At 53.5% G+C, this 55977-nt stretch carries 59 protein-coding genes (2 of these 59 only partly in view); 26 read left to right on the top strand and 33 right to left on the bottom strand.

The window, feature by feature from the left end; translation table 11 throughout:
* From GOV45_RS05015 to GOV45_RS05000, 4 genes are all read right to left on the bottom strand, one after another.
* Positions 1-229, bottom strand: partial view of a helix-turn-helix transcriptional regulator gene (locus tag GOV45_RS05015; protein WP_170475006.1) — the start only. Its footprint begins 491 nt before the window's first position; the window shows 229 of its 720 coding nt (coding positions 1-229); the start codon lies at positions 227-229; its stop codon lies beyond the left edge, outside the window.
* Positions 168-386, bottom strand: coding sequence for a hypothetical protein (locus GOV45_RS05010; RefSeq protein ID WP_170472542.1), 219 nt, complete (start codon positions 384-386; stop codon positions 168-170). Before GOV45_RS05010 ends, GOV45_RS05015 begins: the two co-directional genes overlap by 62 nt.
* A 181-nt stretch (positions 387-567) precedes the next feature.
* The gene (gene ccrA / locus GOV45_RS05005) at positions 568-1854 is read right to left on the bottom strand and encodes a crotonyl-CoA carboxylase/reductase (RefSeq protein WP_170475003.1); all 1287 of its coding nucleotides are present in this window, start codon (positions 1852-1854) and stop codon (positions 568-570) included.
* Between the two features lie 114 nt (positions 1855-1968).
* Positions 1969-3351 (bottom strand): 1-acyl-sn-glycerol-3-phosphate acyltransferase, encoded by a 1383-nt coding sequence (locus GOV45_RS05000; protein WP_170475000.1) that lies wholly within the window; start codon positions 3349-3351, stop codon positions 1969-1971.
* A gap of 146 nt (positions 3352-3497) precedes the next feature.
* On the opposite strand from GOV45_RS05000, the gene GOV45_RS04995 reads away from it, so the two are divergent.
* The 3 genes from GOV45_RS04995 (at position 3498) to deoD (ending at position 6628) form a co-directional block, all read left to right on the top strand.
* Complete coding sequence (locus tag GOV45_RS04995) at positions 3498-5465, top strand: protein meaA (protein WP_170474997.1); 1968 nt, start codon at positions 3498-3500, stop codon at positions 5463-5465.
* Positions 5466-5586: 121 nt separating this feature from the next.
* Complete coding sequence (locus tag GOV45_RS04990; RefSeq protein ID WP_170474994.1) at positions 5587-5904, top strand: H-NS histone family protein; 318 nt, start codon at positions 5587-5589, stop codon at positions 5902-5904.
* Between the two features lie 16 nt (positions 5905-5920).
* Positions 5921-6628, top strand: a complete 708-nt coding sequence (gene deoD, locus GOV45_RS04985) for a purine-nucleoside phosphorylase (RefSeq protein WP_170474991.1) — start codon at positions 5921-5923, stop codon at positions 6626-6628.
* A 50-nt stretch (positions 6629-6678) separates the two neighbouring features.
* Here deoD and GOV45_RS04980 read toward each other — a convergent pair whose 3' ends face one another.
* From GOV45_RS04980 to GOV45_RS04930, 11 genes are all read right to left on the bottom strand, one after another.
* On the bottom strand, positions 6679-7542 hold the full coding sequence (locus GOV45_RS04980; protein ID WP_170474987.1) for an urea carboxylase-associated family protein: 864 nt from the start codon (positions 7540-7542) through the stop codon (positions 6679-6681).
* Positions 7543-7878: 336 nt separating this feature from the next.
* On the bottom strand, positions 7879-8658 hold the full coding sequence (locus GOV45_RS04975; RefSeq protein ID WP_170474984.1) for a succinate dehydrogenase iron-sulfur subunit: 780 nt from the start codon (positions 8656-8658) through the stop codon (positions 7879-7881).
* Positions 8659-8670: 12 nt separating this feature from the next.
* Positions 8671-10476: a succinate dehydrogenase flavoprotein subunit gene (sdhA, locus tag GOV45_RS04970; protein WP_170474982.1), complete on the bottom strand. Its 1806-nt coding sequence runs from the start codon at positions 10474-10476 to the stop codon at positions 8671-8673.
* Positions 10477-10500: 24 nt separating this feature from the next.
* Complete coding sequence (sdhD, locus tag GOV45_RS04965; protein ID WP_170474979.1) at positions 10501-10875, bottom strand: succinate dehydrogenase, hydrophobic membrane anchor protein; 375 nt, start codon at positions 10873-10875, stop codon at positions 10501-10503.
* An 11-nt stretch (positions 10876-10886) separates the two neighbouring features.
* The gene (gene sdhC / locus GOV45_RS04960) at positions 10887-11270 is read right to left on the bottom strand and encodes a succinate dehydrogenase, cytochrome b556 subunit (protein ID WP_170474976.1); all 384 of its coding nucleotides are present in this window, start codon (positions 11268-11270) and stop codon (positions 10887-10889) included.
* 214 nt (positions 11271-11484) lie between these two features.
* Complete coding sequence (locus tag GOV45_RS04955) at positions 11485-12147, bottom strand: DUF1194 domain-containing protein (RefSeq protein WP_170474974.1); 663 nt, start codon at positions 12145-12147, stop codon at positions 11485-11487.
* Positions 12148-12303: 156 nt separating this feature from the next.
* A complete protein-coding gene (locus GOV45_RS04950; RefSeq protein ID WP_170474971.1) occupies positions 12304-13332 on the bottom strand; it encodes a MaoC family dehydratase in 1029 nt (342 codons plus the stop codon).
* The gene (locus tag GOV45_RS04945; protein ID WP_170474968.1) at positions 13332-13538 is read right to left on the bottom strand and encodes a DUF1737 domain-containing protein; all 207 of its coding nucleotides are present in this window, start codon (positions 13536-13538) and stop codon (positions 13332-13334) included. The genes GOV45_RS04950 and GOV45_RS04945 overlap by 1 nt, the downstream gene beginning before the upstream one ends.
* Positions 13539-13550: 12 nt before the next feature.
* On the bottom strand, positions 13551-14105 hold the full coding sequence (locus tag GOV45_RS04940) for an NnrU family protein (RefSeq protein WP_170474965.1): 555 nt from the start codon (positions 14103-14105) through the stop codon (positions 13551-13553).
* A gap of 6 nt (positions 14106-14111) precedes the next feature.
* Positions 14112-14969: an HpcH/HpaI aldolase/citrate lyase family protein gene (locus tag GOV45_RS04935; protein WP_170474963.1), complete on the bottom strand. Its 858-nt coding sequence runs from the start codon at positions 14967-14969 to the stop codon at positions 14112-14114.
* 253 nt (positions 14970-15222) lie between these two features.
* Positions 15223-15978 (bottom strand): sulfite exporter TauE/SafE family protein, encoded by a 756-nt coding sequence (locus tag GOV45_RS04930; protein ID WP_170474960.1) that lies wholly within the window; start codon positions 15976-15978, stop codon positions 15223-15225.
* A gap of 160 nt (positions 15979-16138) precedes the next feature.
* On the opposite strand from GOV45_RS04930, the gene mdh reads away from it, so the two are divergent.
* The 8 genes from mdh (at position 16139) to lpdA (ending at position 26356) form a co-directional block, all read left to right on the top strand.
* Complete coding sequence (mdh, locus tag GOV45_RS04925; RefSeq protein ID WP_170474957.1) at positions 16139-17101, top strand: malate dehydrogenase; 963 nt, start codon at positions 16139-16141, stop codon at positions 17099-17101.
* A 314-nt stretch (positions 17102-17415) separates the two neighbouring features.
* Positions 17416-18609, top strand: coding sequence for an ADP-forming succinate--CoA ligase subunit beta (gene sucC, locus GOV45_RS04920; RefSeq protein ID WP_170474954.1), 1194 nt, complete (start codon positions 17416-17418; stop codon positions 18607-18609).
* A 79-nt stretch (positions 18610-18688) separates the two neighbouring features.
* Positions 18689-19570, top strand: coding sequence for a succinate--CoA ligase subunit alpha (gene sucD, locus GOV45_RS04915; RefSeq protein WP_170474951.1), 882 nt, complete (start codon positions 18689-18691; stop codon positions 19568-19570).
* 40 nt (positions 19571-19610) lie between these two features.
* A complete protein-coding gene (locus tag GOV45_RS04910) occupies positions 19611-20153 on the top strand; it encodes a DUF805 domain-containing protein (RefSeq protein ID WP_170474948.1) in 543 nt (180 codons plus the stop codon).
* Positions 20150-23107 (top strand): 2-oxoglutarate dehydrogenase E1 component, encoded by a 2958-nt coding sequence (locus GOV45_RS04905; RefSeq protein ID WP_170474945.1) that lies wholly within the window; start codon positions 20150-20152, stop codon positions 23105-23107. The genes GOV45_RS04910 and GOV45_RS04905 overlap by 4 nt, the downstream gene beginning before the upstream one ends.
* Before the next feature lie 3 nt (positions 23108-23110).
* The gene (gene odhB, locus GOV45_RS04900) at positions 23111-24625 is read left to right on the top strand and encodes a 2-oxoglutarate dehydrogenase complex dihydrolipoyllysine-residue succinyltransferase (RefSeq protein WP_170474943.1); all 1515 of its coding nucleotides are present in this window, start codon (positions 23111-23113) and stop codon (positions 24623-24625) included.
* A 2-nt stretch (positions 24626-24627) separates the two neighbouring features.
* A complete protein-coding gene (locus tag GOV45_RS04895; RefSeq protein ID WP_170474940.1) occupies positions 24628-24897 on the top strand; it encodes a hypothetical protein in 270 nt (89 codons plus the stop codon).
* Positions 24898-24967: 70 nt separating this feature from the next.
* Positions 24968-26356, top strand: a complete 1389-nt coding sequence (lpdA, locus tag GOV45_RS04890) for a dihydrolipoyl dehydrogenase (protein ID WP_170474937.1) — start codon at positions 24968-24970, stop codon at positions 26354-26356.
* A 178-nt stretch (positions 26357-26534) separates the two neighbouring features.
* Here lpdA and GOV45_RS04885 read toward each other — a convergent pair whose 3' ends face one another.
* The gene (locus tag GOV45_RS04885) at positions 26535-27122 is read right to left on the bottom strand and encodes a TetR/AcrR family transcriptional regulator (RefSeq protein WP_170474934.1); all 588 of its coding nucleotides are present in this window, start codon (positions 27120-27122) and stop codon (positions 26535-26537) included.
* A 101-nt stretch (positions 27123-27223) separates the two neighbouring features.
* Here GOV45_RS04885 and GOV45_RS04880 point away from each other — a divergent pair, with 101 nt between their 5' ends.
* Positions 27224-27817: an NAD(P)H-dependent oxidoreductase gene (locus GOV45_RS04880; RefSeq protein WP_170474931.1), complete on the top strand. Its 594-nt coding sequence runs from the start codon at positions 27224-27226 to the stop codon at positions 27815-27817.
* Positions 27818-27839: 22 nt separating this feature from the next.
* On the opposite strand, the gene GOV45_RS04875 is transcribed toward GOV45_RS04880, so the two are convergent.
* From GOV45_RS04875 to GOV45_RS04860, 4 genes are read right to left on the bottom strand one after another with little or no spacing between them, the layout of a single operon-like run.
* The gene (locus GOV45_RS04875) at positions 27840-28445 is read right to left on the bottom strand and encodes a pyridoxamine 5'-phosphate oxidase family protein (protein WP_170474928.1); all 606 of its coding nucleotides are present in this window, start codon (positions 28443-28445) and stop codon (positions 27840-27842) included.
* Positions 28432-29172, bottom strand: coding sequence for a lysophospholipid acyltransferase family protein (locus tag GOV45_RS04870; RefSeq protein ID WP_170474926.1), 741 nt, complete (start codon positions 29170-29172; stop codon positions 28432-28434). Before GOV45_RS04870 ends, GOV45_RS04875 begins: the two co-directional genes overlap by 14 nt.
* Entirely contained in the window at positions 29172-30071 is a 900-nt protein-coding gene (locus tag GOV45_RS04865; protein ID WP_170474924.1) for a cell division protein FtsX, read from the bottom strand. The genes GOV45_RS04870 and GOV45_RS04865 overlap by 1 nt, the downstream gene beginning before the upstream one ends.
* Positions 30068-30745 (bottom strand): cell division ATP-binding protein FtsE, encoded by a 678-nt coding sequence (locus GOV45_RS04860; protein ID WP_170474922.1) that lies wholly within the window; start codon positions 30743-30745, stop codon positions 30068-30070. The genes GOV45_RS04865 and GOV45_RS04860 overlap by 4 nt, the downstream gene beginning before the upstream one ends.
* Before the next feature lie 181 nt (positions 30746-30926).
* Here GOV45_RS04860 and GOV45_RS04855 point away from each other — a divergent pair, with 181 nt between their 5' ends.
* The gene (locus GOV45_RS04855) at positions 30927-31661 is read left to right on the top strand and encodes a zinc-ribbon domain-containing protein (protein WP_170474920.1); all 735 of its coding nucleotides are present in this window, start codon (positions 30927-30929) and stop codon (positions 31659-31661) included.
* A 19-nt stretch (positions 31662-31680) separates the two neighbouring features.
* Here the strand turns inward: GOV45_RS04855 and GOV45_RS04850 are convergent, their stop codons facing one another.
* The 4 genes from GOV45_RS04850 to argH all read right to left on the bottom strand — a co-directional run bounded on the left by GOV45_RS04850 (position 31681) and on the right by argH (position 37393).
* Positions 31681-34224 carry a TIGR02302 family protein gene (locus GOV45_RS04850; protein ID WP_367648652.1) on the bottom strand — a complete coding sequence of 848 codons (2544 nt, stop codon included), beginning with the start codon at positions 34222-34224 and terminating at the stop codon, positions 31681-31683.
* Between the two features lie 36 nt (positions 34225-34260).
* A complete protein-coding gene (gene lysA, locus GOV45_RS04845) occupies positions 34261-35526 on the bottom strand; it encodes a diaminopimelate decarboxylase (protein WP_170474917.1) in 1266 nt (421 codons plus the stop codon).
* A gap of 296 nt (positions 35527-35822) precedes the next feature.
* Complete coding sequence (locus GOV45_RS04840) at positions 35823-36005, bottom strand: argininosuccinate lyase (protein ID WP_170474914.1); 183 nt, start codon at positions 36003-36005, stop codon at positions 35823-35825.
* A complete protein-coding gene (argH, locus tag GOV45_RS04835; protein ID WP_170474912.1) occupies positions 35993-37393 on the bottom strand; it encodes an argininosuccinate lyase in 1401 nt (466 codons plus the stop codon). Before argH ends, GOV45_RS04840 begins: the two co-directional genes overlap by 13 nt.
* 21 nt (positions 37394-37414) lie before the next feature.
* Here argH and GOV45_RS04830 point away from each other — a divergent pair, with 21 nt between their 5' ends.
* The 9 genes from GOV45_RS04830 to yddG all read left to right on the top strand — a co-directional run bounded on the left by GOV45_RS04830 (position 37415) and on the right by yddG (position 45165).
* Entirely contained in the window at positions 37415-37981 is a 567-nt protein-coding gene (locus tag GOV45_RS04830) for a TlpA disulfide reductase family protein (RefSeq protein ID WP_170474909.1), read from the top strand.
* Between the two features lie 212 nt (positions 37982-38193).
* On the top strand, positions 38194-38580 hold the full coding sequence (locus tag GOV45_RS04825; RefSeq protein WP_170474906.1) for a hypothetical protein: 387 nt from the start codon (positions 38194-38196) through the stop codon (positions 38578-38580).
* Positions 38577-39548 carry a sterol desaturase family protein gene (locus tag GOV45_RS04820; RefSeq protein WP_170474904.1) on the top strand — a complete coding sequence of 324 codons (972 nt, stop codon included), beginning with the start codon at positions 38577-38579 and terminating at the stop codon, positions 39546-39548. Before GOV45_RS04825 ends, GOV45_RS04820 begins: the two co-directional genes overlap by 4 nt.
* Positions 39549-39634: 86 nt before the next feature.
* Positions 39635-39826 carry a hypothetical protein gene (locus GOV45_RS04815; RefSeq protein WP_170474902.1) on the top strand — a complete coding sequence of 64 codons (192 nt, stop codon included), beginning with the start codon at positions 39635-39637 and terminating at the stop codon, positions 39824-39826.
* Positions 39827-39940: 114 nt separating this feature from the next.
* The gene (locus GOV45_RS04810) at positions 39941-40774 is read left to right on the top strand and encodes an EAL domain-containing protein (protein WP_170474899.1); all 834 of its coding nucleotides are present in this window, start codon (positions 39941-39943) and stop codon (positions 40772-40774) included.
* A gap of 193 nt (positions 40775-40967) precedes the next feature.
* Positions 40968-42143, top strand: a complete 1176-nt coding sequence (locus GOV45_RS04805; protein WP_170474896.1) for an acetyl-CoA C-acetyltransferase — start codon at positions 40968-40970, stop codon at positions 42141-42143.
* 187 nt (positions 42144-42330) lie between these two features.
* Positions 42331-43053 carry an acetoacetyl-CoA reductase gene (phbB, locus tag GOV45_RS04800; protein ID WP_170474893.1) on the top strand — a complete coding sequence of 241 codons (723 nt, stop codon included), beginning with the start codon at positions 42331-42333 and terminating at the stop codon, positions 43051-43053.
* Positions 43054-43354: 301 nt separating this feature from the next.
* Complete coding sequence (locus tag GOV45_RS04795; RefSeq protein ID WP_170474891.1) at positions 43355-44302, top strand: transcriptional regulator GcvA; 948 nt, start codon at positions 43355-43357, stop codon at positions 44300-44302.
* Positions 44299-45165: an aromatic amino acid exporter YddG gene (yddG, locus tag GOV45_RS04790; RefSeq protein ID WP_170474888.1), complete on the top strand. Its 867-nt coding sequence runs from the start codon at positions 44299-44301 to the stop codon at positions 45163-45165. The genes GOV45_RS04795 and yddG overlap by 4 nt, the downstream gene beginning before the upstream one ends.
* Here yddG and GOV45_RS04785 read toward each other — a convergent pair.
* The 3 genes from GOV45_RS04785 to GOV45_RS04775 form a co-directional block, all read right to left on the bottom strand.
* Positions 45162-45326 carry a YdcH family protein gene (locus GOV45_RS04785; protein ID WP_082029696.1) on the bottom strand — a complete coding sequence of 55 codons (165 nt, stop codon included), beginning with the start codon at positions 45324-45326 and terminating at the stop codon, positions 45162-45164. The genes yddG and GOV45_RS04785 overlap by 4 nt on opposite strands.
* A gap of 120 nt (positions 45327-45446) precedes the next feature.
* Positions 45447-46220: a tRNA1(Val) (adenine(37)-N6)-methyltransferase gene (locus tag GOV45_RS04780; protein ID WP_170474885.1), complete on the bottom strand. Its 774-nt coding sequence runs from the start codon at positions 46218-46220 to the stop codon at positions 45447-45449.
* A complete protein-coding gene (locus GOV45_RS04775; RefSeq protein ID WP_170474882.1) occupies positions 46217-46432 on the bottom strand; it encodes a putative signal transducing protein in 216 nt (71 codons plus the stop codon). Before GOV45_RS04775 ends, GOV45_RS04780 begins: the two co-directional genes overlap by 4 nt.
* Before the next feature lie 56 nt (positions 46433-46488).
* On the opposite strand from GOV45_RS04775, the gene GOV45_RS04770 reads away from it, so the two are divergent.
* On the top strand, positions 46489-47487 hold the full coding sequence (locus tag GOV45_RS04770; protein WP_170474879.1) for a polyprenyl synthetase family protein: 999 nt from the start codon (positions 46489-46491) through the stop codon (positions 47485-47487).
* Here the strand turns inward: GOV45_RS04770 and GOV45_RS04765 are convergent.
* The 4 genes from GOV45_RS04765 to soxR form a co-directional block, all read right to left on the bottom strand.
* A complete protein-coding gene (locus GOV45_RS04765; protein WP_170474876.1) occupies positions 47480-48292 on the bottom strand; it encodes a 4-(cytidine 5'-diphospho)-2-C-methyl-D-erythritol kinase in 813 nt (270 codons plus the stop codon). The genes GOV45_RS04770 and GOV45_RS04765 overlap by 8 nt on opposite strands.
* Entirely contained in the window at positions 48282-49985 is a 1704-nt protein-coding gene (locus GOV45_RS04760; RefSeq protein ID WP_174823597.1) for a tetratricopeptide repeat protein, read from the bottom strand. The genes GOV45_RS04765 and GOV45_RS04760 overlap by 11 nt, the downstream gene beginning before the upstream one ends.
* A 113-nt stretch (positions 49986-50098) precedes the next feature.
* The gene (locus GOV45_RS04755; protein ID WP_170474873.1) at positions 50099-51745 is read right to left on the bottom strand and encodes an electron transfer flavoprotein-ubiquinone oxidoreductase; all 1647 of its coding nucleotides are present in this window, start codon (positions 51743-51745) and stop codon (positions 50099-50101) included.
* Between the two features lie 136 nt (positions 51746-51881).
* Complete coding sequence (soxR, locus tag GOV45_RS04750) at positions 51882-52337, bottom strand: redox-sensitive transcriptional activator SoxR (RefSeq protein WP_170474869.1); 456 nt, start codon at positions 52335-52337, stop codon at positions 51882-51884.
* A gap of 89 nt (positions 52338-52426) precedes the next feature.
* Here soxR and GOV45_RS04745 point away from each other — a divergent pair, with 89 nt between their 5' ends.
* The 3 genes from GOV45_RS04745 (at position 52427) to GOV45_RS04735 (ending at position 54522) form a co-directional block, all read left to right on the top strand.
* Positions 52427-52804 carry a VOC family protein gene (locus GOV45_RS04745; RefSeq protein WP_170474866.1) on the top strand — a complete coding sequence of 126 codons (378 nt, stop codon included), beginning with the start codon at positions 52427-52429 and terminating at the stop codon, positions 52802-52804.
* Between the two features lie 237 nt (positions 52805-53041).
* Entirely contained in the window at positions 53042-53512 is a 471-nt protein-coding gene (gene greA, locus GOV45_RS04740) for a transcription elongation factor GreA (protein WP_170474863.1), read from the top strand.
* A gap of 14 nt (positions 53513-53526) precedes the next feature.
* On the top strand, positions 53527-54522 hold the full coding sequence (locus tag GOV45_RS04735; RefSeq protein ID WP_170474860.1) for a hypothetical protein: 996 nt from the start codon (positions 53527-53529) through the stop codon (positions 54520-54522).
* A gap of 10 nt (positions 54523-54532) precedes the next feature.
* Here GOV45_RS04735 and GOV45_RS04730 read toward each other — a convergent pair whose 3' ends face one another.
* Together GOV45_RS04730 and mobB are read right to left on the bottom strand one after the other, a co-directional pair.
* Positions 54533-55810: a molybdopterin-binding protein gene (locus GOV45_RS04730; RefSeq protein ID WP_174823573.1), complete on the bottom strand. Its 1278-nt coding sequence runs from the start codon at positions 55808-55810 to the stop codon at positions 54533-54535.
* 12 nt (positions 55811-55822) lie between these two features.
* Positions 55823-55977 carry the end of a molybdopterin-guanine dinucleotide biosynthesis protein B gene (mobB, locus tag GOV45_RS04725; RefSeq protein ID WP_170474858.1) on the bottom strand. It continues 364 nt past the right edge of the window, so only the last 155 of its 519 coding nucleotides appear in the window; its start codon lies beyond the right edge, outside the window — the gene reads right to left on this strand; the stop codon is at positions 55823-55825.

Raw genomic sequence — 55977 nt, 5'->3', positions numbered from 1 at the left:
GAATGACCGGATCGATCCGGTGATAATTCCGTTCCTGGTATCTTTTGACCCAAGCATCGGAGTAAGTGGCGAACCCATATTGGTCACCAGCACTGTCAACCCAATGATAAATTATGTGATCAAGTTCCAGCCCGGCACGCACTCCAACAGTAACATTAGTCAATTCTTCAAGCGTGCCGGTGTTTTCCAAATCCTCCAGGATTTGGCTCAAATTGAACTTTTTTGCCATCCGGGGACGCCCGCGCCTCATCCTGTATGGACGCTATCTCGGCCGCAGCGATCAGGCTGGTGTCAGCCAGCTGTTCGGCAAGCGCGTTCATCCCATTCGCCACAGCAAAGGCGTTGAGGTCCGACAGCACGTCCAGTATCCACTCATTTTTCGCCATTGAGGGTGTCCCTGAAATAGTTAACAAAGGGTTAATACAACCATAGCATGTACATAATAATTCGGCCTACTCACCGCTTTCTACTCCCCAGAAATAGTGGGATCGTTTGGTGTAAGCACCTGATAAACAAAGAAACGCCCACAATCCAAGTTGCGGGCGCCTTTCATTTACTCGTATGATTTCAGCCGCGCGCAGCCAGAACCTCTTCAAGCGTGCGCATTCCTGTCCGGGGTGCCTGAACAAGCACGGACATGTTCCCAGGTTTATGTTCGTTACGCATCATTTTCATATGAGCCTCGGGTAGATCATTCCACATGAACACCTCGGACATGCAGGGATCCAATCGACGCTCTACCATTAGTTGGTTTGCCGCAGATGCCTGTTTCAAATGTGCGAAATGGGAGCCTTGCAAACGCTTTTGATGCATCCACATATAGCGAACATCGAAGGTCAAGTTGTAACCAGTTGTCCCGGCACAAATAACAACCATTCCACCTTTTTTCACGACGAAGGTCGAAACCGGAAATGTGCTCTCACCTGGGTGCTCGAACACCATGTCGACATTTACACCCTTTCCGGTGATGTCCCAGATCCCCTTACCGAACTTTCGCGCTTCTTTAAACCATTCCGCGTACTCCGGAGTATTCACCGTGGGCAACTGGCCCCAGCAATTGAAGTCTTTGCGGTTAATCACGCCTTTGGCACCCAGATCCATGACAAAATCACGCTTGCTTTCGTCTGAGATCACACCAATCGCATTTGCCCCTGCGGTATTGATTAGCTGGATAGCATAGGAACCCAAGCCACCCGACGCGCCCCAAACCAACACGTTCTGGCCGGGCTTTAGGTCATGCGGCTCGTGCCCGAATAGCATTCGGTAGGCGGTTGCCAACGTCAACGTGTAGCAGGCGCTTTCTTCCCAAGTCAGATGCTTGGGGCGCGGCATCAATTGCTGCGCTTGAACGTTGGTGAACTGCGCAAAAGAACCGTCAGGGGTCTCGTAACCCCAAATCCGTTGGCTTGGCGAATACATCGGATCGCCACCGTTACAGTGTTCGTCATCACCGTCATCCTGATTACAATGGATCACGACCTCATCGCCAACTTTCCAGCGTTTAACCTTGTCTCCAACGGCCCAAACTATTCCAGACGCGTCTGAACCAGCAATGTGGAAGGGTTGGCCGTGGCCATCGAAAGGGCTGATTGGCTTACCCAACGAGGCCCATACGCCATTGTAATTTACACCCGCGGCCATCACGAGAACCAGCACTTCGTGGCTATCCAGTTTCGGAACGTCGACAACCTCTAACTGCATAGCTGTGTCCGGTTCACCGTGACGCTCTTTCCGGATAGCCCATGCGTACATCTGTTTCGGGACATATCCCATTGGGGGGATTTCCCCCATTTCATAGAGATCCTTTTCCGGAGCCTCGTACGACGCGATACCGCTTTCGGTGTCCAAAGCCATGCTGGCCTCCTCTTGAATTCGCTGTTTGCCGCGACGCAGAATCGCAAGCTTCAAGTGATGGAATATTGACGATAGAGAAATATTGCAACCGTTTTTGGTATCGATTTTGTAATTTTATGACCCAGCAATCGCAGAATTATCTTTTGCATCTGCAGCATCAATGGGTTGCAAGAGAGTAGACGTCGAAGCAGCGTAATATGCTAAAAGGTCCGATCTTTGCCCGGACGGACGCAACATTCCTCGTTCACGGACAACAAGACGTCGGTCAACAAGCTGGTCGATTCCATCCTGAACGGCAACCTCTGCGCCCTCCATAAGCTCATCACCCGCCATGATCAGAAGCTGGGTCTTTAGATCATCTTCTGAAATAGCGCCGTGTTGCTCCAAAACTCGGCAAGCCGCAGGCAGCGGAACAAAGGGCAAAGCACTTGCGATACGTTGCATCAATTCTCGGGCCAGATCAGTTGTTAAATCCCGCTCGTGCTCTTTTCGAAAGGAATTCAGGGAAATTGGCATGCCATATCTGACTGAGGCCAGTCCAAAACGTTTATATCGCCCAATCAGACGGCGCCAAAGCTGCTTAACCGACCATCGGGTAACCACGCCAATCCGCGCACGGAATCGTCGATCGCTATCCTTCGCTGCGGCTGTCAGGATTGTGTCCTCTAAAACCCGGTCATAGTTTAAGGCAACAGGAACAAACACCACATCGCGACCCTCAGGACCAGTTCCGTCAATGATGTACTTTAATAGACCCAGCTTCGGACGGCCAAGCTTGCCAGTCAGACTCAATCCTCCTTCTGGAAACATCGCTTGCGTCACACCGGCTTGCGTCGCATGGCTTACGTAGCTGGCTAAAACCTGGCGATACAGATCACTTCCAGACTTGCGCCGAATAAAATAAGCCCCCATCGCGCGTATCAATCGGCTAAGCGGCCAAACTCGCGCCCATTCGCCGACAGCATAAGACAAGGCGGACCGACTGGCAGCCAAGTAGGTCACCAGAACATAATCCATGTTGCTGCGGTGGTTCATCACAAAGACAACCGTCGCATCAGGGTCTATACTATTGATCGCCGCCTCGTCCTGATAGGTTAGCCGAACATTGTAAAATGCGTTACTCAGCAACCGGGCCAGTCGAATAGCGAAGCTGAAATAGGCAAATGCAGAAAAAGACGGCACGATTTCGCGTGCATAACGCTGTGCCTGTTCAGATGCGACGGCTTCTGGCACTCCCGTATCGATCGCATGCTTTTGTACCGCCTTGCTGACCCGCGGATCGTAGATTAGCCGCTGAATCATGTCGTGACGCCCGGCTAGTTTGAAAGGCTGAATGGGCCTTTGCAGCCGTTCGTTCAAACGTGCAACTGCCCGTTCAAGGCGACGGCGAAAGAACCACCGCACTGAAGGGAACAAAAAATGCGAAGCAAACGTGATCGCGGCAAAAGCCAGAATCAGTACAAAAAGCCACAGTGGAAGCTCTACAGTTCGCGTCATGGGTGCACAGTGCCATCAATCGCGTTCACTCACAATCTGCAGAAACCAGGACATGCCGCAACGCAGCGAATTGACATATCTCAAAAATTGCGCTTTAGAGCCATTGTACGAAATTTTGTTACCCTTGAACTTGCGAGGATTGCTTCATGACGCAAACGCAGAAAGATCGCCCTTGGCTCATCCGAACCTACGCCGGTCATTCAACTGCTCAGGCGTCAAATGCTTTGTACCGCAATAATTTGGCCAAAGGGCAAACCGGCCTTTCCGTGGCTTTCGATTTACCAACCCAGACCGGGTATGACAGCGATCATACTTTGGCGCGAGGCGAAGTTGGTAAGGTAGGTGTTCCGGTCTGTCACTTGGGCGACATGCGGGTTCTGTTTGATCAGATACCATTGGAACAGATGAACACCTCGATGACCATCAATGCTACGGCTCCATGGTTGTTGGCCCTTTACATAGCGGTTGCAGAGGAACAGGGAGCGAAGGTCTCAGAGCTGCAGGGCACGGTGCAAAACGACCTGATAAAGGAATACCTAAGTCGCGGCACATATGTCTGCCCCCCGAAACCATCGCTGAAGATGATCGCGGACGTTGCGGAGTATTGCTATTCCAACGTGCCCAAGTGGAACCCGATGAATGTATGTTCCTACCACCTTCAAGAAGCCGGCGCGACGCCGGAACAAGAGCTTGCTTATGCCCTGGCAACGGCCATTGCCGTACTGGATGAGCTTCGCCCCCGCGTACCGGATGCGGATTTTCCGGCGCTTTGTGGTCGCATCTCATTCTTTGTGAACGCAGGTATCCGATTTGTCGCCGAAATGTGTAAAATGCGGGCCTTTGTCGATCTGTGGGATGAAATCTTGCAAAATCGGTATGGTGTCGAAAACCCCAAGTTCCGAAGGTTTCGGTATGGCGTTCAAGTCAACTCTTTAGGTCTTACCGAGCAGCAGCCCGAAAATAACGTCTATCGCATCTTGATCGAAATGTTGGCGGTGACCTTGTCCAAAAAAGCCCGCGCACGCGCTGTTCAGCTTCCTGCCTGGAACGAGGCGCTTGGTTTGCCGCGACCTTGGGATCAGCAATGGTCAATGCGAATGCAGCAGATCCTGGCTTATGAAACCGATCTGCTAGAATATGGCGATTTGTTTGACGGCAACCCGGCCGTCGACGCCAAGGTGGAAGAACTCAAATCGGGTGCTCGGGCTGAACTTGCTAACCTCGAGTCAATGGGCGGCGCGGTGGCGTCGATAGAGTATATGAAATCTCGGTTGGTTGATTCCAACGCAGAACGCCTGAACCGGATTGAACGAAACGAAACCGTCGTAGTTGGCGTGAACAAATGGACCCAAGGCGAACCTTCGCCCTTGCAGACCGAAGATGGCGGCATAATGGTCGTCGACCCCGCTGTCGAGCAGGGACAGGTTGAGCGTCTAAAATTATGGCGAGCGGATCGTGACGATCTCGCCGTCACCAAGGCATTGGAGGGCCTCCGCACTGCTGCACAAACAGGAACAAATATAATGGAACCGTCTATTGCCGCGGCAAAAGCCGGTGTCACGACAGGTGAGTGGGCCGAAGAAATGCGCAAGGCTTATGGGACCTATCGTGGTCCAACTGGCGTTTCCGGTTCAGTGTCTAACAAAACCGAAGGATTGGAAGATTTGCGCGCGGCAGTGGATGCTGTAAGCGACAAACTGGGGCGCCGCCTGAAGTTTTTGGTAGGCAAGCCCGGGTTGGACGGCCATTCTAATGGGGCGGAACAAATCGCATTCCGCGCCCGGGACTGTGGCATGGACATCAGCTATGAAGGCATTCGGCTGACACCGGAAGAAATCGTAGAAGCAGCAGTTCGAGACGACGCTCATATCATTGGATTGTCTATATTGTCTGGCAGCCACCTTCCGCTTGTTCAAGAAGTTATGACCCGGCTGGCCAATTCAGGTTTGGACCACATTCCAGTTGTTGTTGGCGGCATCATTCCCGACGAAGACGCCGAGCAATTGAAATCGATGGGTGTCGCAAAAATTTATACGCCTAAGAATTTCGAATTAAACTCAATAATGGGCGATATCGTATATTTGGTTGACCCTCAGACTCTGGCAGCGGAATAAGATAACCCCATTTAGTGATCGTAATTGATTCTTTTTCCCCGCGAAATAGATAGATAAATCCAGAAAATAAAACTAGCTTAGAAAATACGTCTTAAGCGTCGGTAACATTATGGGGATAATAATGGCTATCAATCTCGAAAAAAAGTCACGAAAAGAACTGCTGGAATTAATGATTCAGGTCGAAAAGGCCTTAAAGGACGCGGAAACTCGTGAGCGAAAAGAAGCTTTGAGGGCGGCAGAAAAAGCTGCAGCAGAATACGGATTCTCGTTAGCTGATTTATCATCCGAGCCGTCCCGCTCGACCAAAGGAAAAAAGGCCAAGGCGAAATACCGCAATCCAGCCGATCCATCGCAAACTTGGACAGGGCGTGGCCGGAAACCACAATGGATTCATGATGCCCTGAAGGCGGGTGCAGATATTTCCGATTTGGAAATCTAGCGGGAGCATTTCGCTAATGACAATTCACATTGGCGCCGAAAAGGGCGAGATTGCAGAAACAGTATTGTTGCCTGGTGATCCTTATCGCGCGAAATGGGCAGCAGAAACGTTTCTTGATGATTACCGGCAAATAAACGACGTACGCGGAATGCTGGGTTTCACTGGGAATTGGAAAGGAAATCCGGTCACAATTCAGGGCAGTGGAATGGGAATGCCTTCGCTTTCCATTTATGCTAATGAATTGATCCGCGATTTTGGCGCAAAGACTTTGATCCGGATTGGTTCATGCGGCGCCATGCAAGATAACGTAAATTTGCGCGATGTCATTATCGCAATGACGTCGACAACCCTTAGCACACCTTCCCGTGGAATAATGAAAGAACTTAACTTTGCTCCGTGTGCGGATTGGAGTCTGTTGAGTGCCGCCGTTGCCGCGGCCAAGGCCAAGGGTACTCCCACACACGTGGGTGGGATTTATTCGTCAGATGTCTTCTATGATGAACGACCCGACCTGAACGAGCAAATGGTGCGACACGGCATTCTGGGCGTTGAAATGGAAGCGGCCGAACTATACATCCTTGCGGCGCGCCATAATTGCCGCGCACTTGCGGTTTTGACTGTATCCGACCATTTGCTTACGGGCGAGGCAATGCCCTCCTCCGACCGCGAACGAAGTTTTGGCGATATGGTAGAGATCGCCTTAAAAGCTGCATTCCCTGACTGAAAATTGAACCGGCTCGACGTATGAAGACGCTCCGGGCCTTCAGCCGAACTTCATCGCCCGTGTGTGCGGTCATACCCGTTGGGCGCCGGGCTTCTCCATTCAGACAGGACTGCAGCTTCAGGCGCAAAAACCTCTACCAGCAATGGGAAACATGGTGCGGTGTCGGACGAATGTTCAGACGAACAATCTCCACCTGGACAGGCGCTCAGATCACCTAACAAGTCAATCTCGGCAAAGAACTCAAGGTAATCGCCGGGCCGAACCGGGGAAGCCTTCATGAAATATTGTCCGGTATCCCGCGTGAATCCAGTGCACATAAATACATTCAGAACATCGTGAACCGCTGGTTCTGCTTCCGCCAACGGGATTTTCAGATGATCGGCCAGTGCTCTGGTCAGATTAGAATGGCAGCAGTGATGGTACTGGCTTCCAGACAGCAGGTTTCCGGTATAAGGATCGCACCTTGTGCCAATTACATCATGAACCGAACCACCGTAGGCATCAATGCCATACCAGCCAAGGGTATCTTCAACGATTGTCGCCATCGGACGCATATGGGGAAAGCTGGACCACATCCGCTCTCCAATCGTTAGGTGTGTGCCATGCAATGCGCGGGTTTTACCCGAATAAAAGCGCTCGGACAGATCATTCAGATTCCACAGGTTTAAATCGCCCACCTGCGGTCCTTCAACTGATGTGATACGAAAGAAATGCCCCGCCGGAACTTCGAAACATCGCGCGTCCCGCGCGGGAACTAAAACCTCGCCAGTCTTTGACGCGCTTTTCCGCGCTGTTCGCAGAAGGTCAAGATCGGGTTTTGGCAATCCTTCGTTCGGGTAGCAGATTACTGGCGCTATAGCGCGACGAGCATCGGCATCAAAAGGGGGGCGGGTGGAGTGTTCAAAGTCTGACATAACGCTAAGAGTGGCGCAAAATCTGGTCGCGGAAAACCCCGCATTGTATTGTCAATCCTGTTCAGGTTTCAGGCACAGTTTGGGCTGGGCATCGGTTGGGGATACAGCCCCGCAAAAGCTGCAGCGCCAAACGCCTTGCGTTTTGTGCAGTCGCCATCTGCAATCGCGCGACAGCGAAGATGTTCGCGCACGCCAGATGAAATAGGCAAACACACCACCAGCCAATACAAGTACTAGAACAGGCATCTTTCTGCCTTTCCGCCAGGAACAGGATATTCAAGTTTTGCACCGATCCTTCTTGCCAGGTTTCGGCAAATACCCGAATTATGCCTAAGTTCAGACCGCCCGATCGACCATCATTTTTTTGATTTCTGCGATTGCCTTGGCGGGATTTAGTCCCTTTGGACAAGTCTTTGCGCAGTTCATAATGGTGTGGCACCGATACAGTTTGAATGGATCTTCCAGCTCATCCAAGCGCTCACCTGTGGCTTCGTCCCGACTGTCGATGATCCAACGATAAGCGTGCAACAATGCAGCCGGCCCGAGGTATCGGTCGCCGTTCCACCAATAGCTGGGGCAAGAGGTCGAACAGCTTGCGCACATAACGCATTCGTAAAGGCCGTCTAGTTTCTCGCGGTCTTCAATTGACTGCTTCCATTCTTTTGCAGGGCGATTGGTTTTGGTTTCCAGCCAAGGCATGATCGAAGCATGCTGCGCATAAAAATGCGTCAGATCCGGGATCAAGTCCTTGATCACCGGCATATGTGGCAGTGGATAGATTTTAACGTCGCCTTTGATTTCATCCATTCCGTAGATACAGGCCAGAGTATTGATTCCATCAATATTCATGGCGCAGGAACCGCAAATCCCCTCACGGCAGGAGCGGCGGAAAGTCAGTGTCGGATCAATCTCGTTCTTGATCTTGATCAGCGCGTCCAAAACCATCGGACCACAGGTGTCCATGTCAACAAAATAGGTGTCGACACGCGGGTTCTGACCGTCGTCAGGGTTCCATCGGTAAATCTGGAATTTGCGGACATTGGTCGCGCCTTCCGGCTTGGGCCAGGTCTTGCCGGTGGTGATCCGGGAATTCTTGGGGAGGGTCAGTTGTACCATTAGTTCCTCTCCTTAGAACGTCCGCGCTTTGGGCGCGATTTTTGCCAAGCTAATGCCGCCTTCGTCCTCGGTCGTCAACGGATCGACAATGACAGGACGATAGCTAAGCTCAACTTTGTTGCCGTCAATGTGGCTGACGGTATGGACGCGCCAATTCTCATCATCACGTTCGGTAAAGTCCTCGTGGAAATGGGCGCCGCGGGACTCCTTACGCGCCTCTGCGCTTACGATAGTGGCCAGCGCGCTTGGCATCAGATTGGTCAGTTCCAGCGTTTCCATAAGGTCGCTGTTCCAAACAAGGCTGCGATCCGAAACCTTGATGTCATCCATTTTGGCCGCAATAGTGTTCATCTTTTCGACGCCTTCGGCCAATGTCTTGGAAGTCCGGAATACGGCCGCGTCATCTTGCATTGTTCGTTGCATCTCCAACCTGAGCTCTGCGGTCGGAACCGCACCGCTGGCGTTTCGAATGGCGTCAAAACGATCAAATGCCTTGTCTACAGACGCCTGATTCAGCACCGGGTTCGGAGCGTCGGCGTCCACAACCTTTCCGGCACGGATCGCCGCTGCACGGCCGAAGACAACCAAGTCAATCAGTGAGTTTGAACCCAGACGGTTCGCGCCGTGGACCGATGCACAACCGGCTTCACCCACTGCCATTAAACCCGGTACGACAGCTGTCGGGTTTTCGGCTACCGGGTTCAGAACCTCGCCCCAATAGTTCGTCGGGATGCCGCCCATGTTGTAGTGAACGGTGGGAAGAACTGGGATAGGTTCCTTGGTCAAATCAACGCCTGCAAAAACACGAGCGGATTCTGATATCCCCGGAAGCCGCTGCGCCAACGTTTCCGGGGGCAGGTGGCTTAGGTTCAGATGGATATGATCACCGTTTTCTCCGTGCCCTCGACCTTCACGGATTTCCATGGTCATTGAGCGTGAAACGTAGTCGCGGGCAGCCAAGTCTTTATAGTGAGGCGCGTAACGTTCCATGAAACGCTCACCTTCCGAGTTGGTTAGGTACCCGCCCTCGCCGCGCGCTCCCTCTGTGATCAAGCAGCCCGAACCGTAAATGCCGGTTGGATGGAATTGAACAAATTCCATATCCTGCAGCGCCAGACCAGCTCGGGCAACCATTCCGCCGCCGTCACCGGTACAGGTATGCGCCGATGTGGCGCTGAAATAGGCTCGGCCATAGCCGCCTGTCGCCAGCACAACCATCTTGGCGTTGAACACATGCATCGTGCCATCGTCGAGCTTCCAGCAGACAACCCCCTGACACTGACCGCCTTCAGACATGATCAGATCGATGGCGAAATACTCAATGTAGAACTCAGCGTTATTTTTCAGGCTTTGACCGTACAATGTATGCAGAATCGCATGACCAGTCCGGTCAGCCGCGGCACATGTCCGCTGTACGGCGGGACCTTCGCCAAACTCGGTCGTGTGGCCACCAAATGGGCGCTGATAAATCTTGCCTTCTTCGGTACGACTGAAGGGCACTCCATAGTGTTCGAGTTCGTAGACAGCCTTGGGCGCCTCACGAGCCAGATATTCCATGGCATCCGTATCACCCAACCAATCCGAACCTTTGACGGTATCGTACATGTGCCACTGCCAGTTATCTGGGCCCATGTTGGCGAGCGATGCCGCAATACCGCCTTGCGCAGCGACCGTGTGGGAACGGGTCGGAAATACCTTGGTCACGCAGGCTGTTCGCAATCCTTGTTCGGCCATACCTAGAGTCGCACGAAGACCTGCTCCGCCTGCCCCAACAACCACGACATCATATTCGTGGGTTTCATATTCATATGCAGTCATCTTTTTTGATCCTTACCGCGTAATTCACAAGGCAAGCTTGACAAGGGCGAACAGCCCCGCCGCCATCAGGGTGTAACCAAATGCTGCCACTGCCATAAGGCTCAGCTTTTCCGCGACGCCATGCACATAATCTTCAATTGCAACCTGCGCTTCTCGTACAAGGTGAAGTATGACAACCACCAGAGTCAGCCCTGTGATAATTGCAGGAAACGGGCGGCTGTAATATGCGACCACTTCTTCATAAGTGCCGCCGAGCCCATTGGCGAAAGTAAAAACAAACAGTGGAACCAAAAAGACAAGAGCAGTCGAGCTTGCCATCATCTGCCAATGATGATGGGTGCCGTGTCTGCCGGCCCCAGTTCCCAGCGCCCGTTTGCGGTCTGTGAGGTAACTTTGCATGGCCAAACTCCTTAAACCGCAAGTACTGTGACGAAAGTCAGAATGGTCGCCAAGATGAACATCCCGATCCCCAGCTTTTCCGAGACTTCAACATCGACGCAATATCCCAGGTCCCAGATTACATGCCGCAGCCGACCCAGCATGTGATAGTATATCGCCCAAGCAGCCAGGAACATCACCAGATCGCCAAGCCAGCTTCGCATTAAACCGTCAATAAAGTTGAATGCACTTTCACTGGTGGCGGCGGCCAGCAACCACCAAACGACAAAAAAGGAAACAGCCAGCGCGGCGATGCCAGTGATCCGGACCATGATGGATGACACAGACGTCATCTGTGGGCGGTATATCGAAAGATGTGGCGAAAGAGGGCGGTCGCCCCGATTTACATCGGCCATGTCGGCTCCTTTTCATTTGGCTACCGATGGTTTTACTGTTTTTTGCTAGACTGTCACGTGCTGCGAATGCAAAAACCGTCAATTTAAACCGAAAAATACAGATAAAATGCTTATGTGATCACACAAAATATTCTCGTGATCACATAACAAATTCATTTAAATCAATGTTGGCGATTTCCGAAGCGTGGAAATGTGATCACGAATCTTTGGACTTTCAATCCAAATCCGCTGTTTGCTGCGTCACTTCGCGCAGCAACTTTTTTCTAATGCGTTCTGGGTAATCAGCAAATCCCGCAGCAGAAACTACAAATGCCCCTTCTCCAGCGATAACGTTCTCAAAGAAATATGCCGTCAGGTCCGGCTCACTTTCTTCGATTGCAATTGCATTCACAGTTATTCCACGGTCACGCAGCAAGTCGCGCAATTCGGATGGTTCGATACCTTCGTTGGATACACCATCACCTGACAGATCAATCAAATGGCGTGAACATTCGGACACCTCGTCAAACCGCGCCACAGTAACCGACAATGCCTCGCCAATAGCCGTCGAAAAGTTTCGCCAAACGCGTGGATCTGAGGCGACCTCGCTGGCAAAAGCATCTAGTGATGCAAAACTGTCAATCTTCGTCCAAGGTATCGTAATTCTTTGGCGAGAACTACCTGTCCACTGAATCAACATCAATTGCGACTTACCCCTGACTAAAGCTTCAGACACCACCGGGTCGCGCAACCCAGCCGCCAACCCATCCATCTGAATCCTGTATTCAGTGGAATCGACCGAGCCTGATACATCAACAGCCAGGGCCAATGCCAGATCGCATGCGAGGGCCGGAGTCGCACTCAAGATTGCCAAAGTAGCCGCGCGCAATATTTGCATTTTGCCACCCTATCACAGTTGAAGGTTCGGCAATTCAATTTCCTGTCAGGCAGACATTTAAACTGTAAGTCATAAACCGCTCGATACGCGGTGGCCTCAAGACTGATCGAGGGATGCTTAGCCATCCGTTGAAACGTTCAGTCTCTGCAAGGAAAACTATTTTGGCATTAGCGCCCAGACATCCAAATCGAGCAAGACTTGTGGCAGGTAACGCCCGTCTTCGCTCTTTAATTCGAACGGAGCGCCGCCGTTGTTTGCTACAAGACGAAGTCGTATTGCACCCACGCCAGGAACGTCTGTATCTGCCTTGTCCAACACCTCAGACCAAGCCTTGATGGTCTGACCCGCGAAACACGGGTTTGCATGCGCGCCACCATTGAGACCCACGATCATTTGCGCATTGGCCAAGCCGTTATATGACAAGGCCCGCGCCATCGAAATCACATGGCCACCATAAATCAACCTCCCCTCTGGTCGGAAAGTCAGATCAAAGTGGACTTTGGCCGTGTTCTGCCAAAGGCGAGTTGCCAACATGTGCTCGGCCTCTTCAACAGTTACACCGTCAACATGATCTATAGTTTCACCAATCGCATAGTCGCCCCAGCGATGTGTTTCGCCTGCTTGCAAGAAATTGTAGTTCGAAAAATCCAGTCCCTTTGGTACAACAAGGTCCTGAGCTGAAAGCGCCTTGTTAAGTTCGGGTATGACCGTTTCAGGCGCAGGGGCATCCAGATTCGATTTCCTCACCATGACCCAGCGGACATATTCAATGACTACTTCTTCTCGTTGGTTTAAGCCTTTCGTACGCACCCAAACGACACCCGTTTTGCCGTTCGAATTTTGCTTTAGTCCGATCACCTCGGACTCTGACCGCAGTGTGTCGCCGGGGTAGACAGGACCCAGCCAGCGTCCTTCGGCATAACCCAAATTGGCCACGGCGTTCAACGAAACGTCGGGTACTGTCTTGCCAAAAACCACGTGAAATGCCGCCAGATCATCAACAGGGCTTTGTGGCAAGCCACATGACCGCGCAAATTCGTCTGAAGAATAGAGAGCATGACGCGACGGATAGAGCGCATGGTACAGGGCGCGTTCACCATTGGTGACAGTTCGCGGCACAGGGTGGTGCAGGACCTGCCCCACGGCGTAGTCCTCAAAGAACCGACCGGGGTTGGTTTTTGCCATTATTGTTGTCCCAATTTCATTTCAGGGGAATAATCGGCCGCAATCTCTTTGGTCACGGCCTGCCCACAACGCATCACCTTGTTGGTTGCATCATAGGCATAAGTGGGATCTCCATAAAGCTCCCATCCTTTTGCCAAGGCTGCCGATACCTTGTGGCAGAATGCAGAGGTGTCCTCTTCGGTCAACAAACGATAAAGCTTGGCCATAAGCTCAACCTTCTATGATGCAAACGGGGAAGGACCGACCAGCCCGTGAATGTATCCCACGACACCCAAAAGCACGATGGAACCGACAAAAAACATCGCGTCTTTGCCGTAGGTGCCAGGCTCGCCGGGCGTCCACTCGGGTTCGGTACGATTGATGACAATCACCTCGACTACAGCCCAAGCTAACAGCCCTCCGAACAGCACGATCGAGGCTAGGTCGCCGTTGACCAACAGATGAGCGAATGCCCACAGCTTGAAGCCAGCCAACATTGGGTGACGAACGTTGCTCAGCAAACGCCCTTTTTGGCCTGCCGGACTCATAAGATAGAAAGCGATTAGAACAAGAAGGTTGTTGATGTGAACCATAAAGGACGGCGGCGCCCAGACATGAATGTAATCAGTCATGCGGTAGCCGAAGATCATCAGAAGGATCGAAACGACCAACGCCAAGGCGACTACGCCCTTGCCTGCATCACCCAGAGCTGCGCGCTTTTCTGGCATAATACGTTTGAACAGATGCGCAGCCCACCATAGGGCCACACCAAGGATCAGAAGAAAAAAGCCCATGCTGGCCTACCCCGCTTGCAATTCTGAAATCGCCTCTGCTTTTGCCAGAATTTCACGTGCAGTTACAATGTGCAGGTTTTCTACGATCTTCCCATCAACGACGGCAACGCCCAATCCCTGTGCCTCGACCTCTTCAAAGGCGGCAATCTGACGTCGGGCCAAGTCGACCTCTGCATCCGAAGGCGCGAAAGCTGAATTCGCAATTTCAACCTGCGCAGGATGAATAAGTGTCTTGCCATCGAAACCCATAGCGCGACCTTGATCGCACTCTGCCGCCAAGCCGTCGTCATCCTTGAAGGCGTTATAAACGCCATCGACAATAATCAGGCTCTCAGCCTTTGCAGCCAGCAGACACAATCCCAGCGAGGTCATCAGCGGCAAGCGGTCGGGTTGAAAGCGGGTTTGCAACTCTTTTGCCAGATCGTTGGTGCCCATGACGAACCCTGCCATGAGTGGATGGGCCGCAATTTCCGCCGCGTTCAGCATCCCTCGTGGCGTTTCCATCATTGCCCAGATCGGCAGATCACCTGTGATTGTCGACAACGCCTGTACATCCGACGCTGAGTTCACTTTCGGTAACAGAACTACGTCCACATCCATGTCACGAACAGCCAAAGCATCCGCATTGCCCCATTCGGTATCTAATCCGTTGATCCGTACGATTTTGACACGTGAACCGTAGCCTCCTGCAGCCAGCGCGGCTTTTAAAGTTTCACGAGCATTTTCCTTTTCCTCTGCCGCAACGGCGTCCTCAAGGTCGAAAATAATTGCGTCCACTGGCAGTGAGCGCGCTTTTTCCAAGGCCCGCTCTTTCGAGCCTGGAATGTATAGAACGGAACGGTACGGACGTTGACGGGGATCCACCGGCTTCTCCCTTGGTAATAAAGTTGCGCGAAATGGGGCATTTTTTGACGGAAAGTTCAAGCGCAAAATTGCCGCGTCGCAGCATCCAAGCTTTCTGCGGGGCAACACGCGATGCATGTTAAGGATTTCTCACACATGCGCTCCCGTCCTAATACTCTTACAACATTGGAATTTCGAAAAGCGATTTCGGTTATGGCGGAAACTTCGTTCTTTTGACCCAGTCAGCGCACCATTTATGCGTCAATCCGCACCTTCAGGTTAATGCATCCCATATCAATTTCGTGCCCGTGATCGTCAACAATACGTAAGCGATCATAAAGAAAAGTCGTTCAGAGATCATCCAATGCGCCCGAACGCCCAGCCAAGCACCTAAAATCGCAAATGGCGCAAGCAACAAATCAGCCCACGCGGTATGCCAAGTGAACATCCCCAAATAGGCATAGGGAACAAATTTTGCGATATTGATAACCCAGAAAACCAAAACCGTGCAGGCCTGAAACTCTGTCTTAGTCAGGCGCTGGGACAGAAGATAAACAGCGGCTGGTGGGCCGCCAGCGTGGCTGACAAAGCTGGTGAAACCAGCGACAAGCCCAGCGAATATTCCGACCGAAGGTGGCAATTTTCGCCTGAAACCGTTGATCCAGCCATTGGATTGAGAAACATGCCAGGCAACGAAACCAACCGAAATTCCGCCTATCAAAAGACGCAGGAAATCATCATCTGTCACCTCGAAAAAAATCGCTCCAAGGGCGACTCCTGGGACCGCGCCCAGCATCAACAGGCGCGCTTCTGGCCAACTCCAACGGTTCCAAAAGGGTCCAAGCGTGGCGACATCAATTACCATTAATAGTGGCAACATCAGGGCCAGCGCCTGTCCCGGCGTCAAAATCAAAGCTAGAATCGACGCCGATGCAAACGCAACGCCCGAGCCGAATCCGCCCTTTGAAATACCTGCAAAGATCACGGCCGGAATAGCCACAGCGAAAAACATCAGGTTCATTTCGAACATGCAACGCCCCGGAATCGGCCTGTGTCATTGGCCATTTAGCGCATCAAGCTTGATCGTTGCAAACAGTATGCGGTCGCATGCCGCGCTGCTCGACCCTTGCGCACGGCGGCTTAACCGACTAGCAAAATCTCGATTTTAAAACCGACCGGAGATATTCCAAATGGCCAGACCCAAGATTGCGCTGATCGGCGCGGGGAACATCGGCGGCACGCTTGCGCATCTTGCTGCTGTCAAAGAGCTGGGTGATGTTGTCCTGTTTGACATCGCAGAGGGGTTGCCGCAGGGCAAAGCGCTCGACATAGCCGAATCCGGCCCATCCGAAGGATTTGACGCAGCATTGTCAGGCACCAGTGACTATGCCGATATCGCTGGCGCAGATGTATGCATCGTGACTGCAGGCGTTGCCCGCAAACCAGGGATGAGCCGCGATGACTTGCTTGGCATCAACCTGAAAGTCATGAAGTCGGTCGGTGAAGGCATTGCTGCGCATGCACCCGACGCGTTCGTGATCTGCATCACCAACCCGTTGGACGCGATGGTGTGGGCTTTGCGCGAGTTTTCGGGCCTTCCACACAATAAAGTATGCGGCATGGCTGGTGTCTTGGACTCTGCTCGTTTCGCTCATTTCCTCGCGGAAGAATTTAATGTGTCCATGCGTGATGTGACTGCATTTGTTCTGGGCGGACACGGTGACACAATGGTACCGTCAGTTCGTTATACGACAGTTGCCGGAATTCCTCTGCCCGACTTGGTGGAAATGGGATGGACTACTCAAGAAAAACTTGATGCAATTGTCCAGCGTACCCGCGACGGTGGAGCTGAAATCGTCGGTCTTCTTAAAACTGGCTCTGCCTATTATGCGCCGGCCACATCCGCAATTGAAATGGCCGAAGCCTATCTTAAAGACCAGAAACGCGTATTGCCCTGTGCTGCTTATTGCAATGGCGAACTTGGCGTCAAAGGTCTGTACGTCGGCGTCCCGACAGTAATCGGCGCCGGAGGTATCGAGCGAATCGTGGACATCAAGCTGAACGACGACGAACAGGCTGGTTTCAATAATTCTGTAAACGCGGTGAAGGGCCTGATCGAGGCTTGCAAGGGCATCGACAGCTCTTTGGCCTGATCCGGCTTCCATGGCATTTAACAAACCGGCCTTATTGGGCCGGTTTTCTTTTTGGCTTCTGCTGAATTTTGACACCCATCACATTTGGGAAAGGGTCGCGGAAACGCTGAGATTTGGATATGAAACCACCTTTCCACGGTGAAAATATCGAATCATGCCATGGTCGAAAGATCTTTGTGATCACACCCTAAAATACTGTGATCACAAATACGAAAAATCTTCAGCAAATTCCCGTGACAAATAAAAAAACTCTTTAAACTTGGCCACTAGACACGCCTATAACGGTTTAATCGTAGTCAGACGGGACAGTTTCGATGAACATTCACGAATATCAGGCCAAAGCTCTCTTACGCAGCTATGGCGCTCCGGTGTCCGATGGTCGCGCTGTTTTGCGCGCCGAGGAAGCCAAAACCGCAGCCGGAGAACTGGATGGCCCACTTTGGGTTGTTAAAGCACAAATCCACGCAGGTGGCCGCGGTAAAGGCTCTTTCAAGGAGACCGACGCAGGCGAAAAAGGTGGTGTCCGTCTGACCAAATCAGTCGAAGAAGCCGCAGAAGAAGCCAAAAAGATGCTGGGTCGCACGTTGGTCACGCATCAGACAGGTCCCGCAGGAAAGCAAGTCAATCGCATTTATATCGAAGCTGGTTCGGGTATCGAACGCGAGCTTTACCTCGCCTTGTTGGTGGATCGTCAGACCAGCCGCATCTCGTTTGTCTGTTCGACCGAAGGCGGCATGGACATTGAAGAAGTGGCTGCCGCAACGCCAGAAAAAATATTGTCTTTCTCGGTTGATCCCGCCACCGGCTACCAGCCTTATCATGGTCGCCGCATCGCATTCTCGCTGGGACTGGAGGGCGCGCAAGTCAAACAGTGCGTCAAACTGATGAGTCAGCTCTACTCCGCCTTCGTCGAAAAAGACATGGAGATGTTGGAGATCAACCCACTAATCATCTCGGACAAAGGTGATCTAAAGGTTCTGGACGCCAAGGTCGGATTTGATGGTAACGCGGTTTACCGCCACCCTGACATTGCTGAGCTGCGCGACACAACCGAAGAAGACCCAAAAGAATTGGAAGCCTCCAAGTACGACCTGAATTACATCGCGCTGGATGGTGAAATTGGTTGCATGGTGAACGGCGCGGGCCTGGCCATGGCAACGATGGACATCATCAAACTCTATGGTGCCGAACCTGCGAATTTCCTCGATGTGGGCGGTGGTGCCACGAAGGAGAAAGTGACTGAGGCATTCAAAATCATTACCTCGGACCCGAACGTCAAAGGAATTCTGGTCAACATATTTGGCGGCATCATGCGCTGTGACGTCATCGCCGAGGGCGTAGTGGCTGCGGTGAAGGAAGTCGGCCTGAAGGTTCCGCTGGTCGTGCGCCTGGAAGGGACCAATGTCGAGAAAGGCAAAGAGATCATCAACACCTCCGGCCTGGACGTGATCGCAGCGGACAACCTTAAAGACGGCGCCGAGAAGATAGTTAAGGCGGTCAAAGGCTAATTCCATGAGGTAGGCCTCGGCCCACCTTTTTCGAAGAATTCTGGCTGGCCAATGCCAGCCTAAAACAGGAGAACGCCAAATGGCAGTCCTCATCGACGAAAATACCAAAGTGATCTGTCAGGGCTTTACCGGCTCGCAGGGCACATTCCACAGCGAACAGGCCATCGCTTATGGCACCAAGATGGTCGGCGGTGTCACCCCCGGAAAAGGTGGAATGATCCATCTTGATCTGCCTGTCTTCAACTCGGTCCACGAAGCCAAAGCCGTGACCGACGCAAACGCCAGCGTGATCTATGTTCCGCCGCCATTTGCCGCGGATTCGATCCTTGAGGCGATCGACGCCGAGATGGAAGTCATCGTCTGCATCACCGAAGGTATCCCGGTTCTGGACATGATGACGGTGAAGCGGGCGCTTGAGGGTTCGAAATCGCGACTTGTTGGCCCGAACTGTCCTGGTGTCATCACACCCGACGCATGCAAGATCGGCATTATGCCCGGTCACATCCACAAACGTGGCTCGGTCGGCGTTGTATCGCGTTCGGGCACGTTGACTTATGAGGCCGTCAAGCAAACCACCGATGTTGGCTTGGGTCAGTCCACTTGTGTCGGTATCGGAGGCGATCCGATCAAAGGTACGGAACATATCGACGTGCTGGAATGGTTTCTGGCGGATGATGAGACTGAGTCAATAATCATGATCGGCGAGATTGGCGGTTCGGCCGAAGAAGAAGCCGCGCAGTTTCTGGCGGATGAGGCCAAGAAGGGCCGCAAGAAACCAACCGCTGGCTTCATTGCAGGTCGCACCGCACCTCCGGGCCGCAGAATGGGTCACGCGGGTGCAATTGTCGCCGGCGGTAAAGGTGGTGCCGAGGACAAGATCGAAGCAATGCGGTCGGCCGGCATCGTCGTAGCTGAAAGCCCTGCACAGCTGGGTGAGGCTGTGCTTGAAGCAATCGGCTGACAGCGGCGTTATGATTGGTTAAATCGGGAGGAAGAAACACATGACTTTTAGCGACGCCGTTAAAACGTGTTTCTCGAAATTCCTTACGTTCTCGGGCCGTGCGTCGCGGCCCGAGTACTGGTTCTTTTTCCTATTTATCGTGATCTGGAACGTAATCGCAGGGATCATTGACTGGCAGTTTTTTACTCAGGTTACAACGGCCGAAGCCGATGGAGTTAAGTCAGTTTCGGCTACTTCCTCTCAACCGGTCCAATCCATCGCTGGCCTAATCGTCTTCTTCCCGCATCTGGCAGTCGCTTGGCGGCGCATGCATGATACTGGGCGCAGCGGTCTTTACGCCTTGCTGCCGATCCTACTGATAATTGGTGCATTTGCAGTCTTAATCTTTGGTATTGGTATCGCATCCAGCTTCCAACATGGTGGAACAATGGACATTCTTTTCACGCGCGCCACTCTGCTGATTGTTATTCCGACATTGCTAGTTTTATTTGTGTCACCCCTTTTGGTGCTTTGGTGGCTGACCCGACCCAGTCAGCCAGGCGCAAATCAATACGGTCCCAACCCACATGAGGTAGCCCAATGACCGAACATTCGCCCAACTCTGCCTTTCATGCTTCAAGCTTCATGCAGGGACACAATGCTGAGTATCTGGAACAGCTTTATGCCCAGTACACCAAAAACCCTGGAGCGGTGGACGCTGCCTGGGCTGAGTTTTTCAAGGCTATGGGCGATGCCACACCGGACGTACAGAAAGAGGCCGAAGGCCCGTCGTGGGCGCGCAACGATTGGCCCCCGATGCCCTCAGACGACCTGACCGGAGCGCTTACTGGCGAATGGGCTGAGATCGATGCCAAAGCTGCTGGCAAGAAGATCAAAGAAAAGGCTGACGCCAAAGGCGTCGAAGTTAGTGAAGACCAAGTTAAACGCGCGGTGCTGGACAGTCTGCGGGCGCTGATGCTGATCCGGGCCTATCGCATTCGCGGCCATCTGGCCGCTGATTTGGACCCGCTTGGAATGCGCGCAGCCAGCACGCACCCCGAACTTGATCCCAAAACCTATGGCTTCACAGAAGCCGATATGGACCGACCAATTTTCATCGATAACGTTCTTGGCCTTCAAATGGCCTCGATGCGGCAGATTGTCGAGATAGTGAAACGCACGTATTGCGGCACATTTGCACTGCAATATATGCATATTTCCAACCCGGAAGAGGCCGCATGGCTCAAAGAGCGGATTGAGGGTTACGGCAAAGAAATCTCGTTCACTCGCGAAGGGCGCAAGGCAATTCTGAACAAGATGGTCGAAGCCGAAGGCTTCGAAAAGTTCCTGCATGTGAAGTATATGGGCACCAAGCGTTTCGGCCTGGACGGGGGTGAGGCCCTGATCCCAGCTATGGAACAGATTATCAAGCGGGGTGGTGCACTCGGCGTCAGCGATATCGTCATTGGTATGCCGCACCGAGGCCGTTTAAACATCCTCGCTAACGTTATGCGCAAGCCCTACCGGGCGATCTTTAACGAATTTCAGGGCGGCAGCTTTAAACCCGAAGACGTGGATGGATCTGGCGATGTAAAATACCACCTCGGTGCGTCAAGTGACCGCGAGTTCGACGGCAACAGCGTTCATCTTTCGCTGACAGCCAACCCCAGCCACCTTGAAGCTGTCAACCCCGTGGTATTGGGCAAAGTCCGCGCCAAGCAGGATCAGTTGAACGATACTGAACGCACAAGAGTTATGGGCATACTTTTGCATGGAGATGCAGCGTTTGCCGGTCAAGGTGTTGTAGCCGAAGGATTTGGCCTGTCAGGATTGCGCGGACATAAGACAGGCGGAACAATGCATATCGTGGTGAACAACCAAATCGGATTTACCACAGCGCCGCATTTCTCGCGCTCCAGCCCGTATCCAACGGATATCGCACTGATGGTCGAAGCTCCGATCTTCCACGTTAACGGGGACGACCCCGAAGCAGTGGTGCACGCGGCAAAGGTGGCAACAGAATTCCGTCAGAAATTTCACAAAGACGTGGTCATCGACATCTTTTGTTATCGACGGTTCGGTCATAACGAGGGCGACGAACCCATGTTCACCAATCCGATAATGTACAAAAAGATTAAGACGCATAAAACCACGCTGTCGCTGTACACAGAACGGTTGGTCAAGGACGGACTGATCCCAGAGGGTGAAATTGAGGACATGAAAGCCGCCTTTCAGGCGCATCTGAACGATGAGTTTGACGCCGGCAAGGATTACAAGCCCAACAAGGCAGACTGGCTTGACGGTCGGTGGTCGCACCTGGACAAAAACAAGGAAGAGTATGTGCGCGGCGAAACCGCGATCACGCCCGAGACTCTGGCCGAGGTCGGCGCAGCCTTAACCCATGCTCCGGACGACATTGCTGTTCACAAGACTGTTGCAAGGCTGCTTGATCACAAAAAACAAATGTTCGATTCTGGCAAAGGCTTCGATTGGGCAACTGGGGAAGCGCTGGCTTTTGGTTCATTGCTAACCGAAGGTTATCCGGTAAGACTGTCTGGCCAGGACGCAACGCGTGGTACGTTTAGCCAGCGACACTCGGGCTTTGTGCACCAGGAAACCGAAGAGCGGTATTATCCTCTAAACAACATTCGCGAGGGGCAGTCTCATTACGAAGTAATAGACTCGATGCTCAGCGAATATGCGGTCTTGGGGTTTGAGTATGGCTACTCTCTGGCGGAACCCAACGCGCTGACCTTGTGGGAAGCGCAATTTGGCGATTTCGCCAACGGTGCCCAAATCATGTTTGACCAGTTCATCAGCTCGGGTGAATCAAAGTGGCTTCGTATGTCCGGTTTGGTCTGCTTGCTGCCGCACGGATTCGAAGGCCAAGGGCCTGAACACTCGTCAGCTCGACTTGAACGGTTCCTGCAGATGTGCGGACAGGACAATTGGATTGTGGCGAATTGCACCACGCCAGCGAACTATTTCCATATCTTACGCAGGCAGTTGCACCGCACTTTCCGCAAACCTTTGATACTGGTTACGCCAAAGTCGCTACTGCGTCACAAACTGGCCGTCAGCACGGCCCAGGAATTCACTACTGGTTCCAGTTTCCACCGGGTACTTTGGGATGACGCCCAACATGGAAATTCAGATACCAAGCTGGTGGCCGATGAAAAGATCAAACGCGTCGTGATGTGTTCTGGAAAGGTTTATTACGACCTTCTGGAAGAGCGGGATGCGCGCGGCATTGATGATGTCTATTTGCTTCGGATCGAGCAGTATTATCCCTTCCCGGCGCATTCTCTGATCAACGAGTTGAACCGCTTCAAAGGGGCGGAAATGGTCTGGTGTCAGGAAGAGCCAAAGAACCAAGGCGCATGGTCGTTTATTGAACCCAATATCGAGTGGGTCTTGACGCGCATCGGCGCTGATCACAAACGGCCGCGCTACGTCGGCCGCGCAACATCGGCCTCGCCCGCGACGGGTCTGGCTAGCCAACACAAAGCCCAACAAGAAGCGCTGGTGAACGAAGCGCTAAGCATTGAAGGAAAGTAAACGATGTCGATTGAAGTTCGTGTTCCCACGCTTGGCGAGTCGGTAACCGAAGCCACGGTTGCGACATGGTTCAAGAAACCTGGCGATGCAGTCGCTGTGGATGAGATGCTATGCGAGCTGGAGACAGACAAGGTGACGGTCGAAGTACCTTCGCCTGCAGCCGGAGTGATGGGCGAGATCGTCGCGGCAGAAGGTGAAACTGTTGGTGTCGACGCTCTTCTGGCAACCATTGTCGCTGGTGAAGGCGCGGCCCCTGAGCCTACCGCCGCTGCGCCTGCTCCGGCCACTACGCACGCCGCTTCGGGTGGCAGTATTGACGTGATGGTACCTACTCTGGGTGAATCGGTGACCGAGGCAACCGTGTCGACATGGTTCAAGCAAGTCGGTGACAGCGTCGCACAAGATGAAATGCTTTGTGAGTTGGAAACTGACAAAGTTTCGGTTGAGGTGCCCGCTCCGACATCGGGTGTTCTGGCCGAGATTGTTGCACCTGAAGGTGCAACGGTAGACGCTGCGGCAAGGCTGGCAGTGATTTCGGGCGCGGCTGCAGGAGCGGCTCCGGCATCAAAAGCTGCACCGACGACACCCGCTGCGACCGAGAGTTCTGTTAAAGACATTGCGAATGCGCCATCGGCTGAAAAAGCAATGGCAGAAGCGGGACTTTCTCCGGATCAAGTAAGCGGCACTGGGCGCGATGGGCGCATCATGAAAGAAGATGTGGCACGCGCGGTTGCGACCGCATCAGCACCAGCCCCCGCTGCGGAGGCTCCCGCCCCCGCCGCTCAAGCACCGCGGGCCCCTGTCGCCGCCGAAGATGCATCACGTGAAGAGCGCGTGCGCATGACCCGACTGCGCCAAACAATCGCAAAACGCCTGAAGGACGCTCAAAACACCGCTGCCATCCTGACCACCTACAACGAAGTCGATATGACCGAAGTAATGGCCCTTCGAAGCCAGTACAAAGACCAGTTCGAAAAGAAGCACGGTGTGCGTCTGGGCTTTATGTCGTTTTTCACCAAGGCCTGCTGTCACGCACTGAAAGAAGTGCCCGAAGTGAATGCCGAGATCGACGGAACCGACATCGTCTACAAGAACTTCGTGCACATGGGCGTCGCCGCTGGTACACCACAGGGTTTGGTTGTGCCCGTGATAAGGGACGCCGATAGCCTTTCGTTTGCTGAAATCGAAAAAGCCATTGCTGAAAAAGGCAAGCGCGCACGCGACGGAAAACTGAGCATGGCAGAGATGCAAGGTGGGACCTTTACCATCTCGAACGGCGGGGTTTATGGCTCGTTAATGTCTTCGCCAATCCTCAACCCGCCGCAGTCAGGTATTCTTGGCATGCACAAAATTCAGGAGCGCCCAATGGTCATCAACGGAGAAATCAAGATTCGCCCGATGATGTATCTAGCCTTGTCTTATGATCACCGGATCGTAGACGGAAAAGGCGCCGTGACCTTTCTGGTCCGAGTTAAAGAGGCGTTAGAAGACCCACGTCGCCTGCTGATGGACCTCTAGCCATGACCACGCATGTATTATGGCAGGCGGACGTGGCGGACTTTGATGTCTGGTTAAGTGTTTTTCGTGATGACAAACCGATGCGCGAAGCAGCCGGTATTCGTGATCTTAAAATATGGCGCGACCCTGACCAGCACGACCACGCGATAGCATTGTTCGAAATAACCGATCTGGAAAAGGCCCGGGATTTCTTTGAATCCGAAGAACTCGCTATGCACCTTGAACGCGGCGGGGTCGCGCATATCAAGATCAAAGTGCTCACGCCTGTGTAAAGCCAAACAAGTTCCCGAATTTGGGTCACCTTTCTAACAACACGCCCCGCGCGACTTAGGAGAAACAAAAATGGCAAACTATGACGTCATCGTAATCGGCTCGGGGCCTGGCGGCTATGTATGCGCTATCCGATGCGCTCAACTGGGTCTGAAAACCGCCTGTGTCGAAGGGCGTGAGACTTTGGGCGGCACCTGCCTGAACGTAGGTTGCATCCCGTCCAAAGCTTTGCTGCACGCTAGCCATAGTTTGCACGAGGCCGAGCATAACTTTGCCAAGATGGGTCTTAAGGGTAAAAGCCCCTCGGTCGATTGGAAACAAATGCAGGCCTATAAAGACGAAGTAATCGAGGGCAACACCAAGGGCATCGAATTCCTTTTCAAAAAGAACAAGATCGACTGGCTGAAGGGGTGGGGCTCGATCCCGGCGCCAGGGCAGGTAAAGGTGGGTGACGAGGTGCATACGGCCAAGAACATCATCATAGCGACTGGGTCCGAGCCGTCTTCTCTGCCGGGGGTCGAGGTTGACGAAAAAGTGGTCGTGACTTCTACCGGGGCTCTTTCGCTGAACAAAATACCGAAAAAGATGATTGTCATCGGTGCCGGTGTCATCGGGTTGGAACTGGGATCAGTGTACCAGCGGTTGGGTGCCGAGGTGACGGTTATCGAATTCCTCGATGTCATTACCCCGGGCATGGACCCCGAAGTACAAAAAACCTTCCAACGCATTCTCAAAAAACAGGGCCTTAAATTCGTCATGGGTGCGGCCGTTCAAAAAACCGAAGCAACCAAGACCAAAGCGAAAGTCACCTATAAATTGCGTAAAGACGATAGCGAGCACGTGATTGAGGCTGACACCGTACTGGTTGCCACCGGGCGTAAACCGTTCGCCGATGGGCTGGGCCTAGAGGCATTGGGTGTCGAGATGACCCCGCGTGGGCATATCAAGGTCGGCGCCGATTGGCAAACTAATGTGTCCGGTATTTTTGCGATCGGCGACGTAATTGAAGGTCCCATGCTGGCGCATAAGGCTGAAGACGAAGGAATGGCCGCTGCCGAACAAGTCGCGGGCAAGCATGGGCATGTGAACTATGGAGTCATTCCGGGCGTAATTTACACTTGGCCAGAGGTCGCTAACGTCGGTGAAACCGAAGACACACTCAAGGAACAAGGCCGCGCTTACAAGGTCGGCAAATTCATGTTCATGGGCAACGGCCGCGCAAAAGCGAATTTTGCGGCGGATGGATTTGTCAAAATCCTGGCGGATAAAGAAACGGATCGGATACTGGGCGCTCATATTATCGGCCCGGCGGCAGGGGATCTTATTCATGAGGTTTGCGTAGCGATGGAATTTGGCGCTTCCGCCGAAGATCTGGCTCTTACCTGCCATGCTCACCCGACCTATTCCGAAGCAGTCCGAGAGGCAGCGCTTGCCTGCGGTGGCGGACCAATTCACAGCTAAGATTGGAAGGGCCGGACGAGACACAGGTGGGCGATTAGCCCGCCTTTCGTCGCCGACGGATAAGCTGCTTTTAGCTGTCAAATTGTCGAATTCAGACTTAACGCGCCGTGCCTTAAATTCTTCTGGTACCCGATACTTACAAAGCTTAAGGCTGGCTCGGTTTGCGCACGGTCAGTTACTAGGTTTTCTGGACGATCGGGTTCAACCAGGCGTTCAGATAAACCTCCAACCTGTCCCTAAAACTTTGCGACTCATGCAAGGCACAATATTTTAGCGACATCGACTGAAGCGCAAAGGCTTGGACGCCCTCTGCAAGTAAATCAGCGGACACATCTCCACGCACTTCCGCAGATTCCAGCCAAACAGCAGTCATCCTGACATAGCGTTCAAAGCACATCGCGATAGGCCCGATCTCGGCAATTGCCGTTGCGCCAGAATACCGGATAATCAGATCAAACACGTATCGTTCAGAAGTCATAAATGAATGAATAGGTTCAAGTGCATCGATAATTTCCAGCGCGGTTTTGGGCATTGGGCCCTTTTCAACCTGATCAAAGCAGGCCACGAGCTTTTGCCCTATTAGAATCTCCATCAATTCGTCTTTGTCGCGAAAATGTGCAAAAAACGTACCTTTGGCGACACCAGCCGCCTGAACTACTTCATCGACACGCAAAGCCTCGTATCCATTCTTTTCGATAACTGCTTCAGCAGCCGTAAATAAGCGAGCCCGTGTCTTTAGAGTTCTCTTTTGAATTGTCTTTTGCATGTGGTTTGATCGCACGTTTTTTGACCGTGGTCAAATTTTTTATTGACCGCGGTCATTTTTTGATCCTATAAATTGACCGTGGTCAAATTTAGGAGAACCCGATGCAACCCAAGAAGATCCTGATACTCGACGGACATCCCGGCGAAACCAGCCTGTCCAGAACTTTTGCACAAACCTACGCTGATGCAGCGCGTAAAAAGGGGCATGAAATCCGTTTGATTCATCTTAGTGATCTGCAGTTCGACCACGACTTCGGTCAGGGCAATTACCATGAATTCAAACCACTGGAACCCGTTCTAGAACAGGTTTTGCAAGACTTTGAGTGGAGTGAACATCTTGTACTAACGACGCCAATGTGGTGGGGCGGCCTGCCAGCAAAGCTTAAAGGACTGATCGATCGCATGTTCATTCCCGGACGCACATTTGATACCCGCAACACAACGAAAATCGGGTTTCCCGCCCCAATGTTAACGGGCAGAACCGCTCGGGTCATTTTGACTTCGGACACGCCAGGGTGGTTCATGCGCCTGATCTATCGCCAAGCTTTGATCCGTCAGGTTCGAGATCAGATTCTTGGCTTCGTTGGCTTCAAGCCAACCCGTTTTACCTATTTTGCAGGAGCCAGCTATCCAAAACCCGGGAATGTCGACCGTTGGGTGGAAAAAGTAGCCAAGATTGGCGCGGCCGCCGTTTAATGGCAGTAGTTGTCGACTTATGTTACCACATCGTTTTGGCGGCGCGTTCACCCCATTCCTGATCGTATTGCGCGCCGCCTTCTTCACCCTCTGTAATTTCCGCCAAAATTTCACCTACTGTCGGCAAAGACGAGCTTTCATCACCTCTTGTCCAGATTCCGGCTCGTATCAATGCACGCGCGCATTGCGAATAGACCTCGGCGATTTTTACTACGATCACGGTGGAAGGGCGTCTCCCGCGTTTCTCAAATCGCTCTCTTAATATCTCATCTGCCGTCAGCTGAGCTGTGCCGATCACCCTTACAACGTTGTTCGAACCGGGCACAAAAAACATTAGCGATACGCGCCCGTCGCGAACGATATTCCGCAGACTGTCCAACCGATTGTTGCCGCGCCAGTCAGGCAAAGCTAGAGTTCCTGGGTCCAGTTCCAACACAACTGGACCATCGTCGCCACGCGGACTACCGTCGACGCCTTCAGGTCCAACGGTGCTCAGAACGCAAAGGCGCGACGCTCTTATCCAATCACTATAGAGCGGAGTCAGCCGACGGGTCACTTTGCGCAAGGATGCAGAGCCAGGTTCACCGTAAAGCGCTTCAAGTTGCGTAATATTTTCAATGAATTCCATCAGGGTCAAATCCAACTTCTCGCATCAAAGCATCCGAGCGCATTTCGATGACCTCTTCCAGCCGTCCAAGAAATTCGTTGCGGGCTACGCCGGGTTCGATTGGGTCCAAAAAATCGACAATCGCAAGTCCCGGTTTGCGCAAGACACCTGTTCGGGGCCAAAAGACGCCTGCGTTTGTGGCAACCGGAATACAAGTAAAACCAAGCCCTTCGTACAATATTGCTGTTCCAACTTTGTAAGGTTTGTGGACGCCCGGCGCGACCCGAGTGCCTTGAGGGTAGATGACCAGCTGTCCAGGTTCATTGAACTCTTTTGCAACGTCTTTGACCATCTTCGCCACCGCGGCGCCTTTCTTACCGCGATTCACTGGAATACATCCTAAACGCCGAGCATATAAGCCGATTATCGGCGTCCACAATAATTCTCGTTTCATAATGAACTTGCCATGCGGAACGGCGTCAAAAATTACGATAATATCAAGAAAGGACTGGTGCTTTGCCCCTACAACAACCTCGCCTGTAGGCACAACTCCGCGCACTTCCGACCGGATGCCAACCATCCAACGTGCCAGCCACAAAGTCGTTCGTGCATACGTCTTGCAGGCCATAAGAGCGCCACGCTTGGCGAACAGTGCATAAGGCGCAAAGACAAGGCCAAGGATCAGCATCCAAGCATAAATAGTGATCATAAAGATCAGCGATCGCACCCATTGAACGACCATTGTCATTACGACAGCTCCTTCAACTTTCGGCGAGCGGCAGACCATGTTGCGACAAAGGCAACACAGGCGCCCAATAACGGGATCAACGCCGGCGACAGCCACCCAATTCCCTGAAACCCGAGACCCGTCAAAAAACCGCCCTCCTCCGAAACCTCAGGTAATAACAGAACCCCGCTCATGCCCAGCAGAGTACCTACCACAGCACCAAAAAACGCACGAAAAGTGAAGCGTCTGACGAACGCACCTACGATGAACCGGTCTTTTGCACCAACCTGGCGCAGAACTTCAACAATCTGGGCATTGGCCGCCAGCGACGCGTTGGCCGCCAGTGTGATCATCGCGGCGGTAGCTCCTCCGATCAGCAAGATCGAAACCCAGCCCAACCGCCGAAGCGAATTTGCCGCCGTCACAAGCGGCTCGCGCCACCGCGAATGGTCGTCTAAAACAGCGCCGGGAACTTCGGCCCCAAGACGCAATCGCAGGCCCACTGCGTCCAGCCCGGGATCACCTTCCGTTATCTCAATTAGCTGTGGCACAGGCAATGTGTCCAACGGCAGATCCGGTCCAAACCACGGCGACAGCAAAGCCACTTGCTCTTCTGCGGTCAGTACACGTGCTGAAGCCACGCCAGGTGTTTGTCGCAGAACAACAAGTGCAGTCTCGGTCTGGGCCGCAAGTTGTTCGACTGGCGCGTTGATACGAAGTGTTGCCGCACCCGCCAGCTCCGACGCCCAGCGCTCTGCCAATCGTCCGGCGGCCAACGACAAAGCCAAGGCAAAAACGGCCAAAAACGCCATTGCACCCGAAACAAAAAGGGTCAGTTGCGCGGTAAATCCCGTGGGTGGAACAACACGATCTGCACGTCCGTCGCGCCGCAGCAGGTCTCGAACACCTTCACCGATCATAGGTCTGCCCCCGCGAGCTGTAGCTGCCGGTGGGAAATCCTAAGAACGCGGGCCTGTACCTGGCTTTTGGCAGCGCGAATCAGACCCAGGTCGTGGGTAGCAATCAGGATTGTTTTTCCCATTCGGTTCAGTTCAATCAGCAAGTGAAGAAGACGTTGAGACATTTCCCAGTCGACATTCCCAGTGGGTTCGTCCGCCAGCACCAGATCAGGTGATAAAATTACCGCACGCGCAAGTGCCGCGCGCTGCCTTTCGCCTCCAGACAACTCGGGTGGAAGCGCTTGAAGGCGGGAGCCAAGCCCGACCCAGTTCAAAAGCTCGGTAAGGTTTTCCTGTTCCGTCTCTGCGGTGCTCCCTGATACCGTCAAAGGTAACGCGACATTTTCTGCCACGGTCATATGATCCAGAAAGCGGCAATCTTGATGCACAATGCCTATCCGGCGTCGAAGCAATGCCATCTGATCACGATCCAAACTGGAAATGTCTTCCCCAAATGCGCTGAGACGACCCGAGTTTGGCAGCAATGCGCCATAACACAGCTTGAGCAAAGTGGTTTTACCCGCTCCGGATGGTCCCGTTAGAAAATGAAACGAACCGGGCTGCAGCTGTAACGAAACATCGCTCAGCAGCTCGCCGCCGCCATAACTGTAGCTGACATCTTCCAGCTCGATCACGCCTGTCCCCTTTATTATTCAGCCTCTCTTGCCCCAGAGAGGCAGCACTTTCAATGCCTCAGACAGTCCAATTGGCGACACTTAGCCCGCTAAACCGAAAACACGCTTTGCTGTTGAGCCTTAACGGAATATCATTGCAACAAAAATTTTGAACAGGCCGGCAGTCAGGCCAGGAGGCAGAATGAGACTCACATGTCCGAATTGTAGCGCTCAATACGAAGTGCCGGACGACGTCATCCCCGAAAATGGGCGTGACGTGCAATGTTCGAATTGCGAGCATACTTGGTTTCAGGCCAAGAATCAGGAAACTACCGACACACCAGAGCCGGTACAGCCGCCCCCCGCGAAGCCGGAACCGGAACCTGAACAGGTAAGTCCCACTGCGCAGACGGAAGCAGATACCGAAGATGATGCGATAGAGCCGGAAACAACCGTTGCCAGCTCGGGGAACGTGGATCCCGCAATCGCTGGCATCCTAAAGGAAGAAGCGGCTCGAGAATCCAAGTTGCGCGCCCAGGAAGGCACCAGTCTTGAAAGCCAACCAGACCTGGCGTTAGACCAACCAGATGAACCCAAAGTCAAACCTGCAAGACCGGCCGCTACAGCGACCTCTGAAGATGCAGGTCAGAAAGATGCGCTGCCCGATGTCCAGGCGATCAATACAGGATTGCAAAGCGATGACGTCAGCAAAAAGTCTGAAGACGTGCCAACAGAACAACGCAAATCGGGGGGGTTCCTGAGAGGTTTTGCGTTGATTCTGATTATAGGCGTGATCCTGTACTTGGTATACAGCAACGCCAACCAGATCGGCGAGGCCGTGCCTCAGGCCTATCCCGCCTTGAAATCCTATGTGTCATTGGTTGATCAAGCCCGGCTATGGCTTGAAACGCAAGCTGGCGGAGCGGTACAGAATTAACCTGTGCCGCTTGCGCAGATCAAAACCGCTCTAACAGGCGCTTAAGGTATTCAAGTTCGATCTGTGGTCGGTCCGTTTCACCGGTACGGCGCCGGATTTCATCTAACAGCTCACGAGCGCGGCGGTATACGTCTTCGCCCTGCAACAGGTTTTCTTCGGTTGAAATCGATCCGCCGGTTCCTTGATTTCGGCCAAGGGGATCACGGTTGTTGGCCTGCATGTCTCCGTCTTGGGTACCTTGACCAGGCTGGTTTTGCTGGTTTTGCGCCAATGCTTCGCCCAATGACCGCATTCCTTCGCGCAAAGCCTCCATCGCTTCGGATTGCCTGTCGATGGCTTCGGCTAAATCGTCGCCGCGAAGGGCGTCTTCGGCTTCATCCATGGCCCGGCCTGCCCGATCCAGCGCTTCTCGCGCGGCGTCGCCCTCGGGCGTTCCAGATCCGGGCAAACCCTGTTGCTGTCGGCTCAATTCATCTCGAAGGGCTTGCTGACGATCAGCCAGCGTTCCCTGACCCTGCTGGCCTTCACCGGCTTGATCAGTTCCCTGACCCTGTCCGCCCTGCCCTTCGTGGCTCTGGCCACGGCCCTGACCGCCAGACCTGCCTTCGTTGCCCTGGCTTTCGCCAGCTTGCGCGCCCGGATTAAACTGTTCCTGCAGATCCCGGAATGCTTGATCACTAAGACCCTGTTGTTCGCGCAAGGTTTCGGCAAGTCCTTCCATTGCCTGCTGGCCTTCAGATTGACCACCCTGCCCCTGACCCTGCGTTACCCGCATGTTTTCCATCATCTGTTGGAACTCTTCCAGCGCTTGCTGCGCCTCAGCCATACGGCCCTGCTCCATCAGCTCTTGGATGCGGTCCATCATCTCCTGCAGATCATTCTGGGTCATCTGCATCGTTTCGCCGTTTTGACCCTGCTGCCGCTCGCCACCTTCACCGTTTTCCTGTGCAAGACGTTGCAGTTGCTGCAAATAATCCTGAGTCGCCTCACGCAATTCCTGCATCAGTTCAGCGATCTCTTCATCGCTGGCACCGTTTTGCATAGCCTCGGTCAGACGTTCCTGTGCTCGCCGCATACGTTCCAAAGCGTCCGCCAGAGTGCCATCTTCTATGAGAACGGCAAGATCCCACAAAGCTTGTGCAATTTCCTCTTGTTGTTTGGGTTTCAGGCCGTAGGCGTTGAAAGTCTCAAGCCGTCTAAGCGTGACGCGAAGACGAAGATACGCAGTGTCAGACCGAAACAAGTTTTCGGGCTTGTGCGACACCGCCCGCAAAACCTGCGCTACGCGGGTCGCATTCGACCGGGCCCACAGCAGGTCACGACGTTGCTCGATCACTGCGGCTGCCAGCGGATCGAAAAAACGGCGGGCAGGCAAAGCCGTCTGAAACGGCTCGGAATAAGAACGTTGATCGGCTGCGTCTTGAGCCATCAGTGTAATTGTGACCGGTAAATGCGCCCAAGGGTGTTCCGAAAAGTCTTCGATCAGATCTTCAGTGAAATCAGCGCGGTCACCCGTGATGGGCATAGGCAATTCCACCTCGATTATTTCTCGCGGCTCGGGCTCTGTTGACAAACCGAAGCGTCTGTCAACCGACGCTAGGTCCAACTCGATTACGGCCGCCCCGGACACCACGCCATAGTCATCGCTGGACGAAAAGGGCAGTTTCATCTGACCTCCAGCTTCAGCTTCGGCCGCGCCAGATACCGAAATAATAGGGGCCTCGTCCGAAATGACATCCAACACCCAGTCACGCCCAGCGGGGCCTTCGATGGTCATTTGACCAGACCGCTCCGCGACAAAGTCCTGCTCGGGATCGGTTGCAAGCTCGGCGCCAGCGGTCGAAGTGGTTTCCGTCAGACTGTGCGCGCCAACTTCTCCGTAGAATCTTAATGTAATACGGCTTCCCTGAGGCACTGACAGTGTCGGGTCCTTCTGATCGGCCAGATAAAGCGTCGGCAACCCGGTGTATCGTGGCGGTTCAACCCACCCCTCCCACGTCGGTCCCTGACCTGCCGACGCAGTGCCGGGGGTCATGTCTGCAACTGAACCAATTCGCCAAAAGGATCCAAACAGTGTCGCTATCACAAGCGCAAGCAAAGCCGCATATCGCAGAGCGTATGGGTCGCGAGATGCAATCCTTAGGTCAGGTTTAACCGGCTCGGCCAAAGCGGCTCTTTCCCCCATCCGAGCCTGATGTGCACGCCACAAGGCAACCGAGTCTGCATCCATCGCTCCGATTGCCTGGTCATCCATCAAGGCTTGGATCGGGCGCCCCGGAAGGGTTTCATCAAGTCTTATCAAAGCCTCGGCGCGATTAGGTATGCGGAATCGCCGCAAGCCAAATACCGTTGTGCCAGCTAGAACAATCAGCACCACCGCACCAATTATCCATACGGTTTCGACGCCCACCATGTCCTGAAGCCCCAGCATTAGAGCCGCAAGAATCAACATTAGAACAGACAAGAAGGGCCAGAAGGCGCGCCACGCTCTTTCGGCCAACATCCCGGCATGTGTCAGCCAAAGCGACAATCGTGGAATAGGCAGGTTTGGTCTATTGCTCAAAACGGGCCTCCTGATCGGCCCGACGCGATCACTGCGTCAAAGCCACGGGGGTATGGTATCGCGGTTTATGATTTCGTCAAAGCTTGGCCGTTCACGAATAACTGCAAATTGATCCCCGTTAACCAGAACCTCGGGTATCAGAGGGCGGGTATTGTATTCGCTTGACATTACTGCACCATATGCGCCCGCGCTACGGAATGCGATCAGATCACCAGCGACCAAAGGAGGCATGTTGCGTTCTTTGGCAAATGTGTCGCCAGTTTCGCAAACGGGGCCAACTATATCATAAGGTTGCTGTTCAACACCCGGATCGGGTTCCTTTACAGCGACAATATCATGGTGAGCCTCGTACATGGCCGGTCGAATCAGATCATTCATAGCACCGTCCAAAATAAGGAAGTCTCGTCCCTCACCAGATTTGACATAAATGACCTTGCTGACCATTAAACCGGCGTTGCCCGCGATCAAACGGCCCGGTTCAATCTCGATCTCACAACCCAGATGGCCCACGGTTCTTTTGATCAATGCACCGTACTCAATGGGAAGCGGCGGTGCTTCATTGGACCGGGTATAGGGTATTCCCAAACCACCCCCAAGATCGAGGCGCCGGATGGTGTGCCCCTCGCTACGCAGCCGCTCGGTCAGCTCGGCCACTTTGGCATAGGCCATTTCGAATGGCTCTAACTCTGTCAATTGCGAGCCGATATGGACATCAATCCCAATAACTTCCAGACCCGAAAGGCTTGCGGCATGAGCATAGACGTCTGATGCACGAGATATGGGAATTCCAAACTTATTCTCGGATTTTCCGGTCGCGATTTTAGCGTGCGTCTTGGCGTCGACGTCGGGGTTTACACGCACAGTGATCGGCGCGACGACACCTAACGCCAGAGCAACCGAATTGATGACTTCCATCTCAGGCTCGGACTCGACGTTGAACTGCCGGATACCTCCGGTCAGCGCCGTGCGGATCTCGTCCGCAGTTTTTCCGACGCCGGAAAACACAATCCTTTCGCCCGGTACACCGGCAGCCTTGGCGCGCAAATATTCCCCACCCGATACAACATCCATACCCGCGCCTGCCTGCGCCAGTGTTTTCAGTATCGCCTGATTGCTGGCAGCCTTCATGGCATAGCAAACAAGGTGATCAGTTCCCTCAAGCGCATCATCAAACAGTTTGAAATGGCGCAACAGCGTCGCCGTCGAATACACATAGAAAGGCGTTCCGACCGCGGCAGCGATTTCGGAAATTGGTACATCCTCGGCGTAAAGCGCGCCGTCGCGGTAGAGAAAATGATCCATGCCTGCGCGCTTAGACCAAAAACTGCGTGGGGATCAAATGATTCCGCGCAATAGCATAGATGCCTAGAACGTTATCGACGCGCCGGCCCGCGCGTAGCCAGATACCGAAACCCCGGACCCACTGCGTTCATCTGCCGTTTCCTTCCGCGGAGATTGAGTCGGATCACAAGCAGCGAGGACAACAAAGCAAAGCATTACGCACACGGTCTTCATCAAATCCTCATCAATGCGGGAACCCACTGGATTTTTAAGTTACGCTAAAATAGCAGCGTTCAAGCCATTTCAATAAATTTGGCTCAAAGCCCCAGATATACGCCTAACCCGCCGCGCTGCAGGCCGATACCACCGCCGATATGCACCCCGCTGGTGCCAACACCAACGTTTGCGCTCATGGTGGGCTGCGTGGGCTCTCCATCCGCACCACACCCGCTGAGGACAAGACCAGCCGAGATCAGAAGGATTACACTCAGTATTCGCATCCCACCAGCGCCTTCCATCGTTTAATTTGGGCACGCACCTGATCAGGGGCCGTACCTCCGTAGGACTGTCGCGAGTGTACAGAATTCTCGACTGTAAGCACAGAGTAGACATCATCTGTAATTTCCGACTTAACAGACTGCATGTCTTCCAGCGTCAGGTCGGGCAGGTCGCAGCCTTTTTTTTCGGCTATTGCCACTAGTGAGCCTGTCACATGATGGGCATCGCGGAACGGCAGCCCCAAAACACGTACCAACCAATCCGCGAGATCGGTGGCGGTTGAAAAACCCGAGCCTGCAGCTGAGGCGAGGCTTTCACGGTTGGCGGTCATGTCTTTGACCATTCCTTCCATAGCCGCCAAAGCCAGCATCCAGTTGTCCGCCGCGTCAAACACCTGTTCCTTGTCTTCCTGCATGTCCTTGGAATAGGCGAGCGGCAGGCCCTTCATCACCATCATCAACGCGGTATTGGCACCAAATATCCGACCAACTTTGGCGCGGATCAGCTCGGCCGCGTCAGGATTTTTCTTTTGTGGCATGATAGATGAGCCTGTGGAAAACCTGTCGGACAAGGTGACAAAGCGGAACTGGGCTGACGACCAGATCACCAGCTCTTCGGCAAACCGGGACAAATGAACGGCACAAATTGAGGCGGTAGATAGAAATTCCAACGCAAAATCCCTATCGCTGACGGCGTCCAGAGAGTTCGCCGCAGGGCGATCAAAACTCAGCGCTTCGGCGGTCATTTGGCGATCAATCGGGAAGGAAGTTCCCGCCAATGCGGCCGCGCCCAAAGGCGATTCATTCATACGGGTACGCGCGTCGCGAACGCGAGACAGGTCGCGGCCAAACATCTCGACATAGGCCATCATGTGGTGGCCCCATGTGACCGGTTGCGCGGTTTGCAGGTGGGTAAAGCCGGGCATAACCCAATCTGCGCCGGCCTCAGCTTGCGCCAAAAGTGCCCGGATCAAAGCAAGCAAACCGCTTTCTGCCGCGTCCAGCTGATCGCGCACCCAGAGTTTGAAGTCGGTTGCCACCTGATCGTTTCTGGACCGACCGGTGTGCAATCGACCGGCTGGGTCGCCAATGATCTCTTTCAGGCGCGCTTCGACATTCATATGTATGTCTTCCAGCGCGGTTGAAAATTTGAATTCTCCGCGTTCAATTTCTGACAATACGGTGAGCAGCCCTTCCCGAATGGCCTGAGCATCACTATCAGTTATCACGCCTGTAGCCGCAAGCATGGCGGCGTGGGCGCGCGAGCCTGCGATGTCTTGGGCCGCCATCCGCTGATCGAACCCGATCGAGGCATTGATCGCCTCCATTATCGCGTCTGGACCAGCGGCAAAGCGGCCGCCCCACATCTGGTTCGAGGATTGGTCGGTCATGTTGGAAAACCCGGAGTTAATATGCGCCTTGTTAGTCTGATCCCCCTTTATATGGCCCTCGCGCTGGGTGCAAACGCGGCTTTGGCTGCTGATCCGGCAACGATCGAGGCTTTGCGCGAGGACAGCATGAAACGGCTGATCGTGCATAAGGAGCCCAAGGAAGCAAAAACAATCGAGTTTCAGCTCGAAGATGACGGGGGCGTAGGTACTCTGGAAGACTTTCGTGGCAAATACTTACTGGTGAACTTTTGGGCCACTTGGTGCGCGCCTTGCCGTGTGGAGATGCCACAGATCGCCGAACTTCAAGAAGAGTTTGGGGGCGAAAAATTTCAGGTTCTGACATTGGCGACCGGCCGCAATAACCCAGCGGGCATCAAGAAATTCTTTGCAGAAAACGGAATAGACAATCTGCCACGTCATCAAGATCCACGCCAGGCGGCCGCACGCGAGTTCGGCATCGTCGCCTTACCAATAACGGTTATATTGAATCCGGAAGGTCAGGAAATAGCCCGTATGATAGGCGACGCCGAGTGGAATTCAGAAAGCGCCAAAGCGATAATCTCTGCCTTGGTCAACGGCGCAAGCTGACTTGAACAAAGATTTCATAATTTGTTTGTGCGTGAGAATAAGCCTCGATTCCGCGTCGGCATGAATGCGCGCGACACGGCAATGCGCCATAGCTCGAAAAATTCTGGGCAGGCATGGTCAACGATAGTGGCCAGCCAACGGCAACAAGCCTGACGCCACGCTACCTTTGACACAAACCCGTCCCATCTGCACTCTGTCGCCGGGAGGGCAGCATGCCACTTGAAATATTGTTGGTTTTGGTGGTTGTCGGCATTTCCGGAATAGGGCTGATGTTGCACCTGACCGGGCGTTCGCGGATGCGCGTTCTTACACATGACTTAGCTTGGCAGGACTGGCTTCGCCACTTTCCCGACGATGATGTAGTTGATGTTACCGTTTCACATGATGGCCATTTTGCTTTGATCCGAACAAAAGAGGTTGCCGGGCTTTTATGGTCGTTCGGCGCTGACACCGCAGCCAGGCATTTGCTTGATTTTGATTGGCTCGAACATCCGGAAGGTTTCGAGATTCTGTTTCATGATTTCAGCATCCCCCGCGTAATTGTCCGTCTTGACGAAACCGAGCGCCGCCACTGGCGACACTTATTGGACCCCGTATGACAGAGCAGGTGAGTTTCCCAGATGCAGTACAATGGGCTGTCCCGTTTTTTATTGCCGCCATTCTGGTTGAGTTTGTTTGGATCGCAATCAAGGGTCGAGGCGGCCGTTACGAGACACGAGATGCACTGACATCGCTGATTATGGGCGCAGGCAATATTGCATCGGGGTTTCTGTTGGGCTTTATCGCTTACGCGTTTTTCATGTGGCTATGGCAGATTACTCCTCTGGATCTGGGAACTTCCGTCCCCGTAATTTTCATATGCTTTGTGCTGGATGACTTGCGTTACTATTGGGTGCATCGATTTGGGCATCGCATCCGCTGGGTCTGGGCTAGTCACGTGAACCACCACAGTTCGCAGCATTACAACCTGACGACAGCGCTGCGGCAGACATGGACCTATACGTTCACCTTCATGATGGTCGTGCGTGCGCCATTGATTTTACTGGGTTTTCATCCTGCTATGGTTCTCTTTGTTGGCGGTCTGAATCTGATTTATCAATTTTGGATCCACACAGAAGCAATCAGGAAAATGCCTCGCTGGTTCGAAGCAGTAATGAACACACCCAGTCACCACCGTGTGCATCACGGGCGCAACGCGCGTTATCTGGACTGCAATTATGCTGGGGTTTTCATTATCTGGGATAAGTTGTTTGGCACTTTTGTGCCCGAACAAGAAAGCGACAAGGTGGATTATGGGTTGGTACACAACATCGGCACCTTTAACCCGCTACGCGTGGCCTTTCACGAATGGGTGAGTATCTGGCGCGACGCAACTCAAACTGGTCTGAGCTTGCGTCAGCGTCTGGCTTATTGCTTTGCGCCACCCGGATACAGTCATGACGGAAGCCGAAATAATTCCAATCAGATCAAGGCCAAGCATCTGGCCCGGCACCCCGAAGATCATGGTACCCCAGGATTCGAAGGGTTCAGCGCAAGCCGACAAAATGGTCTTGCGGACAGGTCATAAGTCGCCGATTTAAAAAATTAAACCTTGAAATCCGCTGGATTGCCGCCACATCGCACAAGTGTTTCAATATCGAGCGACCAGAACTCATGATGCGCCTGACAATAACCGCAACCGCGATAGGCCTTTTGGGCCTTGTAACGGCTATGCTCGCCGCCCTCAGTCCGGAAACACCAGCAGCGATCCTGAGCTTGGGGTTCGGATTGGCGCTGGTGGGCTTTCTTGGTTCGGTGATCGGGGCGATTATCGCCATGGGTCGTGCTTGGCAATCTTCGCGCTAGAGAAACTTTTCCTGACAAAGGAAGTTTGTAAGTTTCATTAACTTCAAATTCATAAGTTTGCCCCGACATTGTGCTGGATGCCATTCCAGATATGCACAGAAATATGGTGCACGCATGCGGGACAAAAAACTCTCTGATTTGCCGGAAGGTTTGGACAGCCCTTTGAATGCTGCCGTCACTTCACGAGACCAATCGGTGCTGAACATGGCGACCGATGCGGTCAAACACAAGCAATGTAAACTTGCGTTTCAGCCCGTAATGCAAGCGAGGGTTCCACACAATGTAGCCTTCTACGAAGCGTTTATACGGGTTTTGGACGAAACCGGACGCGTCATTCCGGCCAGAGAATTCATGCCGCAAATCGAAAACACCCCTATTGGCCGTGACATAGATTGTGTTGCGCTGGAAATGGGCCTTAGAACCCTGCGGCAAAACCCTGGAATTCGCTTGTCCATAAACATGTCCGCGCGTTCGATAGGGTATACGCGCTGGTCTCGCATTTTGGACCGTTCCCTCAAAAAGGACCGCAGTCTAGGCGAAAGGCTTATTCTGGAAATCTCTGAAAGCTCTGCGATGCTGGTACCCGAATTGGTTATGGACTTCATGGATCGCCAGCAAGAACGAGGGATTGCATTTGCGTTGGAGGACTTTGGCGCCAGCAATTTCAGCTTTCGACACTTTCGTGAGTTTCTGTTTGACGCGGCTAAGATCGACGGACAGTTCATTCGTGGTATAAATGAAAATCCAGACAATCAGGCGCTGGTGAGAGCATTAATTGCAGTCGCACGCGAGTTCGAAATCCTTGTGACTGCCGAATCGGTTGAAAGCAAAGCAGACGCCGAATTTCTGGTTGCAAACGGTGTGGATTGCCTACAGGGTTTTTTGTTCGGCGCGCCGTCTGTCACACCACCGTGGGCACCAGAAAATACGGTCAAAACGGCTGTTTAGACTGAAACCTTAGGTGCGGTATTGCGCCGAACTTGACGCTGAGACAAGGTGTCCATTGCTGCATATGCAGCATTGAGGTATGCCAGAGCCCACTAGGGCGGGGGATCACAAGGCGCTTTTGTTTTGAAAAGAAGGGCCTGTCATCCGAACAATCAGATCTCCTGCTGGACCATGACGGTAAAGGATTGACTATATGACCAACGTAGTAATCGCATCCGCCGCCCGCACAGGTGTGGGCAGCTTTGCTGGTTCGTTTGCGAACACCCCTGCCCATGACCTCGGCGCTGCGGTCCTCGAAGCGGTAGTGGACCGCGCAGGGGTCGAAAAAGGCGAGGTAAGCGAAACCATCATGGGCCAGGTCCTTACAGCCGCCCAAGGTCAAAACCCCGCACGACAGGCGCACATCAATGCCGGGCTGCCACAGGAAAGCGCTGCGTGGGGCATCAATCAGGTTTGCGGTTCGGGATTGCGAGCCGTGGCTTTGGGTGCCCAGCACATCCAACTGGGCGATGCCGATATTGTCTGCGCCGGAGGACAGGAAAACATGACCTTGTCGCCTCATGCCGCGGCCCTTCGCGCCGGCCACAAGATGGGTGACATGAAATACATCGACACGATGATACGCGACGGCTTGTGGGATGCCTTCAATGGTTATCACATGGGCCAAACGGCTGAAAACGTTGCCGAAAAGTGGCAGATCAGCCGCGACATGCAGGATGAATTCGCCGTCGCATCGCAGAACAAAGCCGAAGCGGCCCAGAACGCTGGCAAGTTCGCCGATGAAATCGTGCCCTTCACCATCAAGACCCGCAAGGGCGACATCGTGATGGACAAGGACGAATACATCCGCCATGGCGCGACCATGGAGGCGATGGCCAAACTGCGCCCGGCCTTCACCAAAGACGGATCGGTCACTGCGGCAAACGCTTCGGGCCTAAATGACGGTGCAGCGGCAACCCTGCTGATGTCGTCGGAGAATGCCGAAAAACGCGGCATCGAGCCTCTGGCCCGTATTGCGTCCTACGCGACCGCTGGCTTGGATCCGTCGATCATGGGCGTCGGCCCGATCTACGCCTCGCGCAAGGCGCTTGAAAAGGCGGGCTGGTCGGTTGACGATCTGGATCTGGTCGAGGCCAATGAAGCCTTTGCAGCGCAGGCCTGCGCCGTGAACAAGGACATGGGCTGGGATCCGTCGATCGTGAATGTGAACGGCGGCGCGATTGCCATCGGTCACCCGATCGGGGCCTCGGGCTGCCGCGTTCTGAACACGCTTCTGTTCGAAATGAAACGCCGTGACGCCAAGAAGGGTCTTGCAACACTGTGCATCGGCGGTGGCATGGGCGTTGCCCTGTGCGTGGAGCGCGACTAAGTGCTTTGACAAGCGAACAAAAAAGGGCGTCCGTTGGGCGCCCTTTTTTGTTACAACTGGGGCTTGCCCCGAAGATGCGACAAAATCGCCGAGCGGAAACACTGAAACAGACACGAAACGATATTGCGCGATAATCTCACTCAGAGTAACAGAATTACCAAGATGACTAAATTTGGAGGAATCCTGAATGGCACGTACAGCACTCGTAACCGGCGGTTCCCGCGGTATTGGCGCAGCAATTTCCAAAGCGCTAAAAGCCGAAGGATACAATGTTGCAGCCACCTATGCAGGCAATGACGAAGCGGCCGCGAAATTTACCGAAGAAACTGGAATTAAGACCTACAAATGGAACGTTGCCGATTATGATGACTCCAAAGCGGGCATCGAAAAGGTCGAAGCTGAAGTGGGACCGATCGACATCGTTGTCGCCAACGCTGGTATAACGCGCGATGCGCCGTTCCACAAAATGACGCCAGAGCAGTGGCATCAGGTGATCGACACCAATCTGACCGGTGTATTCAATACTGTACACCCTGTGTGGCCGGGAATGCGTGAACGCAAATTTGGCCGCGTGATTGTCATTAGCTCGATCAACGGTCAAAAAGGCCAGTTTGCCCAAGTAAACTATGCCGCTACGAAGGCAGGCGATCTGGGTATTGTCAAATCACTGGCACAAGAGGGCGCGCGTGCAGGCATCACAGCCAATGCAATCTGTCCCGGTTACATCGCCACTGAGATGGTGATGGCCGTTCCAGAGAAGGTGCGCGAGGCCATTATCGGCCAAATCCCTGCTGGTCGTCTGGGTGAGCCGGAGGAAATCGCGCGTTGCGTTACGTTCCTGGCTTCGGAAGACTCACAGTTCATAAATGGATCGACTATTTCGGCCAACGGTGCACAGTTCTTCGTCTGATGCAGAGCGCTGGGACTAAAACGGGCCGACCTATTTAGGTCGGCCCGAAATGTATCCCGTAAGAACGCGCGCGCTGCGTTCAGCGGGAACCGAGAATCCATTTAACAACATTCCTGACAAATTTTCCGCGCTCGGAATGGGCGCGCTGAAAGGCGCGTTGAACTGAAAGATCGGTTGCAATCTCAATCATGGTAGCCTCTTTATCAGATTAGTTTCATTTGACTTACCCAGATGATGGCCATTATTTCTAAGCATTACAAACGAGGAATTTGAATAGTTCAGATAAGGAAAACTAAATTGAATGAGTGACCGCCTGCCCCCTTTAACTGCGTTGCGTGCCTTTGATGCAGCCGCGAGGCATATGTCTTTTGCCAAAGCAGCAGAGGAGCTGCACGTAACCCCTGCAGCGTTGTCCTTTCAAATTAAGTCACTGGAAGAGCATCTGGGCCACCCTTTGTTTCGACGCATGAACCGTGCTGTTGAATTGACTGAAGCAGGTAAAACTTTGGCGCCGGGGGCAGCCGAAGGCTTTGTCACCTTGCAAACTGCTTGGCAGGCGACACGGCGTCTGCAAGACACTACCAGCCTGACAGTCACTGCTGGTCCGGCTTTGACCGCAAAGTGGCTCGCACCCCGTCTCTATGACTTTGCCCGCGCCTACCCGGAAATCGACCTGAAGTTTTCCGCCACTTTGCGCAACATGGACTTGCACAGGGACGACGTGGATATCGCGATCCGGTTTGGGTACGGGGACGACGAAGACCTATATTCTGTTCCGGTTCGGCAAGAGTGGCTGACACCTGTTATGACGCCCGAACTGGCTGAGAAGTTTGCGACAGCGCAATCCCTAAGGGACGCTCCGCTCATCCACGATGATTCTATTGGGTTTCTCGACCCACCGTGTGATTGGCCTGCATGGTTTCGTGCGGTTGGTATTGATTTCACACCAAGGCACGGGGCGCATTTTTCAAATGCGGACCATGCCATTGATGCGGCAGTTGCCGGCGTTGGAATTGCACTGGGTCGACGTGCAATGATCATTAAAGACCTTTCCGAAGGTCGCCTGGTTGCTCCGTTTAAAACGGCGATTGAAACGCAGGCTCGGTTTCGCTTCTTGTGTTTGCCAGGTGCGGAAACGCGGCCACAAATTTCCGCCTTTCGGGATTGGTTTCTATCAGAGATTGAAAAGACCGCGCATATCTCAGATGACTTCGAAATCATTCCGGTGGAAAAGGTTGCAATCAAATGACAAGAATGGGCGCGACGGCGGTTGGTTTTGTGGCCGTCCTGCTGTGGTCACTGTTGGCCTTGTTTACAGTCGGTTCGGCACCCACGCCCCCATTGTTGCTTAACGCGATCTGTTTTTCGATTGGCGGCAGCTTGGGTTTGATCTGGGTTTTCGCGACGGGTGCTCTGACGCAATTACTTCAGATCTCCTGGAAGACTTATCTTTTTGGCGCTGTTGGATTGTTCGGATATCACGCGCTGTATTTTTCCGCGCTTCGCATGGCGCCTGCGGCCGAGGCTGGACTGATCGCATATCTCTGGCCGTTGCTTATCGTTTTGTTCTCTGGCTTGCTCCCGGGTGAAAAACTGCGGTTGGGCCATTTGTTTGGCGCATGCCTTGGGTTTGCGGGGGCGGCAGTAATTATTGGGGGTGGAGGCGGCACAGGTTTTCAAGCGCAATACCTGCCTGGTTATGCGTTGGCTCTGTTGTGCGCGTTGACTTGGTCGGGATATTCGGTGTTGTCACGAAGATTGGGCGATGTTCCTACAAGCTCGGTCGCTGTTTTTTGCGTTGCAACTGCAATTGCTTCTTGGTGTTTGCACTTTGCATTGGAGGAAACAGTGGTTCCTGACAGCGCGATCGGTTGGGCGTCAGTACTGGCACTGGGGCTGGGGCCGGTGGGGCTGGCTTTTTACGTCTGGGACATCGGCGTCAAACGCGGTGACATACAAATTTTGGGCACGGCGTCCTACGCCGCTCCGCTTCTGTCTACATTGGCACTTGTAGCAGCCGGGATCGCAACACCCACTTGGGGGCTTGCGATCGCAGCTTTTCTTATTACCGGAGGCGCGGCAATCGCTGCGCGTGCCAGCTTGAGGTCTTAGTTGGAGAGACGCTCAATTTCTTCCTTCAGCTTTAGTTTTTGTTTCTTGAGCTGGGCGATATGGAGATCATCGATACCTGGCGAGCGTTGGGCTTCTTCGACTTGGAGACCGAGACTTTCGTGTTTCTTCTTCAGCTCCGTCAGATGTGCACTCACGCTCATGGCGATCCTCCTTCTTTGGTTGCTTATATCACGTAAGAAGTTGATCACATCGTTTCCACCCTGTCACGCTGCAGGCGCACAGAATCTGTCACAAATTTTGTGAATCACGCTGATCTTTGCCTAGATGCTCGAAAATCCGGCCAACGCTGCGCCTTGTCGCAGGATTGCGGAAATTTCCGGAGCATAGCTATCGCCATCCCTAAGGTGCTTGGTACCTGCGTGCAAAACTACAGGCGCCAAAAGGCGAAAGGCCGCGCGCCCACCCTTGCGGGCCCGAAAAATCACGAGTTCTGCAGGTCGATCAGTGCGTGGAGCGATCGGCAGAACCTCAATGGACCCGACCTGCCCGGAGCAAGCCAACAACAGATCCTGCAAGCGATCCGCCTTTTGTATAATGTGCAGGTAACCGCGCGGCACTAATCTTTTCACTGCCACACTGACCCAGTCGGACAAGGCTGTGCGCTCGCCAAGGGCAATACTGCGACCTTGATCTTTCGCCGGGCTGTGTTCACCGGATCGATAATACGGCGGGTTCGCCAACACGTGATCGAACTGCTGCTGACGAATATCCAAAGGCAGGGCATTCAAATCGGCCGCAGCCACGGTCAACGGAAGCTTGTTGTCCTCAGCATTCCTTTTCGCTAGTTCAGCATAAGCTTCCTGCAGTTCGACCCCGGTCGCGCGCAACTCAGGTACGCGAGCCATGAGGCACAATACCGCGGCTCCTGCGCCGCAGCCAAGTTCAAGGACGCTCTGGTTCACAGTCGCTGGTATAGATGCTGCAAGTAGAACCGGATCGATACCCGCGCGGTATCCCTTTCGTGGCTGCCACAAACGCAAACGCCCGCCCAGAAAATCGTTGCAGGTTAGATCGCTGTCGGAAAACCGGTTCATCGCCCCAAAGGAATCTCATTGTCCCGCATAACACGTTCAGCGCGGGACAAATCATCAGCGCGCACCATTAGTCGCCGTGGAAATATCCCAATTCCACCTTCCAGGATGCTCATATTTACGTCCATCTGAAAGCAGTCTATATCCTCGCCCTCAAGAAGAGCTGATGCAAAGGCTAAGATCGTAGGGTCAGTGCTGCGTAAAAGTTCTTTCATGGGGATGGATGTAAGGGCAAGGTAGGGCGAAAGTCGAGCCTTGTGTCGGGAGTGTGATGACAGTCAGCGCAATTTCAAAGCCTCACGAGCGGCTGGCCGAAATTCTTTTCGATAAAATGGATGCGGTTAATTCGCTTATTCGAACACGTATGACATCCGATCATGCGCCTCGGATACCCGAGGTAACGGCTCACCTTGTTGAGGCAGGCGGCAAGCGTTTACGCCCGATGTTGACGTTGGCGGCAGCTCGATTGTTCGGCTACACCGGCGATCATGACGTGCGTTTGGCCGCGACTGTGGAATTCATCCACACGGCCACGCTACTGCATGACGATGTTGTCGATGAAAGTTCCCAAAGGCGCGGTCGGCCCAGCGCTAACCTTCTTTGGGACAATAAATCCAGCGTTTTGGTAGGCGACTATCTGTTTTCCCGCAGCTTCCAGTTGATGGTAGAAACTGGTTCGCTCCGCGTTTTGGACATTCTCGCCAATGCCTCTGCCACCATCGCCGAGGGCGAGGTGCTGCAAATGACGGCCGCTACCGATCTTGCAACTGACGAAAGCGTGTATCTGCAAGTTGTTCGCGGAAAAACGGCGGCACTATTTTCTGCCGCGACTGAAGTGGGCGGAGTCATCGCAAATGCACCGGAACCACACGTACAGGCCCTGTTCGACTATGGTGATGCGTTGGGTATAGCGTTTCAGATTGCCGATGATCTTCTTGATTATCAGGGTGATAGCAAAGCTACTGGTAAAAATGTTGGCGATGATTTCAGGGAACGCAAGTTAACACTTCCCGTTATCAAGGCCGTCGCAAGATCAACGCCCGAAGAGCGTGCGTTTTGGGAACGGACAATTGCAAAAGGCCGTCAAGAAGATGCCGATCTGGATCACGCGCTTTGCCTGTTGAACAAACATGCAACGCTGGACGCAACCCGGGCAGATGCCGTTGCCTGGGCAACGAAAGCCAAGACTGCCCTAGCGCCCTTGCCGGATCACGAAATCAAGGCGTTGCTGCAGGATATAGCCGACTACGTTGTGTCGCGTATTAACTAAGGCGAGCGGCGCGACACCACCAACCGGGATGGGCCGCTCCAATTTCATGCGCCGCTAAAAGCGCTGCTTTCATGGATGGATACAGTGCGAAGCACGTCGACCCTGAACCCGACATCCGTGCCAAAAGTGATTGAGTTGTAGCGCGTAAAGCATCCAGCACAGTTGCGATTTGCGGTGCAATTGCCAGCGCCGGAGTTTCAAGATCATTGCGCTGCGTAGAAAGCCAAGCAGCACAGCTTTCGGGGGAAGAAAACTCCGGAAGGACGAAAGGCATCTCGGGATTATTCTTTGCCGTCAGAGAGTTGAACACTGGTCCGGTTTTCACGGCGACACCCGGGTTGACTAACACGGCTGGAAGGTCGGGCAGGACAATGGGCTCAGTGCGATCGCCGATTCCTTGCATTCTTGTTGCTCTGGCAAGCATGCAGACAGGAACATCCGCTCCCAGTGAAAGCGCAACATGTCGCGGTGAATCAGGGGCCAGCGTGCGCAAAGTCGCAGCAGCGTCAGAAGAGCCACCTCCGACGCCGCCTCCATGAGGCAGAGCCTTGTACAGATTTATATTCCCAGTCCAATTAGCAGCCTGAGCAGCCTGCCAAACCAGATTGCGCTCGTCCACGGGAACACCGGCGGCAAATTCTCCGGTTACATTCACAGAAAGCTTTGGGCCCGGCGAGAATTCAAGTGAGTCTCCAAGGTCCGCAAATGCCACGAGTGAATCCAACAGATGATAACCGTCGGCGCGTTGACCGGTGATATGCAAGGTCAGATTTATTTTGGCAGGCGCAAAGGCCTTAGCCATCATTTGCGACTTTCAATGGATCTGCACCTTCTTCTTCCAGCACAATATCAAGACCAACCTCGATTTTACGGCGAATACGATCTGGATCTGCTTCACCGTCGGTGTCTTCGGGGTCGATAAAAGACAAGGCTCGCTTCCACTGGAATTCGGCCTCTCTCGCTCGGCCAACGGCCCAGTAGACGTCGCCCAAATGATCGTTGACCACTGGATCCACAGGCATCAGTTCGACCGCTCGCTCCATGTGATCCACTGCCTCGTCGTAACGGCCCAGTCGGAACAGAACCCAACCAAGGCTATCCACGATGTAGCCGCTGTCTGGGCGCGCGATGACTGCGCGTTCTATCATTTCCAGCGCTTCATCCAACTTCTCTCGCCGCTCGACCAACGAATAACCAAGGTAATTGAGTACTTGGGGCTGATCAGGATTCAGCTCTAAAGCCTTACGGAAATCGGCTTCAGCATTTTCCCAGTTTTTGAGCCTCTCATGCGAGATTCCGCGCGCATAATACAAAAACCAGTTACTGCCAGCATCTTCCTCAGTCAGATTTATTGCTGTATCATAGGAAGTTACAGCTGCCGCGTAGTCTTCTTGTTGTCGCAACAAGTCGGCCAAAGCCACGTGTACGCCTGGCAGGTCTGGCTTCTGAACAGCCAGACTTTGCAGAACTTCAACGGCAGCATCCGTTTTGCCAGACTGGCGTAGAACTTCGGCTCGGCCCAGTTCTGCGGCGTGGTGGTCAAAACTGTCCGGCGGGACCATGCGATAGGCTTCCACAGCAAGATCGTATTGCCGCAGCTCTTCCAGCAATTCTGCGGTTAGTAAAATTGCGTCGATATGGTCTTTACGCAGGAAACTGGCAATCCGGGCGTACAACAGAACGTAGTCATCTGCTGCATCTGAATTCAACGCCGCGCCAACCGAAAAGAAAATTTCGGCCATACCGTCTTGCGGTGACCTTACATGTGTAAAGGGCAGAGTTTCTCCTGCCCTTAAACGCACAACGTAATTGTCAATAAACGGATCATTGCCCGAAGCGAACACATCGTCCAAAAACTCCAGAGCGTCTTGATTTCTGTCCAGTTGCGACAGGATTTCGGCCCGAGCAAGCGCCGCTCGGCGCGAGATGCGTGACACCGCACCATTATCGGTACCAAAGACCTCTTCGGCGCCTTCAAAGTCGCCAATCGAAGCCAACGCCAGGGCCTTGTGATAAAGCGCAAACTCTCTCAGGCCTTCCTGTGTAGCGACGGTATCGAACTGCTCTATCGCCTGAGACACGGAACCTTTCCCAATATGGGCCCATGCGATCATCAACCCGTCAACCAATGGTCCTACACCTTGGGTTTCCGGGTCTCGGGAAAGAAGCTCGTCCAATTGGTCCTGATTGATCAAGTTAGCATAGATCACCATGCGTCCGGCTTGGTTCGGAACAGGTAGTTGATCCATTATTTCTGCAACGGGCTTGGCGCCTTCGATATCACCCAATGCGATGCGCGCAAGCAGAACGCTTTCCAAAAGCTGTTCGTTTTCAGGATCAAAATTCAGCGCCTTAGAATAGTATCTCTCAGCGGCGACATAATCACTTTGATATATTGCCTGACGTCCGGCCAGATATGAACCAGAGCCCGTATCAGCAAATGCCGACGATGCAATGAAAGAGGTGAATGCCGCAGTTGCAACCGCGCGACGGACCAATGGAAGCACCGATATCCTGCCTTGTTGTCGTTGTTTGGCGGATAAGCTAGGGCCTGGCGACCCATGTGGCAATGGCAGAGCCCTCTAGACCCTGCCAATACACCTATTTTTGCTTACATATTGGGATAATTCGGCCCATCTCCGCCTTGTGGTGTGGTCCACGTAATATTTTGGCTGGGATCTTTGATATCACATGTCTTGCAGTGGACACAGTTCTGAAAGTTTATGACGAATCGCGGTCCGTTCTCATCTTCGACCATTTCATATACACCTGCAGGGCAGTACCGCTGTGCAGGTTCGTCGAACTTGGGCAAGTTGACCTTGACCGGGATTTCCGGGTCCGCCAGCTTCAGGTGACAAGGCTGACTTTCCTCGTGATTGGTCGCGGAAAAGGAAACATTGGTCAATCGATCAAAAGATAGCGTGCCATCTGGCTTGGGATAGTCGATGGCCGCGTGCTTGCTCGCATCCTCGGTTGACTCGGCGTCATTCTTTCCGTGTCCCAAAGTGCCAAACAGAGAAAAACCAAGCGTGTTGGTCCACATGTCCAGACCGCCCAGCGCAAGCGACGCCGTAAGGCCCCATTTCGACCACATCGGTTTGACATTGCGTACCTTTTTCAGGTCCTTGCCGATTGGGCCATTTCTTACTTCGGTTTCGTAATCAGTCAACTCGTCACCTGAACGATCAGCTTTTAGGGCATCATAGGCAGCCTCCGCAGCTGCTTTGCCCGAAAGCATCGCGTTATGATTACCTTTGATGCGCGGGACATTGACCATGCCCGCGGAACAGCCAAGTAAGGCGACGCCGGGTGCCACGAGTTTTGGCATGGATTGGTAACCCCCTTCGGTGATCGCACGCGCACCGTAAGCGACACGTTTGCCGCCTTTCAGCAGATCAGCGACCATAGGATGGTGCTTGAAACGCTGGAACTCCATGTAAGGGTACAGATGAGGGTTTTTATAATTCAGATGAACCACGAAACCGACGTAAACCTGATTATTCTCAAGATGATAGATGAACGATCCACCGCCTGCGTTTCCACCCAGTGGCCAACCCATCGTGTGCGTGACCGAGCCTTCTTTGTGCTTCGCCGGGTCTATCTCCCAAATCTCTTTCATTCCGACGCCGTACTTCTGCGGCTCTTTACCGGCCTGCAGATCGTATTTGGCAATAACTTCTTTGGAAAGCGAGCCGCGCACACCTTCTGATAGGAATACGTATTTGCCGTGCAGCTCCATACCAGGCTCGGTATTTGGACCGTATGAACCATCAGGTTCCAGCCCAAACACGCCAGCCACAACTCCCTTGACTTCGCCGTTGCCGCCATAAACCAATTCGGAACAGGCCATGCCGGGGAAAACTTCAACCCCTAGCTCTTCTGCTTGCTCAGCCATCCATCGGCAAACATTGCCCATTGAGACGATGTAATTCCCATGGTTATTCATCAGCGGAGGCATCGGGAAGTTGGGAATTCGCAACTGACCGGCTTCGCCCAGCATGTAAAAATTGTCTTCGGTCACCGGCGTCTTCAACGGGGCGCCTTTTTCCTTCCAGTCTGGTATGAGAGCGTCCAGACCGCATGGATCGAGCACTGCGCCAGACAGAATGTGCGCGCCGACTTCCGAGCCCTTTTCCAGAACCACCACGTTCAGGTCGGCGTCGAGCTGCTTAAGACGGATGGCCGCAGACAGGCCTGCGGGACCCGCACCTACAATCACAACGTCATATTCCATCGCTTCGCGTTCAATTTCGGCCATCGCGGGCTCCCTAGCTAACTTTCCGAACTGGCGCTCACATTGCATGGTCTGCGCAATTTTGTTTCTCGGCTGATTACATGGGAAGAAAGACCCGGGTCAATCGAAACACGGCGTAACAGTGCTGCAATGCGGCAGTTCAGCCCTCTGGCTTGTCGCCCATCAGGTATCGGGGACCGCTACCGGAAGTGTTTGCGCGGTCGTCAGGGTTGTAAAGGGCGCATTTTGGCAAACTCAGGCAACCGCAACCAATGCAACCGTCTAAGTTGTCTCGCAATCGTATCAACGTGTCGATTCGCTGATCCAGATATGCGCGTAAGTCTTTGCTGATTACTCTCCAGTCTTTTGGCGTCGGGGTGCGGTTTCCGGGCAAACCCGATAGCACGCTCCGAATCTCCGGTAACGTCAGGCCAAATTGCTGCGCAATCATAACAAAGCTTAGGCGCCTGATATCCGCGCGCTGGTAGCGCCGTTGCCCTCCTGCGTTTCGCCACGGGGTGATCAAACCCTGCTCTTCGTAATACCGGATGGCCGAAACCGCCAATCCTGTGCGCCGGGCCAAAGCGCCAATCGCCAGCCCCTCATGTACAGTCATCGAGGTTCATAAAATTCCTTGACCTAAAGTTAGGTTTAGAAATTAGATTGAGTCGTGCCAAGCATCAAGACAAAAGAGGAGATCGCAAAATGGCGACGCTTGAACACACAAATTTCACTGTCCGTGACCCACAGGCCACCGCCGCGTGGATGAAGGATGTATTTGACTGGAAAGTTCGCTGGGAAGGACCTGCCATTGCGGGCGGCTACACCGTCCATGTTGGAAGCCAACACACTTATCTGGCTCTTTACGCTCCGAATAATCCAAAAACAACAGGCGAAAGCAGCTATGACATCGTTGGTGGCCTTAATCACGTTGGCGTTCTGGTCGAGGACATTGATGCCATGGAAGCCAAAGTTCGAAAAGCCGGGTTTGAACCACGCAACCATGCAGATTACGAGCCGGGCAAACGATTCTACTTTGACGATGACGACGGAATCGAATTTGAAGTTATTCAATATGATTGAAATGCTTTGGTTGTGCACACCTTCTGACAAGTGGCGAAGCAGTAAGTATCATGATTATCGGCATAGACGCCACCCTAGCCAGCAAGAACGGCGTCAAGCCGCGAATTGAGCGCTTGGTTTCTGTGACCTCTTGCAATTCACGCCTCATTTAGGTCAGGTATCTGATAACCCATCCTATCGCCCCGACGCTTATCCCATGCGGCGGGGCGTCACAATTTATGTGTGGACAAAGAGAAAATGGAAAAGATTCCAATGACGCCTGCGGGCTTTTCAGCGCTTGAGGCCGAGCTAAAGAACCTGAAATCCGTCGAGCGCCCGGCGATCATCGAAGCCATTGCCTCTGCTAGGGAACTTGGCGACCTAAAAGAAAATGCCGAGTACCATTCAGCCCGAGAAAAACAAGGTTTCATCGAGGGCCGCATCAAAGAGCTGGAGGGTATCCTGTCATTGGCTGATGTGATTGATCCGACTAAATTGACAGGGGCGGTTAAATTCGGCGCGAAGGTATCCTTGGTGGATGAGGACACTGACGAAGAAAAAACCTGGCAGATTGTAGGAGAGTATGAGGCCAATATAGAAAGCGGTTTGCTAAACATTAAGTCGCCCCTAGCCCGCGCTTTAATCGGCAAAGACGAGGGCGACAGTGTCGAGGTAAGCACCCCGGGAGGAGTGCGTTCCTATGAAATTCTGAGTGTCGAATACGCCTGACCGGAGCCGTTGTAATGTCGGAACCCAGTCAAGAAAAAGACATTGAAGCGCCAACCTCGCTGGGCATATACGATCGCCCGAGTAGAGCTGTTGTGACCGAAGTGGAAATAATCGCTCTTATTTTGAGCGTGATCTGGTTGGTTGTGTCGGTGGTGTTCCTGGTATTGCCGGGAACTCCGCAGGGTGGCGGGTTCATAGTCACCTTTCTGGCCGTATTTCTGCCCGTGGCAATGATTTGGGTGGCGGCGACAGCGATGCGTGCCAGCCGGGTCATGCGTGAGGAAAGTGAACGGCTTCAAACCGCAATAGACGCGATCCGCCACGCCTATGTCACACAGCAACAACGGGCAGCCAGCACTTACGAACCGGCAGTTGGAAAGAAGCTGGACGAAATCGCGGAGACAGCCAAGAAAACTGAAACTGCAGTAGCTACTTTTTCCTCTGGCCGCCATGAACCGACCCGGGTCAATGCACCTAAAACCCAGCCGGATAATCAGACCATGCTGGAGTTGGGTACACCAGCGGAAGAAATCGCGCCGCCTCTGACAACCGAGGTCTTTATCCGAGCATTGAATTTTCCTGAAACCCAGGACGATGCCCAAGGTTTCGACGCCTTGCGGATGGCGCTGAAGGATCGCAAAGCCTCACTTTTAGTGCAGGCATCGCAGGATATTCTTACCCTACTCAGTCAAGAAGGGATTTACATGGATGACCTGCGCCCCGATATGGCGCGCCCAGAGGTTTGGCGGCAATTCGCACAAGGGGCCCGCGGTAGGTCGGTGGCGGCGCTTGGGGGAATCCGCGACCGTTCATCGTTGGCCCTGACTGCAGCGAGAATGAAGCAAGATCCCATTTTCCGGGATGCTGCACACCACTTTTTGCGAAGGTTCGACCGAATGATTTCAGACTTTGAGCCAGAGGCCAGCGATGCTGATCTAAGCGCTCTGGGCGAAACCCGGACAGCGCGCGCTTTCATGTTGCTTGGGCGTGTCGCTGGAACGTTCGACTAAGTTGCCCAAGTTACAGATTGAAACTGCTGTACGGAATAAACCTGACCGGATCACCGGGGGCGATATGGCGGGCACCATCTTCAATTTCAACCAGCCCCTCGGACCAGCTTAGGCCGCTGATACGACCGGACCCTTCGGAATGGAACGCTTCAACCCGTCCATCACGAACACGGGCGCGCAGATATTCACGGCGTCCCGGTTTCTTGCGTTTCTCAAAAGCTGCAGGCAAGTCAAACCCCAGCGGCATCTGCCAACCTGCACCCGCCATCAAACTTAGGGCTGGACGGGCAAATATTAGGGTGCAAACCAATGCAGCCACAGGGTTGCCAGGCAAACCAAAAACCGGAGCTCCATTCCACATACCCAGCGCAAGCGGCCGACCCGGCTTCAACGCGATCCGCCATTGCTGCATCGCACCTGCCTGACGTAACAATCCTGATACGTGATCTTCGTCACCTGCCGACGCACCGCCGCTGGTCAAAATCACGTCCGCCTGCTCTGCCGCTTTGTCCAAGCGCGCACGCAATACATCTGGATCATCACCAACCCTGCCCAGATCAACCGGTTCGAAACCCATTTGCTCTACCAGCGATAAAAGCATCGGCCGGTTCGCATCAAAAATCTGCCCCAGACCTGCGGGCTCACCCGGGCTGACCAGTTCATCCCCTGTCGACATTACCGCCACGCGTAACGGTGCGTAGACGTTAACTTCAGCTACCCCGACCGCTGCCAGCAACCCAATATCTGCCGATGTCAATCTCCGACCGGCAGGCAAGACCAGATCTCCCGCTTTGACGTCTTCGCCGGCTTGACGCGTGTTGGCCCTCAGCTTCAACGGCCCATGAAAAGCTATGTGCCCGTCCCGAACGTTTACGTCTTCTTCCAAAATGACGGTGTTTACACCAGCGGGCAACGCAGCGCCGGTCAGAACACGTATGGCTTGCCCTGCCGGTACTGTTCCATTGAACGGTACCCCCGCCGCCGCTCTCCCTTCCGCCAAAGGAAACACATGTGCACCTTCAGGGATCGCACCAGCAAACCCATAGCCGTCCACCGCTGAATTTGGTTGCGGTGGATTCGAACGGGCCGCGACTACATCTGTGGCCAAGATGTCACCAAAAGCCCGAACTGACCGCATTGAGATCGCTGCTTTGACGGGCCGCAATCTTTCGCGCAGCAAGGCAAGTGCTTCGTTCACTGGAGTCCAGTTCACACCCGCCGGAAGCGCAAAACAGTCATTGCGCAGCGGAGGTGGGGCAATATCCGGTGGTGCGGGTTGTTTAATCAATTCCAGCGTCCTTCAATTGCTGTGTTGGTCCGAAAGAGGAGCAAGTGCAACTTCGTTCAGGATAAAGTCTGCGATAGCCTGCGTATCATTCAGGTCAAAGACAGGCACATCAAGATGCAATGCTGTGTCGCTGGCCACAGCTCGGACAGTTTTGTTTTCCGGCGCTA

The sequence above is a fragment of the Ruegeria arenilitoris genome, assembly GCF_013035425.1.
In the GTDB taxonomy this organism is placed as follows: Bacteria; Pseudomonadota; Alphaproteobacteria; order Rhodobacterales; family Rhodobacteraceae; genus Ruegeria; species Ruegeria arenilitoris_A.
This window is presented reverse-complemented; position numbering and strand designations above follow the sequence as displayed.

Bases quoted from the DNA above. Each gene is read 5' to 3' on its own strand.
- GOV45_RS04855 (WP_170474920.1), top strand. From the start codon at position 30,927: ATGAGACTCACATGTCCGAATTGTAGCGCTCAATACGAAGTGCCGGAC.
- GOV45_RS04745 (WP_170474866.1), top strand. From the start codon at position 52,427: ATGGCGACGCTTGAACACACAAATTTCACTGTCCGTGACCCACAGGCC.
- deoD (WP_170474991.1), top strand. From the start codon at position 5,921: ATGACAATTCACATTGGCGCCGAAAAGGGCGAGATTGCAGAAACAGTA.
- GOV45_RS04865 (WP_170474924.1), bottom strand. From the start codon at position 30,071: ATGATCGGTGAAGGTGTTCGAGACCTGCTGCGGCGCGACGGACGTGCA.
- GOV45_RS04755 (WP_170474873.1), bottom strand. From the start codon at position 51,745: ATGGCCGAAATTGAACGCGAAGCGATGGAATATGACGTTGTGATTGTA.
- GOV45_RS04830 (WP_170474909.1), top strand. From the start codon at position 37,415: ATGCGCCTTGTTAGTCTGATCCCCCTTTATATGGCCCTCGCGCTGGGT.
- sucC (WP_170474954.1), top strand. From the start codon at position 17,416: ATGAACATTCACGAATATCAGGCCAAAGCTCTCTTACGCAGCTATGGC.
- GOV45_RS04810 (WP_170474899.1), top strand. From the start codon at position 39,941: ATGCGGGACAAAAAACTCTCTGATTTGCCGGAAGGTTTGGACAGCCCT.
- yddG (WP_170474888.1), top strand. From the start codon at position 44,299: ATGACAAGAATGGGCGCGACGGCGGTTGGTTTTGTGGCCGTCCTGCTG.
- GOV45_RS04975 (WP_170474984.1), bottom strand. From the start codon at position 8,658: ATGGTACAACTGACCCTCCCCAAGAATTCCCGGATCACCACCGGCAAG.
- argH (WP_170474912.1), bottom strand. From the start codon at position 37,393: ATGACCGACCAATCCTCGAACCAGATGTGGGGCGGCCGCTTTGCCGCT.
- ccrA (WP_170475003.1), bottom strand. From the start codon at position 1,854: ATGGCTTTGGACACCGAAAGCGGTATCGCGTCGTACGAGGCTCCGGAA.
- GOV45_RS04820 (WP_170474904.1), top strand. From the start codon at position 38,577: ATGACAGAGCAGGTGAGTTTCCCAGATGCAGTACAATGGGCTGTCCCG.
- GOV45_RS04825 (WP_170474906.1), top strand. From the start codon at position 38,194: ATGCCACTTGAAATATTGTTGGTTTTGGTGGTTGTCGGCATTTCCGGA.
- GOV45_RS04795 (WP_170474891.1), top strand. From the start codon at position 43,355: ATGAGTGACCGCCTGCCCCCTTTAACTGCGTTGCGTGCCTTTGATGCA.
- GOV45_RS04930 (WP_170474960.1), bottom strand. From the start codon at position 15,978: ATGTTCGAAATGAACCTGATGTTTTTCGCTGTGGCTATTCCGGCCGTG.
- GOV45_RS05010 (WP_170472542.1), bottom strand. From the start codon at position 386: ATGGCGAAAAATGAGTGGATACTGGACGTGCTGTCGGACCTCAACGCC.
- GOV45_RS04805 (WP_170474896.1), top strand. From the start codon at position 40,968: ATGACCAACGTAGTAATCGCATCCGCCGCCCGCACAGGTGTGGGCAGC.
- mdh (WP_170474957.1), top strand. From the start codon at position 16,139: ATGGCCAGACCCAAGATTGCGCTGATCGGCGCGGGGAACATCGGCGGC.
- GOV45_RS04885 (WP_170474934.1), bottom strand. From the start codon at position 27,122: ATGCAAAAGACAATTCAAAAGAGAACTCTAAAGACACGGGCTCGCTTA.
- sdhA (WP_170474982.1), bottom strand. From the start codon at position 10,476: ATGACTGCATATGAATATGAAACCCACGAATATGATGTCGTGGTTGTT.
- GOV45_RS04995 (WP_170474997.1), top strand. From the start codon at position 3,498: ATGACGCAAACGCAGAAAGATCGCCCTTGGCTCATCCGAACCTACGCC.
- GOV45_RS04980 (WP_170474987.1), bottom strand. From the start codon at position 7,542: ATGTCAGACTTTGAACACTCCACCCGCCCCCCTTTTGATGCCGATGCT.
- GOV45_RS04765 (WP_170474876.1), bottom strand. From the start codon at position 48,292: ATGATGGCTAAGGCCTTTGCGCCTGCCAAAATAAATCTGACCTTGCAT.
- GOV45_RS04780 (WP_170474885.1), bottom strand. From the start codon at position 46,220: ATGAACCGGTTTTCCGACAGCGATCTAACCTGCAACGATTTTCTGGGC.
- GOV45_RS04940 (WP_170474965.1), bottom strand. From the start codon at position 14,105: ATGGGCTTTTTTCTTCTGATCCTTGGTGTGGCCCTATGGTGGGCTGCG.
- GOV45_RS04840 (WP_170474914.1), bottom strand. From the start codon at position 36,005: ATGCGAATACTGAGTGTAATCCTTCTGATCTCGGCTGGTCTTGTCCTC.
- GOV45_RS04905 (WP_170474945.1), top strand. From the start codon at position 20,150: ATGACCGAACATTCGCCCAACTCTGCCTTTCATGCTTCAAGCTTCATG.
- GOV45_RS04785 (WP_082029696.1), bottom strand. From the start codon at position 45,326: ATGAGCGTGAGTGCACATCTGACGGAGCTGAAGAAGAAACACGAAAGT.
- GOV45_RS04895 (WP_170474940.1), top strand. From the start codon at position 24,628: ATGACCACGCATGTATTATGGCAGGCGGACGTGGCGGACTTTGATGTC.
- GOV45_RS04770 (WP_170474879.1), top strand. From the start codon at position 46,489: ATGACAGTCAGCGCAATTTCAAAGCCTCACGAGCGGCTGGCCGAAATT.
- GOV45_RS04875 (WP_170474928.1), bottom strand. From the start codon at position 28,445: ATGGAATTCATTGAAAATATTACGCAACTTGAAGCGCTTTACGGTGAA.
- lpdA (WP_170474937.1), top strand. From the start codon at position 24,968: ATGGCAAACTATGACGTCATCGTAATCGGCTCGGGGCCTGGCGGCTAT.
- GOV45_RS04990 (WP_170474994.1), top strand. From the start codon at position 5,587: ATGGCTATCAATCTCGAAAAAAAGTCACGAAAAGAACTGCTGGAATTA.
- GOV45_RS04880 (WP_170474931.1), top strand. From the start codon at position 27,224: ATGCAACCCAAGAAGATCCTGATACTCGACGGACATCCCGGCGAAACC.
- odhB (WP_170474943.1), top strand. From the start codon at position 23,111: ATGTCGATTGAAGTTCGTGTTCCCACGCTTGGCGAGTCGGTAACCGAA.
- sucD (WP_170474951.1), top strand. From the start codon at position 18,689: ATGGCAGTCCTCATCGACGAAAATACCAAAGTGATCTGTCAGGGCTTT.
- sdhD (WP_170474979.1), bottom strand. From the start codon at position 10,875: ATGCAAAGTTACCTCACAGACCGCAAACGGGCGCTGGGAACTGGGGCC.
- GOV45_RS04945 (WP_170474968.1), bottom strand. From the start codon at position 13,538: ATGGCCAAGCTTTATCGTTTGTTGACCGAAGAGGACACCTCTGCATTC.
- GOV45_RS04910 (WP_170474948.1), top strand. From the start codon at position 19,611: ATGACTTTTAGCGACGCCGTTAAAACGTGTTTCTCGAAATTCCTTACG.
- GOV45_RS04815 (WP_170474902.1), top strand. From the start codon at position 39,635: ATGATGCGCCTGACAATAACCGCAACCGCGATAGGCCTTTTGGGCCTT.
- sdhC (WP_170474976.1), bottom strand. From the start codon at position 11,270: ATGGCCGATGTAAATCGGGGCGACCGCCCTCTTTCGCCACATCTTTCG.
- soxR (WP_170474869.1), bottom strand. From the start codon at position 52,337: ATGACTGTACATGAGGGGCTGGCGATTGGCGCTTTGGCCCGGCGCACA.
- GOV45_RS05000 (WP_170475000.1), bottom strand. From the start codon at position 3,351: ATGACGCGAACTGTAGAGCTTCCACTGTGGCTTTTTGTACTGATTCTG.
- GOV45_RS04955 (WP_170474974.1), bottom strand. From the start codon at position 12,147: ATGCAAATATTGCGCGCGGCTACTTTGGCAATCTTGAGTGCGACTCCG.
- GOV45_RS04735 (WP_170474860.1), top strand. From the start codon at position 53,527: ATGTCGGAACCCAGTCAAGAAAAAGACATTGAAGCGCCAACCTCGCTG.
- phbB (WP_170474893.1), top strand. From the start codon at position 42,331: ATGGCACGTACAGCACTCGTAACCGGCGGTTCCCGCGGTATTGGCGCA.
- lysA (WP_170474917.1), bottom strand. From the start codon at position 35,526: ATGGATCATTTTCTCTACCGCGACGGCGCGCTTTACGCCGAGGATGTA.
- greA (WP_170474863.1), top strand. From the start codon at position 53,042: ATGGAAAAGATTCCAATGACGCCTGCGGGCTTTTCAGCGCTTGAGGCC.
- GOV45_RS04950 (WP_170474971.1), bottom strand. From the start codon at position 13,332: ATGGCAAAAACCAACCCCGGTCGGTTCTTTGAGGACTACGCCGTGGGG.
- GOV45_RS04870 (WP_170474926.1), bottom strand. From the start codon at position 29,172: ATGACAATGGTCGTTCAATGGGTGCGATCGCTGATCTTTATGATCACT.
- GOV45_RS04775 (WP_170474882.1), bottom strand. From the start codon at position 46,432: ATGAAAGAACTTTTACGCAGCACTGACCCTACGATCTTAGCCTTTGCA.